37 protein-coding genes, 4 tRNA genes, 1 other RNA gene and 1 pseudogene are annotated in these 40,892 nt (G+C 71.0%); 21 read left to right on the top strand and 22 right to left on the bottom strand.

Going from position 1 to position 40,892, the window contains the following annotated elements; all coding sequences use genetic code 11:
- Positions 1–433: 433 nt before the first annotated feature.
- The gene (locus OC490_RS39610) at positions 434–610 is read left to right on the top strand and encodes a DUF6274 family protein (protein ID WP_262062891.1); all 177 of its coding nucleotides are present in this window, start codon (positions 434–436) and stop codon (positions 608–610) included.
- A 402-nt stretch (positions 611–1,012) separates the two neighbouring features.
- On the opposite strand, the gene bldC is transcribed toward OC490_RS39610, so the two are convergent.
- Both bldC and OC490_RS39600 read right to left on the bottom strand, forming a co-directional pair.
- The gene (gene bldC / locus OC490_RS39605; RefSeq protein ID WP_003949541.1) at positions 1,013–1,219 is read right to left on the bottom strand and encodes a developmental transcriptional regulator BldC; all 207 of its coding nucleotides are present in this window, start codon (positions 1,217–1,219) and stop codon (positions 1,013–1,015) included.
- A 511-nt stretch (positions 1,220–1,730) separates the two neighbouring features.
- Positions 1,731–2,576, bottom strand: a complete 846-nt coding sequence (locus tag OC490_RS39600; protein WP_262062890.1) for a hypothetical protein — start codon at positions 2,574–2,576, stop codon at positions 1,731–1,733.
- Between the two features lie 222 nt (positions 2,577–2,798).
- On the opposite strand from OC490_RS39600, the gene OC490_RS39595 reads away from it, so the two are divergent.
- Both OC490_RS39595 and OC490_RS39590 read left to right on the top strand, forming a co-directional pair.
- The gene (locus tag OC490_RS39595) at positions 2,799–3,890 is read left to right on the top strand and encodes a Leu/Phe/Val dehydrogenase (RefSeq protein ID WP_262062889.1); all 1,092 of its coding nucleotides are present in this window, start codon (positions 2,799–2,801) and stop codon (positions 3,888–3,890) included.
- Between the two features lie 275 nt (positions 3,891–4,165).
- Positions 4,166–4,423, top strand: coding sequence for a DUF3073 domain-containing protein (locus tag OC490_RS39590; RefSeq protein ID WP_019061825.1), 258 nt, complete (start codon positions 4,166–4,168; stop codon positions 4,421–4,423).
- Positions 4,424–4,582: 159 nt separating this feature from the next.
- Here OC490_RS39590 and purM read toward each other — a convergent pair whose 3' ends face one another.
- From purM to OC490_RS39565, 5 genes are all read right to left on the bottom strand, one after another.
- Positions 4,583–5,647: a phosphoribosylformylglycinamidine cyclo-ligase gene (gene purM, locus OC490_RS39585; protein WP_262062888.1), complete on the bottom strand. Its 1,065-nt coding sequence runs from the start codon at positions 5,645–5,647 to the stop codon at positions 4,583–4,585.
- Positions 5,648–5,682: 35 nt separating this feature from the next.
- Positions 5,683–7,212: an amidophosphoribosyltransferase gene (gene purF / locus OC490_RS39580; RefSeq protein WP_262062887.1), complete on the bottom strand. Its 1,530-nt coding sequence runs from the start codon at positions 7,210–7,212 to the stop codon at positions 5,683–5,685.
- Between the two features lie 188 nt (positions 7,213–7,400).
- A complete protein-coding gene (locus OC490_RS39575; RefSeq protein WP_262062886.1) occupies positions 7,401–8,198 on the bottom strand; it encodes a maleylpyruvate isomerase family mycothiol-dependent enzyme in 798 nt (265 codons plus the stop codon).
- A gap of 70 nt (positions 8,199–8,268) precedes the next feature.
- Positions 8,269–8,538, bottom strand: a complete 270-nt coding sequence (locus OC490_RS39570) for a hypothetical protein (protein WP_262062885.1) — start codon at positions 8,536–8,538, stop codon at positions 8,269–8,271.
- Positions 8,535–8,810, bottom strand: a complete 276-nt coding sequence (locus tag OC490_RS39565) for a hypothetical protein (protein ID WP_262062884.1) — start codon at positions 8,808–8,810, stop codon at positions 8,535–8,537. The genes OC490_RS39570 and OC490_RS39565 overlap by 4 nt, the downstream gene beginning before the upstream one ends.
- A gap of 69 nt (positions 8,811–8,879) precedes the next feature.
- Between OC490_RS39565 and OC490_RS39560 the strand changes: the two genes are divergently transcribed.
- A complete protein-coding gene (locus OC490_RS39560; protein ID WP_262062883.1) occupies positions 8,880–10,016 on the top strand; it encodes an FAD-dependent oxidoreductase in 1,137 nt (378 codons plus the stop codon).
- A gap of 13 nt (positions 10,017–10,029) precedes the next feature.
- On the opposite strand, the gene OC490_RS39555 is transcribed toward OC490_RS39560, so the two are convergent.
- From OC490_RS39555 to purS, 4 genes are all read right to left on the bottom strand, one after another.
- On the bottom strand, positions 10,030–11,319 hold the full coding sequence (locus OC490_RS39555; RefSeq protein ID WP_262062882.1) for a hypothetical protein: 1,290 nt from the start codon (positions 11,317–11,319) through the stop codon (positions 10,030–10,032).
- A gap of 205 nt (positions 11,320–11,524) precedes the next feature.
- Positions 11,525–13,783, bottom strand: a complete 2,259-nt coding sequence (purL, locus tag OC490_RS39550) for a phosphoribosylformylglycinamidine synthase subunit PurL (RefSeq protein ID WP_262062881.1) — start codon at positions 13,781–13,783, stop codon at positions 11,525–11,527.
- Positions 13,780–14,460, bottom strand: a complete 681-nt coding sequence (gene purQ, locus OC490_RS39545; RefSeq protein WP_093628076.1) for a phosphoribosylformylglycinamidine synthase subunit PurQ — start codon at positions 14,458–14,460, stop codon at positions 13,780–13,782. The genes purL and purQ overlap by 4 nt, the downstream gene beginning before the upstream one ends.
- Positions 14,457–14,720: a phosphoribosylformylglycinamidine synthase subunit PurS gene (gene purS / locus OC490_RS39540; RefSeq protein ID WP_262062880.1), complete on the bottom strand. Its 264-nt coding sequence runs from the start codon at positions 14,718–14,720 to the stop codon at positions 14,457–14,459. Before purS ends, purQ begins: the two co-directional genes overlap by 4 nt.
- Positions 14,721–15,102: 382 nt before the next feature.
- Here purS and OC490_RS39535 point away from each other — a divergent pair, with 382 nt between their 5' ends.
- The 9 genes from OC490_RS39535 to OC490_RS39495 all read left to right on the top strand — a co-directional run bounded on the left by OC490_RS39535 (position 15,103) and on the right by OC490_RS39495 (position 19,771).
- Positions 15,103–15,420 carry a histone-like nucleoid-structuring protein Lsr2 gene (locus tag OC490_RS39535; RefSeq protein WP_019073805.1) on the top strand — a complete coding sequence of 106 codons (318 nt, stop codon included), beginning with the start codon at positions 15,103–15,105 and terminating at the stop codon, positions 15,418–15,420.
- 135 nt (positions 15,421–15,555) lie between these two features.
- Positions 15,556–15,627: transfer RNA gene (locus tag OC490_RS39530), tRNA-Gly, on the top strand.
- A gap of 83 nt (positions 15,628–15,710) precedes the next feature.
- A tRNA-Gly gene (locus tag OC490_RS39525) sits at positions 15,711–15,786 on the top strand.
- Between the two features lie 122 nt (positions 15,787–15,908).
- Positions 15,909–16,847, top strand: a complete 939-nt coding sequence (locus tag OC490_RS39520; protein WP_262062879.1) for an ABC transporter ATP-binding protein — start codon at positions 15,909–15,911, stop codon at positions 16,845–16,847.
- Entirely contained in the window at positions 16,844–17,620 is a 777-nt protein-coding gene (locus OC490_RS39515) for an ABC transporter permease (RefSeq protein ID WP_262062878.1), read from the top strand. Before OC490_RS39520 ends, OC490_RS39515 begins: the two co-directional genes overlap by 4 nt.
- 20 nt (positions 17,621–17,640) lie before the next feature.
- A complete protein-coding gene (locus OC490_RS39510) occupies positions 17,641–18,933 on the top strand; it encodes a histidine kinase (protein ID WP_262062877.1) in 1,293 nt (430 codons plus the stop codon).
- A complete protein-coding gene (locus OC490_RS39505; RefSeq protein WP_262062876.1) occupies positions 18,930–19,058 on the top strand; it encodes a hypothetical protein in 129 nt (42 codons plus the stop codon). The genes OC490_RS39510 and OC490_RS39505 overlap by 4 nt, the downstream gene beginning before the upstream one ends.
- Positions 19,055–19,672, top strand: coding sequence for a response regulator transcription factor (locus OC490_RS39500; RefSeq protein WP_262062875.1), 618 nt, complete (start codon positions 19,055–19,057; stop codon positions 19,670–19,672). The genes OC490_RS39505 and OC490_RS39500 overlap by 4 nt, the downstream gene beginning before the upstream one ends.
- A gap of 23 nt (positions 19,673–19,695) precedes the next feature.
- Positions 19,696–19,771 (top strand) — tRNA-Gly (locus OC490_RS39495).
- Positions 19,772–19,821: 50 nt separating this feature from the next.
- On the opposite strand, the gene OC490_RS39490 is transcribed toward OC490_RS39495, so the two are convergent.
- The 6 genes from OC490_RS39490 to ffs all read right to left on the bottom strand — a co-directional run bounded on the left by OC490_RS39490 (position 19,822) and on the right by ffs (position 28,728).
- Entirely contained in the window at positions 19,822–20,721 is a 900-nt protein-coding gene (locus OC490_RS39490; protein ID WP_262062874.1) for a phosphoribosylaminoimidazolesuccinocarboxamide synthase, read from the bottom strand.
- A gap of 137 nt (positions 20,722–20,858) precedes the next feature.
- Positions 20,859–22,385, bottom strand: coding sequence for a N,N-dimethylformamidase beta subunit family domain-containing protein (locus OC490_RS39485; protein WP_262062873.1), 1,527 nt, complete (start codon positions 22,383–22,385; stop codon positions 20,859–20,861).
- 198 nt (positions 22,386–22,583) lie between these two features.
- Positions 22,584–24,461: a hypothetical protein gene (locus OC490_RS39480; RefSeq protein ID WP_262062872.1), complete on the bottom strand. Its 1,878-nt coding sequence runs from the start codon at positions 24,459–24,461 to the stop codon at positions 22,584–22,586.
- 280 nt (positions 24,462–24,741) lie between these two features.
- Entirely contained in the window at positions 24,742–25,995 is a 1,254-nt protein-coding gene (gene purD, locus OC490_RS39475) for a phosphoribosylamine--glycine ligase (protein ID WP_262062871.1), read from the bottom strand.
- 170 nt (positions 25,996–26,165) lie between these two features.
- Positions 26,166–28,556, bottom strand: coding sequence for a DNA polymerase III subunit gamma and tau (locus tag OC490_RS39470; protein WP_262062870.1), 2,391 nt, complete (start codon positions 28,554–28,556; stop codon positions 26,166–26,168).
- A gap of 73 nt (positions 28,557–28,629) precedes the next feature.
- An RNA gene (gene ffs / locus OC490_RS39465) (signal recognition particle sRNA small type) lies at positions 28,630–28,728 on the bottom strand.
- 71 nt (positions 28,729–28,799) lie between these two features.
- Between ffs and OC490_RS39460 the strand changes: the two genes are divergently transcribed.
- Positions 28,800–28,887, top strand: a tRNA-Ser gene (locus OC490_RS39460).
- Between the two features lie 79 nt (positions 28,888–28,966).
- Here OC490_RS39460 and OC490_RS39455 read toward each other — a convergent pair.
- Positions 28,967–30,229 carry an MFS transporter gene (locus OC490_RS39455; protein ID WP_262062869.1) on the bottom strand — a complete coding sequence of 421 codons (1,263 nt, stop codon included), beginning with the start codon at positions 30,227–30,229 and terminating at the stop codon, positions 28,967–28,969.
- Positions 30,226–31,584 (bottom strand): MBL fold metallo-hydrolase, encoded by a 1,359-nt coding sequence (locus tag OC490_RS39450; protein WP_262062868.1) that lies wholly within the window; start codon positions 31,582–31,584, stop codon positions 30,226–30,228. Before OC490_RS39450 ends, OC490_RS39455 begins: the two co-directional genes overlap by 4 nt.
- A gap of 86 nt (positions 31,585–31,670) precedes the next feature.
- Here OC490_RS39450 and OC490_RS39445 point away from each other — a divergent pair, with 86 nt between their 5' ends.
- From OC490_RS39445 to OC490_RS39435, 3 genes are read left to right on the top strand one after another with little or no spacing between them, the layout of a single operon-like run.
- Positions 31,671–32,339: an ArsR/SmtB family transcription factor gene (locus tag OC490_RS39445; protein ID WP_262062867.1), complete on the top strand. Its 669-nt coding sequence runs from the start codon at positions 31,671–31,673 to the stop codon at positions 32,337–32,339.
- Entirely contained in the window at positions 32,336–33,502 is a 1,167-nt protein-coding gene (locus OC490_RS39440) for a cysteine desulfurase family protein (protein ID WP_262062866.1), read from the top strand. Before OC490_RS39445 ends, OC490_RS39440 begins: the two co-directional genes overlap by 4 nt.
- 46 nt (positions 33,503–33,548) lie before the next feature.
- Positions 33,549–33,857 carry a sulfurtransferase TusA family protein gene (locus OC490_RS39435; RefSeq protein ID WP_262062865.1) on the top strand — a complete coding sequence of 103 codons (309 nt, stop codon included), beginning with the start codon at positions 33,549–33,551 and terminating at the stop codon, positions 33,855–33,857.
- Positions 33,858–33,905: 48 nt separating this feature from the next.
- Here the strand turns inward: OC490_RS39435 and chrA are convergent, their stop codons facing one another.
- The 3 genes from chrA to OC490_RS39420 all read right to left on the bottom strand — a co-directional run bounded on the left by chrA (position 33,906) and on the right by OC490_RS39420 (position 36,418).
- On the bottom strand, positions 33,906–35,105 hold the full coding sequence (chrA, locus tag OC490_RS39430) for a chromate efflux transporter (protein ID WP_262062864.1): 1,200 nt from the start codon (positions 35,103–35,105) through the stop codon (positions 33,906–33,908).
- Positions 35,106–35,369: 264 nt separating this feature from the next.
- Entirely contained in the window at positions 35,370–36,083 is a 714-nt protein-coding gene (locus OC490_RS39425) for a cation transporter (protein ID WP_262062863.1), read from the bottom strand.
- Positions 36,083–36,418 (bottom strand): ArsR/SmtB family transcription factor, encoded by a 336-nt coding sequence (locus OC490_RS39420; RefSeq protein WP_262062862.1) that lies wholly within the window; start codon positions 36,416–36,418, stop codon positions 36,083–36,085. The genes OC490_RS39425 and OC490_RS39420 overlap by 1 nt, the downstream gene beginning before the upstream one ends.
- Positions 36,419–36,633: 215 nt before the next feature.
- Between OC490_RS39420 and OC490_RS39415 the strand changes: the two genes are divergently transcribed.
- The 4 genes and pseudogenes from OC490_RS39415 to OC490_RS39400 form a co-directional block, all read left to right on the top strand.
- Positions 36,634–38,163: an FAD-dependent monooxygenase gene (locus OC490_RS39415; protein ID WP_262062861.1), complete on the top strand. Its 1,530-nt coding sequence runs from the start codon at positions 36,634–36,636 to the stop codon at positions 38,161–38,163.
- 164 nt (positions 38,164–38,327) lie between these two features.
- Positions 38,328–39,104, top strand: coding sequence for a MerR family transcriptional regulator (locus OC490_RS39410; RefSeq protein WP_262062860.1), 777 nt, complete (start codon positions 38,328–38,330; stop codon positions 39,102–39,104).
- Positions 39,101–39,304 (top strand): hypothetical protein, encoded by a 204-nt coding sequence (locus OC490_RS39405; protein WP_262062859.1) that lies wholly within the window; start codon positions 39,101–39,103, stop codon positions 39,302–39,304. The genes OC490_RS39410 and OC490_RS39405 overlap by 4 nt, the downstream gene beginning before the upstream one ends.
- Before the next feature lie 131 nt (positions 39,305–39,435).
- Positions 39,436–40,892, top strand: a pseudogene (locus tag OC490_RS39400) (glycosyl hydrolase); the annotation flags it as partial.

Below are 40,892 nucleotides of genomic sequence, written 5' to 3'. Positions count from 1 at the left end.
GTGCTCGCCACCCTGTCAAGGTGGAGGCCGCGGGTTCAAATCCCGTCAGGACCGCAGTGAACGACCAGGGCCCGCAACTCTTCGGAGACGCGGGCCTTACTCGTGCCCCCGCCGACAACGCCCGTGCTCGCCACCCTGCCAAGGTGGAGGCCGCGCCCGCGGCGCAGCCGCCATCGGGGGCAGCAAATCCCGTCAGGACCGCAGTGAACGAGGCCCACTTCCTTCGGGGGGTGGGTTTTTTCGTGCGCACGCGGCGGCGTATCGGCACCGGCCTGCACCATCCAGCCCGTCCGGCGCCTGAGGACGAGGCCCCTTCAGGGCCGAAACGGGGGTCTGGGGGCGCAGCCCCCAGGGACGGCACCCTTGACGCCGCCAGCGCCGCCAGGTACCCAGAAACCAGGCCCCGTTCCCGCAGGGCCACTGGAGGTGGCGTATGGCGGCTTCGGTCAGGCATGAGACGCGGGCCCTGCTCCGTGCGCACCTGTCGGCCGCCAGCTCCTACCGCCATGTGACCCGGCACTGTCCGATCTGCCACCGCCTGCTGCGGCTGGCCCTGGATTCACCTCCGCCACCGGAGCCCCAGGACGGTCCACCGGAGCAACTCCTCTAGCGCACATAGACCATAGGCAACAAGTCATCTGGCATGTGACGGGTGTCACCGCATAAGTTTTTGAAACGGTGGAACTTAAGACTCGCCTACAACTGGTCAATTTAATATGTGCAATTGCACCCCTGTGAGCGATGGTCCACAGGAGATCCGACAGCCCTCCCCAGACTCCGACAAGGTCCCTCACAGGACCCCGCGCCGGGCGCGCACGGACCCACGACCAGGCACAAAAAAGATCGCGCTGGACCCGGCGGAGTCCAGCGCGATCTACGACGCACCCTGTGTTCACATGTCTAAGAGCGTTGGGCGTGGGCTCTGTTGGGGCAGAACCCGCGTCGCTTGGAGCTGTGCTGTTCGGACGCTTGACCGGTTGGGGGACCAGCCGTTTCGCCCTTATTCAGTTGGTCAGGCTTCGCTGCGCTGCTGCGGGATGCCCGCGAGCAGTGCACGGACCTCCGCCTCGCGGTAACGGCGGTGTCCGCCGAGCGTGCGAATCGAAGTGAGCTTTCCGGCCTTCGCCCACCGCGTGACCGTCTTGGGGTCCACACGGAACATCGTGGCGACCTCAGCCGGGGTCAGCAGCGGCTCGGCATCAGGGGTGCGAGCGGTCATGAGCGGCCTCCTCGGGAGAACCGAACCTTCTCGGTTCTTTCCTCTAAATTCTGCACCTTGACCCGCGTTGCCCGAAATGGCGGACGCGAGTCGAGTCGGTTATAGGACGAACGGCATGTCCTCGGCACTACAACTACACCATCTGTCCAACCGCTACGGCCAAACCGACGGAATTGCCATCCCAGGTGTCCATCAGCGACGGAAGCCGATGGACCATGCCATAACGGACAGTCACACCACTGTGACGATCAGTCACAGGATGATCAGGAGTCATCGAGACCCCCCAAAGCACGCAATGCTGAAATTCCGCCCACAACGGGACGTACAGAGTCCTCCCCGGACTCCTTGTCCTATTTTGGCATGAGGGCGGGCAAGGGGCGCAAGGGATCTGCACGTGCGATCCGTCACGCTTGACATCAATCGTCCGGATCGGGACCTACGTCCCGTGTTGACGAACCGTAAGAATCCTATGCGCAGTTGTTCGAAGATGTCAGCCTCGTCGGCCGCCGCCTCAGTTGGCCGACCGCCGGTCCCTGACCGACCGCCACCGCTCCACGAGCCGCCCGTACGCCTCGCCCGCCGCCGCCCCGTCCCCGGTCCGCAGCGCCTCGATGCCCGCGGCCACGTCCGCCGCCGAGTGGTCGTCCTCCAACTCGCCGGCCGGCAGGACGTGCACGAGCCCGCCGTAGTCCAGTTCCACCAGCGAACGCGGATGGAACTCCTCCAGCCAGCGCCCCACGTCCACCAGACCGTCGATCAGCGGCCCGTCGTCGATCGCGTCCTTCAGGGTCCGCAGTGCCCGCGCCGTGCGCCGCCGCGCCTGCACCATCGGCGTCCGGTAGCGCAGCATCGGCGGATCGTCGCCGGAGGCCTTGTCGTAGCGGCGCTCCTCGTCCCCGACGAGCACGAACCAGTTCAGCGGCACCTGCCAGGTCGCCGTGCGGATCCACGGCCGGGCGTCCGGGTTGCGGGCCAGCCAGCGCTCGTAGTCCTGGGTGGCCTGGTGCCGTACGAGCGGCGGCAGTACGGCGTCCAGGACCGACGGCGGAAGTTCCTCCGCGAGGTCTCCCAGGGCCTGCCAGCCGCGCAGCCGGGTACGCCAGGGGCAGACGCACACCACGCCGTCGACCTCCACCACGAAGGCGTCGGCGCTCTCGTGCACCGGCACCGCGACCGGCGGAGTGGGCAGCAAGTCGGCCAGGGCCCGGCGCAGTTCGTCCTGGTACGAGGGACGGTCGGGCCGGTGGGCGTAGCGCGCCCAGTGGCCGCGCTCCGGCTCCGGGAAAGCGGCCAGCGGTTCGTAGACCCGTAGATAGGTCGCGTACGGGACGGTCACCGAGGACACCTTCTTGGGCACGCCTGCTCCCTCCCCCGCCGACGGTGAGGAAAACCTTCGGAACCCGCTCACGAACGGGCGGGAAAACTATGCAAATCGTCGCACGGACACCCCCCTTCGGTAGGTGATCCTGAACACTGCACCGATGGCGGTCGGACGCAGGCCCTACGCTCGTGCCACGGCACCCGCCACCCCTACGGGGGCCTGTCTCCAACCGCCGCCACTTACCCAGGAGTCACCACAGTGACCGACGTAGACAACGGCGTCCTGCACACCCTGTTCCACACGGACCAGGGCGGTCATGAGCAAGTCGTGCTCTGCCAGGACCGGGCCAGCGGCCTCAAGGCCGTCATCGCCATCCACAACACCGCGCTGGGCCCCGCTCTGGGCGGCACGCGCTTCTACCCGTACGCGAGCGAGGCCGACGCCGTCGCCGACGCGCTCAACCTCGCCCGCGGGATGTCGTACAAGAACGCCATGGCCGGCCTGGACCACGGCGGCGGGAAAGCCGTGATCATCGGTGACCCGGAGCGCGACAAGACCGAGGAACTGCTGCTCGCCTACGGCCGGTTCGTGGCCTCGCTGGGCGGGCGGTACGTCACCGCGTGCGATGTCGGCACGTATGTCGCCGACATGGACGTCGTGGCCCGCGAGTGCCGCTGGACGACCGGACGCTCGCCGGAGAACGGCGGCGCGGGCGACTCGTCCGTGCTGACCGCCTTCGGCGTCTTCCAGGGCATGCGGGCCAGCGCCCAGCACCTGTGGGGCGACCCGTCGCTGCGCGGCCGTACGGTCGGCATCGCGGGCGTCGGCAAGGTCGGGCACCACCTGGTGGAGCACCTGCGGGACGAGGGCGCCGAGGTCGTGATCACGGACGTGCGCGAGGAGTCCGTACAGCGGATCCTCGACAAGCACCCGACCGGTGTGCGGGCCGTCGCGGACACCGAGGCGCTGATCCGGGTCGAGGGGCTGGACGTCTACGCCCCCTGCGCGCTCGGCGGCGCCCTGGACGACGAGACCGTGCCGGTGCTGACCGCCAAGGTGGTGTGCGGCGCCGCCAACAACCAGCTCGCGCACCCGGGTGTCGAGAAGGACCTCGCCGACCGCGGGATCCTCTACGCGCCGGACTACGTGGTGAACGCCGGCGGGGTGATCCAGGTCGCCGACGAGCTGCACGGGTTCGACTTCGAGCGGTGCAGGGCGAAGGCCGCGAAGATCTTCGACACCACGCTGGCCATATTCGCACGTGCGAAGGACGACGGCATTCCGCCGGCCGCCGCGGCCGACCGGATCGCCGAGCAGCGGATGCACGAGGCGGCTGTGCGGAACAGGTGAGCCGGTACCCGCCGGCGATGACTTAGAGAGAACTCTCACGTTCGTCGGCGGGTCGCCTGCCAAGAAGTGGTTAAAATCGCGGTTGACCAGCGAGGACAGGGCACCTCGCGGGTCCTCTGGCCCGGCACGTGCTGCGGGCGACGTACCGTATGGGCGCGGGCTCAGGTACCGTGGAAGCCCTACGGACCGGTCTCTCCACGGAGAGTCCGTTCCAGATCATGAACGCGTGTCAAGACTCTGAGGCCACCGAGCCTCGTATCCGAGGGGGTCGAGCCATGGGGCGCGGCCGGGCAAAGGCCAAGCAGACGAAGGTCGCCCGCCAGCTGAAGTACAGCAGCGGCGGGACTGACCTCTCGCGTCTGGCCAATGAGCTGGGCGCTTCGACTTCGAGCCAGCCGCCGAATGGCGAGCCGTTCGAAGACGACGACGAGGAAGAAGACGACCCGTACGCTCAGTACGCGGATCTCTATAACGACGACGACGAGGACGAGGACGACGAGTCCGGTCCCCAGTCTCAACGTCGCGGAGCTTGACGCAACAGCGTCCCTCGCAGTTTCCGCATATCCGGAACAACTGCACCTCACCCGGTCCGGGGCAACACCGCCGGACCGGGTTTTGTGCTGCCGTTCGGCAGGCTGCTGCTGCTGCGACCAGGCCGATCCGCTCAGCCTGATTCACTCAGCCTGATTCACTCAGGCTGAGTAGTCCCCGACCAGCTCCGCGCCCGTCGCGTGGTCGCCGCGCTCGGTGATCTCGCCGGCGACCCATGCCTCGACCCCGCGGTCGGCCAGGGTCTCCAGGGCCACGTCCGCGGACTCCTCCGGGACGATCGCGATCATGCCGACGCCCATGTTGAGGGTCTTCTCCAGCTCCAGGCGTTCGACCCGGCCGGTCCTCCCGACGAGGTCGAAGACGGGCGCCGGGGTCCAGGTGGAGCGGTCCACGATCGCGTGCAGGCCGTCCGGGATGACCCGGGCGAGGTTGGCGGCCAGTCCGCCGCCGGTGATGTGCGAGAAGGCGTGGACGTCGGTCGTGCGGGTCAGCGCGAGGCAGTCCAGCGAGTAGATCTTCGTGGGCACGAGGAGTTCCTCGCCGAGGGTGCGGCCGAGTTCCTCGACGCGCGCCTCCAGGTCCAGGCCGGCCTGGTCGAGAAGGACATGCCGGACGAGCGAGTACCCGTTCGAGTGAAGTCCGGAGGCGGCCATGGCGATGACCGCGTCACCCGTGCGGATGCGATCCGCGCCGAGCAGCCGGTCGGCCTCCACGACGCCCGTACCGGCGCCGGCGACGTCGAAGTCGTCCGGGCCCAGCAGACCGGGGTGTTCGGCGGTCTCGCCGCCGACCAGGGCGCAGCCGGCCAGCACACAGCCCTCGGCGATGCCCTTGACGATGGCCGCGACACGCTCGGGGTGCACCTTGCCGACGCAGATGTAGTCGGTCATGAAGAGCGGCTCCGCGCCGCACACCACGATGTCGTCCATGACCATCGCGACCAGGTCGTGGCCGATCGTGTCGTAGACGCCGAGGCGGCGGGCGATGTCGACCTTCGTGCCGACGCCGTCCGTGGCGGAGGCGAGCAGGGGGCGCTCGAACCGCTTGAGGGCGGAGGCGTCGAAGAGCCCGGCGAAGCCGCCGAGGCCGCCGAGGACCTCGGGGCGCTGGGTCTTCTTCACCCACTCCTTCATGAGTTCTACGGCGCGGTCGCCCGCTTCGATGTCGACGCCTGCGCTGGCGTAGCTGGCACTGGTCTCAGACATTGCCCGGGATCTTTCGCGTTGAGTGGTGCGGGGGCTTACGGGCGACGGATCGCGTCGGCCGCGGCCGTGGCGGCCGGACCGGCCGCCAGCTCGGTCTCCAGGAGCTGCTTGCCGAGCAGCTCGGGGTCCGGGAGGTCCATCGGGTACTCGCCGTCGAAGCAGGCGCGGCACAGGTTCGGCTTGGCGATGGTCGTCGCCTCGATCATGCCGTCGAGGGAGATGTACGACAGGGAGTCGGCACCCAGCGAGGTGCCGATCTCGTCGATGGTCATGCCGTTGGCGATGAGTTCCGCGCGGGTGGCGAAGTCGATGCCGAAGAAGCAGGGCCACTTCACGGGCGGCGAGGAGATCCGGATGTGGACCTCGGCGGCCCCGGCCTCGCGGAGCATGCGCACCAGCGCCCGCTGGGTGTTGCCGCGCACGATCGAGTCGTCGACGACGACCAGGCGCTTGCCCTTGATGACTTCCTTCAGCGGGTTCAGCTTCAGGCGGATGCCGAGCTGCCGGATGGTCTGCGAGGGCTGGATGAACGTACGGCCGACATAGGCGTTCTTCACCAGACCGGCGCCGAACGGGATGCCCGAGGCCTCCGCGTAGCCGATGGCGGCCGGGGTGCCGGACTCCGGAGTCGCTATGACCAGATCGGCCTCGACCGGAGCTTCTTTGGCGAGTTTCCGGCCCATCTCGACACGGGAGAGGTAGACGTTCCGCCCGGCGATGTCGGTGTCGGGGCGGGCCAGATAGACGTACTCGAAGACACAGCCCTTGGGCTTCGCTTCCGCGAATCGGGAGGTGCGCAGGCCGTTCTCGTCGATGGCGACGAACTCGCCCGGCTCGATCTCGCGGACGTAGGCGGCGCCGCAGATGTCGAGGGCCGCGGACTCGGAGGCGACGACCCAGCCGCGCTCAAGGCGGCCGAGGACCATCGGGCGGATGCCCTGCGGGTCGCGGGCCGCGTAGAGGGTGTGCTCGTCCATGAAGACGAGCGAGAAGGCGCCCTGGACCTGCGGGAGGATCTGGTGGGCGGCCTCCTCGATGGTCAGCGGCTTGCCGTCCGGGTCCTCCTGGGCGGCGAGCAGGGCCGTGAGGAGGTCGGTGTCGTTGGTCGCGGCCACCCGCGGGGTGCGACCGCCCTCCTTCTTCGGGAGGTCGGCGACCATCTCCGCGAGCTGGGCGGTGTTGACCAGGTTGCCGTTGTGGCCGAGCGCGATGGAACCGTGCGCGGTGGCGCGGAACGTCGGCTGGGCGTTCTCCCAGGTGGAGGCCCCGGTGGTCGAGTAGCGGGCGTGACCGACCGCGATATGACCCTGGAGCGAACCGAGCGAGGTCTCGTCGAAGACCTGGGAAACGAGGCCCATGTCCTTGAAGACGAGGATCTGGGAGCCGTTGCTGACCGCGATTCCCGCGGATTCCTGGCCTCGATGCTGGAGGGCGTAGAGCCCGAAGTAAGTGAGCTTGGCGACCTCTTCACCGGGAGCCCAGACTCCGAAGACGCCACAAGCGTCCTGGGGTCCTTTCTCGCCGGGGAGCAGATCATGACTGAGTCGACCGTCACCACGTGGCACGGCACCGAGTGTAGGCGAGATCGACCACTGGTCCGAATTCGGGATACACGCCTGTAATGGATAACTCCCCGACGGCACCGCCCTCACCAGCCAAAACACGGAAAGCGACGCTACGACGGCCCCGCCGCCCGCCCTAGGAGGTGAGCGGTCGCACATCCTGCCGCGCCCCGACCGGCCCCGAACCGGCCTCAGGACATGATCGGCAGCAGCCCCCCGAGGTCGGCCCGCTCCCCGCTCGCGCGCACCTTCGCCTCCTCCATGGCGTCCATCCACCCGACCCGTCCGGTCGCGAGCCGGATCCAGGTCAGGGGGTCGGTCTCCACGACGTTGGGCGGGGTGCCGCGGGTGTGCCGGGGTCCCTCGACGCACTGCACGACGGCGTACGGCGGGATCCGCACCTCGGTCGAACCGCCGGGCGCCTTCACGGCCAGCGCGTCGGCCAGCAGCCGGGTGCAGGCGGCGAGGGCCTGGCGGTCGTAGGGGATGTCGAGGCCGGGGACGGCGGCGTTCAGGTCGTCGGTGTGGACGCAGAGTTCGACGGTGCGGGTGACGAGGTAGTCGGCGAGGGGCATGGCCCCGGCGTTGGTGTCGAGAAGCCGGCTGCCGGGATGGCTGTCCAGGTGCCCGGTGAGGGTCTGCTCGATGTCGGCGAGGTAGGCGCCGAGGTCGGGGTGCTGTGCGGCGAGCGTCCGCGTGAAGTCGGCGATGGCGGAGGAGCTGGCCGCGGTGGCGAAGGGCCAGTCGAGGATCACGGCGTTCTGCGCGGGCGGGGCCGGCCGCTCCAGGGCGCGGTGGACGGCGGTGATCGCCATGCCGATGTGCGCGACCAGTTCTCGTACGGTCCAGTCGCCGAGGCGGGTGGGGAGCGCGAGCTGCTCGGGGCTGAGGGCCGCCACCGCCTCCCGTACGTTCCCGAACTGGGCGAGCACCGCGATGCGGGTCTTGGCCGGGTCGTAGGTGCGGGCACGCTTCTTGGCCGTGGGCATGACGGCGAGCCTATTGCGTGGGCGTGGCGGCCACCCGGGGGACGGGGGTGCAGCTGAAAAAGTGTGTCACTTACTCGTGCCAGTGACACACTTTTTTGAGGACACCCCCTGGTTTGAGGACACCCCCTGGGAGGGCGGAGGGATCGGCCGCAAGGCCGGCGGCGCTCGGCTCGTTCGGGGGCTTCGGCGGCGACCGTTCCTTCAACACCGGGGTGCCCATGACGAGTTCGCGCAGTTGGCGGGCGAAGGGTTCGCTGTGCAGCCCGACCGCCGGATCGCGGGTCGCGACCATCTCCAGCAACTGCCGGAAGACCAGGTCCTCCTTGGTGCCGAAGATCACGACCGACGTCCCTGTCGCTGATCCGGGCCGAACTGCTCGTGGCGGGCGCGGGCTTCGGCCGGCTCGTCGGCCGGCTGATCCTGCTGGTCCAGGACTCCGCGCCACGTCACCAGCCGGGCGTGGCCAAGACCTCGATCCGCTTCTTCCAGACCCTCGGCACCGCCCTGGGCACGGCGGCGTCCGGCACGGTACTGGCCCGCTTCCACGCCGGACAGGCGCCGTATCGGCGGTCTGTCGGAGGTGTCGGTGGCGCGTCGGCGGACTGTCGGCACCGTGTTGAAACCTGGTCGGGATCCCGTCGGACAGCCGTCCGGCAGGCCCGTCGCACACAAGGAATCGTCATGACCACGCATGTCACGATCATCGGCGCCGGACTCGGCGGACTGACCCTCGCCCGCGTCCTGCACGTCCACGGCATACCGGCCACGGTCTACGAGGCGGAGGCCTCACCCATGGCCCGGCTGCAGGGCGGGATGCTCGACATCCACGACTACAACGGCCAACTCGCCCTGGAGGAAGCCGACTTGCTGGACGAGTTCCGCGCCATCGTCCTGGCGGGCCGCCAGGCGACCCGCGTCCTCGCCCCGGACGGAACCGTCCTGCTCGACGAGCCCGACGACGGCACGGGCAGCCGCCCCGAGGTGCAGCGCGGCGAGCTGCGGCAGATCCTGCTCGACTCGCTCCCGGCCGGCACCGTGCGCTGGGGTCACAAGGTCAGTTCGGTGCGCGCGCTCGGCGAGGGCCGGCACGAGGTGACCTTCGCGGACGGCGGCACCATCGTCACCGGTCTGCTCGTCGGCGCGGACGGCGCCTGGTCCCGCGTACGGCCGCTGCTGTCCGACGCCACCCCGGAGTACTTCGGCCGGACCTTCGTCGAGACCTATCTGTACGACGCCGAGACCCGGCATCCCGCCGCCGCGAAGGCGGTCGGCGGCGGATCGCTGTTCGTGCTCGACAAGGACGCGCACGGGAGGTGGATCGGGGCGCACCGGGAGAGCGGCGAGACGCTGCACGCCTATGTGACGCTGGCCAGGCCGCTGGAGTGGTTCGACGACATCGACTTCACCGATGCCGCCGCGGCCACCGCGCGGATCGCCGCCGAGTTCGACGGCTGGGCCCCCGAGATCACCGCCCTGATCACCGACAGCGACACCGCCCCGGTCCTGCGTCCCCTCAACTCGCTCCCGATCGGGCACCGTTGGGACCGGGTGCTGGGAGTGACCCTGGTCGGTGACGCCGCCCACCTGGCGCCGCCGGACGGCGAGGGCGCCAACCTCGCCATGCAGGACGGCGCCGAACTCGCCCTGGCCGTCGCCGCGTACCCGGACGACATCGAGCGGGCGCTCACCGCGTACGAGGAGGCACTGTTCCCCCGTAGCGCCACAGCCGCCGTCGAGGCCGTGGCAACCAACGAGGCCATAGGCCAGAATCTGGTCGCCTTCCTCGGCCAGGAGGCCCGGGACGAGCAGGAGGCCTGACAAGCGAACCCGGCTAGGTCTTGGACGGCTGGAACGTGGCCGCGGCGGGGAACTTCAGGCCGGTGCAGTCGCGGCGGGCGGCGACATCCGTGACGTACGCCTTGAAGAGGGTCCGGAGCCGCTTCTGGACGACCTTGTTGTACGGATAGTCGATGCTCAGCGTGTGGACGGCCGGCTGTCCGGCGCAGGTGGAGGAGGCCCACCACACGTTGTCGTCACGGTCGTAGCCCGCCGTGCCGGGGCTCAACGCCACCTGGTCCCTGCCGAAGTGCTCTGTCGCGACCTCGCGTGCCTCGTCGCCGAAGTAGGACTCGGTCCGCAGCCAGAAGGGCGCGACCCGGAGCACGTCGTCGAGGCTGTCGGCGTGGACTTCGTCCTTGCCTGGGCCCGGCCACATCCTGCGCACCTCCTTGTTGCTCACCCCGAGCAGGCAGCTCTCCTGCTGCGCGTGGGCGGCAGGGGTGGCCAGGGCGCGGTCGGGGAGACGCCGGCGGCCCTTCGCCGCGATGTATCCGGCGTACCAGCCGCACGTTCCGCCGGCCGACTTCGCGTTCACCAACTTCGCACTGGGCGTGGGCAGTTCGGCGGGAAGTGCGGGCAGCACGGCCTTGCAGCCCAGCTTCTTCGCCGCCCGTACGGCCGCGGCGCGGGCCAGCCCGGCCAGCGTTCTGCGGTCGGCGTCCGTGACCGGGGCGTCCTCGGAGTACTTGGCCACGGTCATCGTGTTGACGGACGTCACCCCGCCGGCCCCGTCGGCGCACTCGGCCTTCACCACGGCCGCGTTGCCGTAGTACACACCGAGCCGCCCGTCACCGATCGGGTACGGCGCCGTCTGCTCGGCCTCCCGTGTGATGTCGGCGTTCGGCGCCCCGCCCAACAGCCCGAACGGGTCGTCCCACCCGCTCACCAACTGCGCGAAGTCGTCGCTCGGGTTCGACCAGACCGAGAGCAGGAAGTGGCCGTACGTGGTGCCCGGCTTCCCGATCCGGTAGATCTGACACCGCGTGGACAGCGAGGCCGTACCGAGGACGCCCATCGAGTCGTCCTCTTCGCTCCCCGCCCGCACCCTCGTCGTACCGCCGTTGAGGTCCAGCACCTGGTCGGGATCGACGAGCCCGGCGCAGGCCTTCGCGATCCGGTCCCGGCTGGCGGACCGGTCGAACTGGTCCCTCGCCTCCAGCCACAGCCCCCAGCCACCCGCACCGACCCCGAACACCGCTGCCACAGCAACGAGTTGGTTGAAGGCGTTGCGCCGACGGCTCCCTCGGTCCGGAGTCAGCCAGCGGGAGCGCGGAAAGGGCACCCGGGCACGCTCGGAGGAATCAGGCGTGTTTTCACTGTGCAAGCTCACGCGCGACTCCGGGCGCCGCCGAACTCGCTTGTCCCTACCGATACTTCCACGTTCCCGCTCCCCCGTTCCACGCCCACGAACCGCCGAAGTCAGCACGAGCGAAGGCCCTGCCCGGAGCCCGGACAGGGCCTTCGTATGCATGCGTTCCTATGACGGCCTACGCCAGCAGCGCCGGGATCGTCCCCTCGTGCGCCTCGCGCAGCTCCTCCAGGGACAGCGCGAACTCGCCCTGAACATCAACCGATTCGCCGTCCACGACACCGATGCGCGTGACCGGCAGGCCCCGTGCGCCGCACATGTCGTTGAAGCGCAGCTCCTCCGAGCGCGGGACGGCGACGACCGCGCGGCCCGCCGACTCCGAGAAGAGGAAGGTGAACGCGTCCAGGCCGTCCGGGACGATCAGGCGCGCGCCCTTCTCGCCGAGCAACGCCGACTCCACGACCGCCTGGATCAGACCGCCGTCGGACAGGTCGTGCGCCGAGTCGATCATGCCGTCGCGGGAGGCGGAGATCAGGATCTCGGCGAGCAGCCGCTCCCGCTCCAGGTCGACCTTCGGGGGCAGTCCGCCGAGGTGGTCGTGGACGACCTGCGACCAGGCCGAACCGCCGAACTCCTCGCGGGTGTCACCGAGCAGGTAGAGGAGCTGGCCCTCCTCCTGGAAGGCGACCGGCGTGCGGCGCGCGACATCGTCGATGACGCCCAGCACGGCCACGACCGGGGTCGGGTGGATGGCGACGTCGCCCGTCTGGTTGTAGAGGGAGACGTTGCCGCCGGTCACCGGGGTGCCCAACTGCTGGCAGGCGTCGGCCAGTCCACGGATCGCCTCCGCGAACTGCCACATGACCGCCGGGTCCTCGGGCGAACCGAAGTTGAGGCAGTCGGAGACCGCGAGGGGCTTCGCACCCGTCGTCGCCACGTTGCGGTAGGCCTCGGACAACGCCAACTGCGCGCCCGCGTACGGGTCCAGCTTCGCGTACCGCCCGTTGCCGTCCGTCGCGATGGCGACCCCGAGGCCGGTCTCCTCGTCGATGCGGATCATGCCCGAGTCCTCGGGCTGCGCCAGCACCGTGTTGCCCTGCACGAAGTGGTCGTACTGCGAGGTGATCCACTTCTTGGAGGCCTGGTTCGGGGACGACACCAGCGCCAGGACCTGGGACTTCAGTTCCTCCGAAGTCCCGGGCCGGGCAAGCTTGTTGGCGTCGTCCGCCTGCAGCGCGTCCTGCCAGGACGGGCGGGCGTACGGGCGCTCGTAGACCGGGCCGTCGTGCGCGACCGTGCGCGGGTCGACGTCCACGATCTTGCCGCCGTGCCAGAAGATCTCAAGGCGGTCGCCGTCCGTCACCTCACCGATGACCGTGGCGATGACGTCCCACTTCTCGCAGATCTCCAGGAAGCGGTCGACCTTCGACGGTTCGACGACGGCGCACATGCGTTCCTGCGACTCGCTCATGAGGATTTCCTCGGGCGAGAGTGTCGAGTCGCGCAGGGGTACGTCGTCCAGGGTGACCGTCATGCCGCCGGAGCCGTTCGACGCCAACTCGCTTGTGGCGCAGGAGAGTCCGGCCGCGCCCAGGTCCTGGATGCCGACGACCAGCTTCTCCTTGAAGGCCTCCAGGGTGCACTCGATGAGGAGCTTCTCCTGGAAGGGGTCGCCCACCTGGACCGCCGGACGCTTCGACGGCTTGGCGTCGTCGAAGGTCTCGGACGCGAGGATCGAGGCGCCGCCGATGCCGTCGCCGCCCGTGCGGGCGCCGTAGAGGATGACCTTGTTGCCCGCGCCGGAGGCCTTCGCGAGGTGGATGTCCTCGTGCCGCATGACGCCGATGGCGCCCGCGTTGACCAGCGGGTTGCCCTGGTAGCAGGCGTCGAAGACGACCTCGCCGCCGATGTTGGGCAGGCCCAGGCAGTTGCCGTAGCCGCCGATGCCCGCGACGACGCCCGGCAGGACGCGCTTGGTGTCGGGGTGGTCGGCCGCGCCGAAGCGGAGCGGGTCGACGACGGCGACCGGGCGGGCGCCCATCGCGATGATGTCGCGCACGATGCCGCCGACGCCCGTGGCCGCGCCCTGGTAGGGCTCGACGTACGAGGGGTGGTTGTGCGACTCCACCTTGAAGGTGACCGCGTAGCCCTGGCCGACGTCGACCACGCCGGCGTTCTCGCCGATGCCGACGAGCAGGGCGTCGGACTGCGGGGCCTTCTCGCCGAACTGGCGGAGGTGGACCTTGGAGGACTTGTAGCTGCAGTGCTCGGACCACATGACGGAGTACATGGCGAGTTCGGCGCCGGTGGGCCGGCGGCCGAGGATCTCCACGACCTTCTCGTACTCGTCCTTCTTCAGGCCGAGTTCGGCCCAGGGCAGCTCGACGTCGGGGGTCTCGGCCGCGTGCTCGACCGTGTCCAGAGGCGTCCGGCTCATGCGTTGACCAGCTTCTTGAGGATCGAGGTGAAGAAGGGGAGGCCGTCGGTGCGGCCGGACCCGATGAGCGGCTCGACCGCGTGCTCGGGGTGCGGCATGAGGCCCACGACGTTCCCGGCGGCGTTCGTGATGCCGGCGATGTCGCGCAGCGAGCCGTTCGGGTTCAGGTCCAGGTAGCGGAAGACGACCCGGCCCTCCGCCTCCAGCTCGTCGAGCGTGTGCTCGTCGGCGACGTAGCGGCCGTCCATGTTCTTCAGCGGGATGTGGATCTCCTGGCCGGCGGTGTAGTCGCCGGTCCAGGCGGTGTCCGCGTTCTCCACCCGCAGTTTCTGGTCACGGCAGATGAAGTGCAGGTGGTTGTTGCCGAGCATCGCGCCGGGGAGGAGGTGCGCCTCGGTGAGGATCTGGAAGCCGTTGCAGATTCCCAGGACGGGGAGTCCCGACTTCGCCTGCTCGATGACCGTCTCCATCACCGGCGAGAAGCGGGAGATGGCACCCGCGCGCAGATAGTCGCCGTAGGAAAAACCGCCCGGGAGGACTACCGCGTCCACCTGGTGGAGGTTCTTGTCCTTGTGCCAGAGGGCGACCGGTTCGGCGCCGGCGAGGCGGATCGCGCGCTGGGTGTCGCGGTCGTCCAGGCTGCCGGGGAAAGTGACGACGCCAATACGAGCGGTCACTTGGCGGCCTCCGCCACTTCTTCCACCTTGACGGTGAAGTCCTCGATCACCGTGTTGGCGAGGAAGGATTCCGCAAGATCGTGGATGCGGGCGAGCGCGGCCTCGTCGACCAGGCCGTCAACTTCCAGTTCGAATCGCTTTCCCTGACGTACGTCGGAGATGCCTTCGAAACCCAGGCGTGGCAGCGCACGCTGGACCGCCTGGCCCTGGGGGTCGAGGATCTCCGGCTTGAGCATGACGTCGACTACGACGCGTGCCACTGGCACTCCCGGTGTTGTGGTGCTGAGCGTGTTCCTGCGGGTCTTCGACAGGTGACTTCAGACTACCTGCACAAAATTTCTACGCGAGTAGAGTTGTAGGAATCTACGTGAGGACCATCACGATCCGGTGTCGGGCGGGGGTCTTCACGAAAAGTTCAGGGAAAGATCCCGGATCGATCCCGGTTCCCTATTGCGCGGAGACACGCGGGAAGATTTAGTCGGGCTTCACATTGCATTGCCGGGCACTGTACAAATGAATTGGCAATAGCCGATACTTTGCCCAATAACAGGCGGACAGTCGACATCTCCGCACCTCCGTGACGTCTCCGTGCGTCCCCGCGGATAGTGCGGTTTCAGGTGTCGCACGAAGGGACCGATATTCGTGGCGCAGAAGGTCGTGGTCACTCTCTTTGACGACATCGACGGCTCGGAAGCGGCGGAAACGATCGCCTTCGGGCTCGACGGCAAGTCGTACGAGATCGACCTGAATCAAGCCAATGCCAAGAAACTGCGTAAGGCGCTCGCGCCGTACGTGGACGCAGGTCGCAAGCGGTCGAGGTCGGGCAAGGCCTACCGGCAGACCGAGGTCGCCCCCGACCCGGCGGCCGTCCGCGCCTGGGCACAGGCGAACAAGATGGACGTACCGGCCCGCGGACGCATCCCCAAGAAGGTCTACGAGGCGTTCGCCGCCGCGCAGTAGGCGGCGCGCACGGTTCCCCCGACGACCGGTCACCGGGCCCTCGGGGGAACCGACTTGCGCTGCACCCCTCCTGGTCAGCTAGAGTTCGGAGCACGCCGAGGGGCGAGGCCGAAAGGCCCAGCTCACGGAGTACATGCGGGTGTAGTTCAGTAGCAGAACATCCCCCTTCCAGGGGGAAGGCGCAGTGTGCAATTCCTGTCACCCGCTCTGCAGCATCACCGTTCGGACCACTCCGGTGGATCGGGTAGGCTGGTGCTCGCGCCGATCAGTGAGAGCTGGTCGGAGGCAATGCGGACGTAGCTCAGTTGGTAGAGCGCAACCTTGCCAAGGTTGAGGTCGCCAGTTCGAACCTGGTCGTCCGCTCCAGAGAAAGCCCCGGTCCACTGGACCGGGGCTTTTGCCATGCCCCGCGCCCGTCTGACATTTGTCATGCCGAGTGATGACACCGCGCACTGCTGCCGCGCCCCCGCCGCCGGGACGCTGGAGCCATGGACACCAACGAACACGAACACGTGATTGAGGTCACCGACCTACGCCGTGTGTACGGGGGCGGGTTCGAGGCTGTGCGGGGGATCACATTCTCCGTGCGGCGCGGAGAGGTCTTCGCGCTGCTCGGCACCAACGGCGCCGGCAAGACCTCGACCGTCGAGGTGCTGGAGGGGCTCGCGGCGCCGTCCGGCGGCCGGGTGCGCGTCCTCGGCCACGATCCCCACACCGAGCGGGCCGCCGTACGGCCGCGGACCGGGGTGATGCTGCAGGAGGGCGGCTTCCCGTCCGAGCTGACCGTCGCCGAGACCGCGCGGATGTGGGCCGGCTGCACGAGCGGAGCCCGGCCGGTGCCGGAGGCGCTCGCGCTGGTCGGGCTGGAGCGGCGGGCCGCCGTACGGGTGAAGCAGTTGTCCGGGGGTGAACGGCGGCGGCTCGATCTCGCGCTCGCGCTGCTCGGGGAGCCCGAGGTGCTGTTCCTCGACGAACCGACGACCGGACTCGACGCCGAAGGGCGCCGGGACACCTGGGAGTTGGTGCGGGCGCTGCGCGACGGCGGGACGACCGTGCTGCTGACCACGCACTACCTGGAGGAGGCCGAGGGCCTCGCCGACCGGCTGGCGATCATGAGCGAGGGGCGGATCGCGGTCACGGGGACGCCGGCCGAGGTGACGGCGGGGCGGCCGTCGCGGATCTCCTTCGAGCTGCCCGCCGGGTACTTCGTGGGGGACCTGCCGCCGCTCGCCGAGCTGGGGGTCGTCGGCCACGAGCTGGCCGGGAAGGTCGTACGGCTGCAGACGCACGAGCTGCAGCGGGCGGCGACCGGGCTGCTGGTCTGGGCCGAACGGGCGCGGATCGAACTGCGGCGGCTGGAGATGCGGTCGGCCTCGCTGGAGGAGGCGTTTCTGGGGATCGCGCGGGAACAGGAGGTGGCCGTATGAACGCCGTGGCGACCACTCCGGCGGGGCGGATGCGGGCGCTGGGGCGGGCCGAGCTGAGCCTGCTCGGGCGGAACCGGAACGCCGTGGTCACGGCGCTGTTCGTGCCACTGGCGCTGCCGTTCAGTGTGCGGCCCGCCGTCGACCAGATGAACCTCAAGGGCGAGGGGCTGAGCATCGGCTCGGTGATGCTGACCGCCGCGATCGGCTTCTCGCTGCTCTTCGCCGTGTACTCGTCCTTGGTCAGCGCCTTCGTCGCGCGCCGCGAGGAACTCGTCCTCAAGCGGCTGCGCACCGGGGAGCTCGGCGACTCCGAGATCCTCGCCGGCACCGCGCTCCCGGCCGTGTGCCTCGGGTTCGTGCAGTCCCTGCTGCTGGCCGTGGCCTGTGTGCTGCTGCTGGACGCCGGGGCGCCCGCGATGCCCCAACTGGTCGTCCTGGGGCTGCTGTTCGGCCTCGTCCTGAGCGCAGCGCTGGCGGCTCTCACGGCGAGCGTGACCAGGACGGCGGAGAGCGCGCAGGTGACCGCGCTGCCGGTGGTGCTGGTGTCCATGATGGGATCCGGGATCATCGTCCCGCTCCAGCTCCTGTCCGACCGGGTCGCCGACGTCTGCCGGTTCCTTCCCCTCTCCCCCGCGATCCGGCTGATCGGCGGCGGCTGGAACGGCGACCTGTCCGGCTCCGACGCACTGGGCGCCGTCCTGACCGCGCTGGCCTGGACCGTCCTCGCGGTGTTTGCTGTACGGCGGTGGTTCCGCTGGGAACCGCGGCGCTGACGTACGGAGAGCACCGGATCATGCGGATACCTGGAGGCTTCGCCGACGAAGGCGGCTCGGGCAGCGCGCGTGGCTCCGGCGGCTGGTGGGGGCGGAAGACCACTCCCGGGAAGGTCGAGACGTACACCCGGCTGTCCTTCCACTTCTTCGCCCTGATCGAGGTCGCCGCGATCGGGCTGCCGCTGTTCTCGCAGGTCGGGGCGGGTATCGCGGGCTGGATGGCGGTGCTCGTGACCGTGCACGCGCTGCTCTGTTCCGCCACCGCCTCCCGGGCGCTCGACTGGACGCGCGACCGGCGGGCACAGCCCGTACGGCTGCTGTGGCTCCTCGGGTCGGTGACCGCGCTGATCGCCGTCGTCGCGCTCGTCCTGGGCGACCGGAGTCCCGGCGACAACGAGGTGCAGGCCGCCGCGGCCACGCTCCTGGTGGGCGTGGTGAGTTTCGGCACCGGCACACTGACGCTCGGCGTCCGCGGCCGACGGCAGATCCTCTCGGTGGTGGCGGGTGCGGTCGGCGGAACGCTGGTCCTGCAGCTCCCGCTGGGCGTGGCCGCCCCGGCCGCGCTCGTCACCGCGCTCATCGTCCTCTTCGCCGGCGGTGGTCTCGCATTCACCGCCGCGTTCTCCGTCTGGCTCCTCGACGCCGTCTACGAACTCGACGAGGCCCGCGACACCCGGGCCCGGCTCGCCGTCGCCGAGGAACGACTGCGGTTCGGGCGCGACCTGCACGACGTGATGGGCCGCAACCTGTCGGTGATCGCGCTGAAGAGCGAACTCGCCGTGCAGCTGGCGCGACGCGGGCGGGCCGAGGCCGTGGACCAGATGATCGAGGTGCAGCGGATCGCACGGGAGTCGCAACGGGAGGTACGGGATGTCGTACGGGGCTATCGCGAGACCGCGCTCGATGTCGAACTGGCCGGTGCGCAGGGCGTGTTGAGCGCCGCAGGCATCGAGTGCGAGGTGACCGGGGAGGCCGCGGGGCTGCCGGCCGAGGTGCAGTCGGCGCTCGGCTGGGTGGTCCGCGAGGCGACGACCAACGTACTGCGGCACGGCAACGCGGGGCGCTGCGCGGTCGCGGTCCGGGTGGCGGAGGGAAGTGTGGTGCTGACAGTGGAGAACGACGGGGCGAAGGCGGTCGACGGGGGTACCAGTGGTGGGAGCACCGGTTCCAGCGGTGGGACGGGGCTCGTGGGGCTGCGGGAGAGGCTGACCGCGGTGGGCGGCGAACTGGAAGCGGGGTCCGTGGACGGCGACCGCTTCCGGGTGATGGCGACCGTGCCGCTGCCCGCGGTGGCGGGAGGTTTCGCGTCGTGACCGGAATCGCCGGGCGCCCGGCGGTGACCGCGAGCGGAGTCACGCCCCGCCCGCCGTCCGCCGCGAGCCGGGTCGACACCCGCCCGCTGCCCACCCCCACCCCGGTCACTGGAATCGCGTCATGACCGCCGATGTCGTACGGCTGCTGCTCGCCGATGACGAGCATCTGATCCGGGGGGCGCTGGCCGCGCTGCTCGGGCTTGAGGACGATCTGCTGGTGGTCGCGGAGGCGGCGACCGGGCCCGAGGCGCTGGCCATGGCGCGGGCGCACCGGCCCGATGTCGCCGTACTGGATCTGCAGATGCCGGGGGCGGACGGTGTGAAGGTCGCCACATCCCTGCGCGCCGAACTGCCCGACTGCCGGGTGCTGATCGTGACCGGACACGGCCGCCCCGGCCATCTGAAGCGGGCGCTCGCGGCCGGTGTGCGGGGGTTCGTCCCGAAGACGGTCAGCGCTCAGCGGCTCGCGGAGATCATCCGCACGGTGCATGCCGGACAGCGGTACGTCGACCCGGAGTTGGCCGCCGACGCCATCTCCGCCGGGGACTCGCCACTGACCGCGCGCGAGGCCGAGGTCCTGGAACTGGCCGCCGACGGGGCGCCGGTCGCGGAGATCGCCGAACGGGCCGCGCTGTCCCAGGGGACCGTACGCAACTACCTCTCCTCGGCCGTCTCGAAGCTCGGTGCGGAGAACCGGCATACGGCAGTGCGTCTCGCACGCGAGCGAGGTTGGGTATAGTTGCTCTCGCGCCACGGCGCAGCGCGGACGTAGCTCAGTTGGTAGAGCGCAACCTTGCCAAGGTTGAGGTCGCCAGTTCGAACCTGGTCGTCCGCTCCAGCAAAAACCCCGGTCCGGTTGGACCGGGGTTTTTTGTACCCCGATACCCGCTAGCTCCAGCTCAGGCCCGTCAGGCGCTCGTACGCCTCGATGTACTTCGCGCGGGTCGCGTCCACGACCTGCTGCGGCAGCGGCGGCGGAGGCTGCTCACTCTTCCGGTCCCAGCCGGACTCCGGCCCGGTCAGCCAGTCGCGCACGAACTGCTTGTCGTACGACGGCTGCGCGCGGCCCGGCTCCCACTCCTCGGCCGGCCAGAAACGGGAGGAGTCCGGGGTGAGCACCTCGTCGGCGGCGATCAGCGTCTCGCCCTCGAAGCCGAACTCGAACTTGGTGTCCGCGAGGATGACGCCCCGGTCCCGCGCGATGTCCCGGGCCCGGCCGTAGACGGCGAGCGTCGCCTGCCGCAGCTGCGCGGCGGTGTCGGCGCCGACCTGCCGGGCGACCTCCTCGTACGACACGTTCTCGTCGTGCTCCCCTACGGCGGCCTTGGTGGCCGGGGTGAAGATCGGGGCGGGGAGTTCGCTGCCGTCGACCAGGCCCTCGGGGAGGGCGAGGCCGCAGACCGTGCGGGACGCGTTGTACTCCAGCAGGCCGGAGCCGGTGAGGTAACCGCGGGCCACGCACTCCACCGGGACCATCTGGAGGGACTTGCAGATGAGGGTGCGGCCCGCCCAGTCGGCCGGGGCGCCGGGCGGGAGTTCGGTACCGAGGACGTGGTTGGGGATCAGGTCGGCGAGCTGGTCGAACCACCAGAGGGAGAGCTGGGTGAGGACGCGGCCCTTGTCCGGGATCTCGGTGGGCAGTACCCAGTCGAACGCGGAGATGCGGTCGCTGGCGACCATCACGAGCTCGCCCGCCTCGTTCTGGTACAGCTCGCGCACCTTGCCGGTGTGGAGGTGCGTCAGGCCCGGGACCTGGAGCGGCTCGGGCTTTTCTACGAATCCGGACACGGTTCCTCCAGTGGGTCTCTCCAACTGGCTCGATTGTCCCGTATGCGCGGGCACCTCCGGGCAGGGGGTGCGCCGACCTCGTACGCGAGGGGCGGTCGACCTCTTACGCGAGGGGCGGTCGACCTCGTACGTGCGGGTCAGTCGTGCTTGCAGATGCGGTCCAGGAGGTTGGCGGTGGCGCGCTGGACGCGGGCGTCGACGTGGCCGGGGCGGTCCAGGGCCGGTGACCAGGCGAAGGTGCCGGAGGCGAAGACCAGGGAACCGGACGGCGCCCGGTACAGGGAGGTCTCCTGGTGGCGGAGGGCGCCCTCGCTGTCCGTGTAGGGAGAGTGGGCGAGGAGGATGCGCTCGTCGTGCGGGGGGAGCTGGGTGCGCGGGAAGTACCGGTCGGCCTCGCCCGCGACCAGGCCCTCGATCCCCTCGCCCTCGGCGGTGCCGGTCGCCTCCCACAGCCAGTGGTCGGCGTTGCGCACGATCAGGGGGTGCGGCTCGGGGACCCGGCCCGCGTACTGGATACCCACCAACTGCTGCTCGGGGCGGTCGACTTCGCGCCACAGCACCGGGCGGCCCGGGCCCCGGCGCTTGCGGCAGGTGAGCAGCCGGTCGGGGACGCCGGACGGGGAGCGGGCCAACTCCACCTGCCAGTACATGGTGTTGGCGGAGAGGAAGACGAGGGACGTGCCGTGCTCGCGGGCCAGTTCGACGGTACGGCGCATGGGGGTCGACCAGTACTCGTCGTGGCCCGGGAAGACCAACCCCCGGTAACGGGTGGGGTCGACATGGCCCGCGTGCAGGTCGCGGGCGTCGGCGTAGGCGAGGTCGTAGCCGTAGCGCTCGGCCCAGCGGATGAAGTCGTAGGCGTGGCCCACGTGCAGGGGCAGGCCCGCGCCCGCGTACGGGCGGTCGAAGGAGACGGTCGTCGCGGCCTCGGACTCGCCGAGCAGCCGGCCGTCGCCGTCCCAGGCGTGGTAGAGGCTCGCGCCCGTGTGGCCGTCCTCCGGGTAGAGGTTGTACGCCTGCCAGGTGATGTCGGGCAGGAGGAGGAGCAGGTCGGCGGGCTGGTTGTCGCGGACCGTGAAGGGGATGTGGGAGCGGTAGCCGTCGGCGGTGGTGAGGACTGCTACGTAGGCGCCGATGCTCCAGTAGCTCGGGATCTGCAGTCGCCAGGACAGCCACCAGTGGTGGCAGGAGACCGTGCGGTCGGCGGTGAGCGGCGGGGGCTGGACGATGCCGGAGAGGCGGGGGCTGGTGGTGATCTTGGCGGCACCGTCACCGCCGTAGTGGCCGATGCGGTAGATGTCGACGCCGAACTCCTGGGGCGGGTCGACCGTGACATGGAAGTCGAGGGCCTCGCCGGGTGCGACCGCGCTCGCGTTGGTGAACCCCTTGATCTGGCGGCGCACGTCGTCGGCGGAGCGCGGGCCGCCGCCCCCGGGCGCGCGGGGGGCGGGGAGCCTGGGGGTGTTCCTGCCGGGGGTGCGGGCGGGAGCGTGGGCAGGGTCGTGGGCGGGGGCCGGGTCCACGTACCAGGGGACCACGTGGCCGGTGTCGTCGAAATAGGTCTCGCTGCCGCGGAGCCAGGGGACGGGGCCCTGCCCGAAGGGGTCCGTCACGGCGTGCGCCAGCGCTCCCGACTCCCAGCGGCGGATCTGCTCCGACCCCATGTCGCTCCCCTCCCTCGTGCCCCCGTGGTCGTTCCTCGCCCAACTGTCGTATGCCGCAAGCCTTTGCCACACACCGGACGGCGTACGGGATCGGCCCCAGCACATCACATTAAGCACTCACTCTGTCACTGGTCGTTGCGAATTGACCAAAAGTGGAGCTCTGGGTTCCGATACGCGTGAGGGGTGGCGGGCGCGCCGTCAGACGAGGCGTACCGGCTTCTCCGGGCGTATGCCCAGGTCGATCAGCCAGGCCCGCAGCGGGGCCGGGTCGCCGTCCTCCACGAGGCTGAGGACCCTCGGGGCGAGGTCGGCCGCTCTCGTGCCGTTGACGAGCAGGGTGGGGCCGTCGAGCCAGTCGAGGCCGGGAGTCGCGCCGGCCGTGTCCATCGCGGCGCAGCACACCATCGCCGTGACGTGATCGGCGAGCAACTCCCGTCCGGTGCGCGGCGGTTGGAGCGGGAAGAGGGGCAGCGCGCCGTCGTCCCAGAGCGCGGAGTCGGGCCCCTGCCCGGGCGGCGCCGAACCGGTCGCCGGGGTCGCCGCCTCCTCCCGCGCCAACTCCGCGGTGAGCCCGGCGGCGAGCGCCGCACTGTGCGGCGAGCAGCCTTCGCCCAGCTCTCCGTCGTCGTCCGCGGCCATGGCCTTGTAGGGCTCGGGGGAGGGACGGTGATGGACGGGAGGCTCGGCGAGGGGTTCGGTGGGTCGGTCGAGGTCAACCGGCCCCAGGGAAACGGCAGTTCCGTCGACCGCGGCCGACTCCGCGTACCGGCCGGAGGCATCCGCCGCCGGGTTCGCCAAGTGGTCCACCACTCGGGCCAGGGTCGGGGCGTCGTGGTGCGGGGTGACGGGGTCGGGGGAACGGCGGACGCCGAGGGTGTCCAGGACGCGGTGGAGGCGGGCCGCGTCGGTGCGCCATGTGCGGTCGACGACCTCCTCCGGGTACTCCTGCCAGTCCACCGGCGCCCAGTCGGCACCGGCCTCGGCCGGGCCGCCGTGGAAGAGGCGGGCGGCGAGGAGTGAGGTCGCCTCGTCGATGGTGCCGGGCTCTTCGAGCAGGTCACAGGCGGGGCGCTCACCGAGCCGGGAGGCGAAGCCCTCGGCCAGCCGGTCGCGGCGGGACAGTTCGGTGAGCGCGGCGACGACGCCCGCGTCCAGCCGGGACGGCCAGCGGCCCATCCGCCACGCGGGCAGCGCGACCCGGGTCAGCAGCCGGTCCCAGCCCGCGTACGCCAGCCCCACCTGCTCCTGCGCGACGATCCGCAGTCCGTAGTCCACAGCCTGTGCGCGCTCGGCGGCAGCGGCGGCCACGCCCCGCTCCATCTCGGCCGCGTGCCCCCGGCAACTGCGCAGCAGCAGCCGGGCCACCCAGCCGACACCGGCGAGCACCGAGCGGAACACGGGTCCACGGGGTGCCGAGGCCACGGCCACCGCCGCGTCCAGGCCCCGTACGAAACGGCGGGCGGCGGCTATGTCCGGGTGCGCGGAAGGTCCCGTACCCGCGACGACCGGGGCGAGCACCGCGCGCAGCTCACCGACCCGCATCCACCACAGGAACGGGGAGCCGATGACAAGGACGGGCGCGGCGGCCGTACGACGGGAACGCGCCGGGGTGAGGCCGCGTACGCCCGTGATCTCGTCGCGGTCCTCCTGCGGGAGCGGGCCGTGGGCCGGGTGGGTGCGGTCCTCCAGCCAGCTGTCGCAGTCCGGGGTGAGCGCTATCGCGGAGGGCGCGGGGACGTCGAGGCGGTCGGCCAGGTCGCGCACCATGCGGTACAGGTCGGGGGCCGATTCCTCGGCGATCGCGACCGTGGGACTCACGGCGGGGCGGGAGCGCGCGACGACCAGCGCGATCGCGCCGGCCGCGAGCAGCACGAGGACCGCGGCCACGCCCGTGATCCAGCGGGCGAGGTCCCAGCCCCGGCCCATGAGATGGCCGGTGGAACCGCCCGCCAACAGGATCACCGCGACGGCGGCGGGCAACAGGGCGACGGCCAGCGCGCGGCTGCGGATGCGCAGCACGGCCAAGGCCCGGGAACGCGCCGCCTGCGCGCCCGCCTCCACACCCATACCGGTCACGACCGGACCTCACCCCCTCCGTGCTGTCCCGCTCTGCTGGCGTTGCTCACTCCCCCACTGTGGCACCCGCCACTGACATCGCAATGCCGGTGGGCCAAGTGCCGGAACGCTTGCGCCGCACCATAGTTGGGGCCCCGGCCCCCGTCAGCCGGATGGGGCATCGGTCACTCGATGGAATGGCTCAGGGGAAAGGTGGATGACGGAGGGCAAGGATCAGGCCCCGAATCCTGAGACGGGATCGGGGCCTGTGGGGTTCATCGGCGCGCGGGAGCGCTTGGGGTTACTCGCCCGCCGCCGCCTTCGCCGCGATGTCCGTGCGGTGCTGGGAGCCGTCGAGGCGGACGCGGGCCACGGCCGCGTACGCGCGCTCGCGGGCCTGCGTGAGATCCGTGCCGGTCGCGGTGACGGACAGGACCCGGCCGCCCGCGCTGACGACGTCGTCGCCGTCGTGCCTGGTCCCGGCGTGCAGCACGTACGCGTGCGGGGCGTCCTGCGCGGCCACCTCGTCGAGGCCGGTGATCGGGTCGCCGGTGCGCGGGGTGTCGGGGTAGTTGTGCGAGGCGATGACGACGGTGACCGCCGCGTCCTCGCTCCAGCGCAGGGGGGCCAGGTCTTCGAGGGTGCCGTTCGCCGCGGCGAGCAGGACGCCGGCCAGCGGGGTCTTCAGCCGGGCCAGGACCACCTGGGTCTCCGGGTCGCCGAAGCGGGCGTTGAACTCGATGACCCGGACGCCACGCGAGGTGATCGCGAGACCGGCATAGAGGAGGCCGGAGAAGGGGGTGCCGCGGCGGCGCATCTCGTCCACGGTCGGCTGGAGGACGGACTGGAGTACCTCCTCGACCAGCTTCGGATCGGCCCACGGCAGCGGGGAGTACGCGCCCATGCCTCCGGTGTTGGGGCCCTCGTCGCCGTCGAGCGCGCGCTTGAAGTCCTGCGCGGGCTGGAGCGGGACGACGGTCACACCGTCGGTGATCGCGAAGAGCGACACCTCGGGCCCGTCGAGGAACTCCTCGATGACGACCCGCTCGCAGGCGTTGGCGTGCGCCTTCGCCGCTTCGAGGTCGTCGGTCACTACGACACCCTTGCCGGCGGCCAGTCCGTCGTCCTTCACGACGTACGGCGCACCGAAGGCGTCGAGAGCCTCCTCGACCTCTTCCGGGGTCGTACAGACGTACGAGCGGGCGGTGGGGACACCGGCCGCCGCCATCACTTCCTTGGCGAAGGCCTTGGAGCCCTCCAGCTGCGCGGCCTCCCCGGAGGGGCCGAAGACCGGGATGCCCGCCTCGCGCACGGCGTCGGCGACCCCGGCGACGAGGGGTGCCTCCGGACCGACCACGACCAGCTCGGCACCGAGCTCCGTGGCCAGCGCGGCCACGGCGGCGCCGTCGAGGGCGTCGACCTGGTGCAGTTCGGCGACCTCGGCGATGCCGGCGTTGCCGGGAGCGCAGTGCAGCGCGGTGACGTCGGGGTCGAGGGACAGAGAACGGCACAGGGCGTGTTCGCGGGCGCCGGTACCAATGACGAGGACCTTCACGGGGGTCAGCCTAGGACACGGTGGGGGTGTGCCCGCCCGGCGCGGGTCGTGAGGTGGTTGTCGGGGTGGGTGATGAGGGGCCTGCCGGGGGGTGGCGAGGGGCTTATCGGGGGGGTGGTGAGGGGCTTGTCGGAGGGGAGCGCCGGTGGGCGGTGACCGGTAGGGGTCGGCTACTCGTTCGTGAACTCTTCCATCACCGTTGCTCCCAGCTCCCGCACGATCAGTTCGTGGCCGGAGAGGGCCGACTCGTCGAGGTCGGGGTCGTCGTCCTCGGGGGTGTCGTCCTCGGCGGACACGGTGTGGTGGGCGGGGGGCGGGGAGGGTGCGGCAGGGGGCTGGGGCCGGGTGGGCGCCTGTGCCGAGGGGGAGTTGGTGGTGTTCGTGGGTGCGGGCGCGGAGGCGGGGGTGGGCTGGGGGGCTGCCGGACTGGGGGCGGGCGTGGCGGGGCCGGGGCTGCCGTAGCCACCGGGTGCACTGCCGTAGCCACCTGGCGCGCCGCCACCGCCGCCACCGCCGCCGTATGAACCGCCCGGCTGCGGGGGCGGGGTACCGCCGCCCGACGGGTCGACTACCGCCTCGATCTTCCACTGGACGTTGAACTGCTCGGCCAGCGCCTGCTTCAGTACGTCCTCGCTGCCGCTGCTGTTGAAGTTGTCCCGCGCCCCGGCGTTGACGAAGCCGATCTGGAGCGTTGTGCCGTCGAAGCCGGTGACCTGCGCGTTCTGGCTGAGCAGGATCCAGGTGAAACGGCGGCGGTTCTTCACCACTTCCAGGATGTTCGGCCAGAGCATGCGGGGGTCGAGACCGCCGGCCGGAGGTTGAACGGGGGCCGCGGCATGGGCCTGGGGTGCGGAGGCCGGTACGGCGGCGGGGGCCGGCGCGGATGCGGGCGCGGATGCGCTGTGGGCGGACGGGGGCTGTCCGCCTCCCGCCGGGGTTGCCGTGGGCCAGCCGCCCGGGCGGCGCCCGCTGCCCGCGGCCGTGGCGGTGGGCCAGGCGCCGGGGGCGGGGGCTTGTGCCTGGGGTTGCGGCTGCGGGGGTGCCTGGGTCGGCGGGGCGGGCTGGGAGTAGGCGGCGGCTGCGGGGGCGGGGGCCGGCTCCGACGGCATCGCGGGGGCGGGGGCGGCTGGTGTCGTCGTACCGGCGAAGGGGGCGCCGGAGGCGGGGGCTTGGCCTCCGGTGCCGGTGCCGGTGCCGGGCGCGCCCGGACCTCGTACGGCCGCCCGAGCCGCGGCGGCGCCTCCGCCGTGGACCTGAGCCGGAGCGGGAGCCTGGGCGTAGGCCTGGGCCTGAGCCGGGGGATGGGTCTGGGCCTGGGGATGGGTCTGGGCCTGGGGATGGACGTGGGCGTCGGGTCCGGGGACGTATCCCATGGTGGGCGCTCCCCCGCCGCCCGCGAAGTTGACGCCTCGTTCGAGCCGGTCGAGACGGGCCATGACCGACTGCTCGTCGCCGTACGCGGCGGGGAGCATCACGCGGGCGCAGATGAGTTCCAGTTGGAGGCGGGGGGCCGTGGCGCCGCGCATCTCGGTCAGGCCGGTGTTGACGAGGTCGGCGGCGCGGCTGAGTTCGGCCGCGCCGAAGGTGCCGGCCTGCGCCTGCATACGTTCCAGGACGTCGGTCGGGGCGTCGATGAGGCCCTTGTCGAGGGCGTCGGGCACGGCGGCGAGGATCACCAGGTCGCGGAGGCGTTCCAGCAGGTCGGCGACGAAACGGCGGGGGTCGTTGCCCCCCTCCATGACGTGGTCGACGACCTCGAAGGCGGCGGCGCCGTCACCGGTGGCGAAGGCTTCGACCACGGAGTCGAGAAGCGAGGCGTCCGTGTAGCCGAGGAGGGACGTCGCCATGGCGTAGGTCACACCGTCGGTGCTCGCCCCCGCGAGCAGCTGGTCCATGACGGACATGGAGTCACGCACGGAACCGGCGCCCGCGCGCACGACGAGGGGCAGCACGCCGTCCTCGACGGGGATGTTCTCCCGCCCGCACACCTCGCCGAGGTAGTCGCGAAGCGTCCCCGGCGGCACGAGCCGGAAGGGGTAGTGGTGGGTCCGCGACCGGATCGTCCCGATGACCTTCTCGGGCTCGGTGGTCGCGAAGATGAACTTGAGGTGCTCCGGAGGCTCCTCGACGACCTTGAGCAGGGCGTTGAAGCCCGCCGACGTGACCATGTGGGCCTCGTCGATGATGTAGATCTTGTACCGGCTGCTCGCAGGCCCGAAGAACGCCTTCTCGCGCAGCTCACGGGCGTCGTCCACACCACCGTGCGAAGCGGCGTCGATCTCGATGACGTCGATGGAACCGGGGCCGTTGCGCGCGAGGTCCGTGCAGGACAGGCACTCGCCGCAGGGTGTGGGCGTGGGCCCCTTCTCGCAGTTCAGACAGCGGGCCAGGATGCGCGCGCTCGTGGTCTTGCCGCAGCCGCGCGGCCCGCTGAACAGGTACGCGTGATTGACCCGGTTGTTCCGCAGCGCCTGCTGCAACGGGTCGGTTACATGCTCCTGCCCGATGACCTCGGCGAACGACTCCGGGCGATAACGGCGGTACAGCGCGAGAGACGACACGCGTACGAGGTTATAGGCGCCCACTGACAACGGGGGCCGGTGGCGAGCCTCGGCCACGGCTACAGGCACCGGGAACGCAAGCGCCCCCCACGCACCCGCCAGAGCCAACCTACCCTTGCTGCCTTCCGGCCCTGGGGGAGTTCAGTCAGATAGCGCCGCGTGAGGGGCTCCGCACAGGCTACAGGATCTGAGCGGGGGGAACGAGTTCGCGAGCACTCCTCAACGTCTTGTATTGTTTGCCGCGGAGGATTCGCCTAGTGGCCTAGGGCGCACGCTTGGAAAGCGTGTTGGGGGCAACCCCTCACGAGTTCGAATCTCGTATCCTCCGCCAGTGCCTCACCGGGCACGATGTCGAAGGGCCCCACCGTTCGCGGTGGGGCCCTTCGTCGTGCGTGGTCTCAGTTTTGGTCTCAGTTGTCCGCCGGAGCGGGACGCGGGTGGGTTTCGTACATGCGGACCGCGACGACGAGGCCGGAGGCGGCAGTGAGGGCGGCGACGGCCCAGATGGCGGTGGTGAGGCTGTAGGCGTCGGCGAGGATGCCGGCGAGCAGGGCGCCAACGGCGAAGCCTCCGTCGCGCCACAGCCGGTAGACGCCGACGGCGCGGGCGCGCCAGGCGGGGTGGGCGACGTCGCCGATGACGGCGAGGAGGGTCGGGTAGACCAGCGCGGTGCCGATGCCGAGCAGGATCTGGGCGGTGGCCCAGACGGGGAAGGTGGTTGCGGCGGCGACGAGGGCGATGGCGGCGGCCTGCAGCAGCATGCCCGCGGTGATGAGGTGTTTGCGGCCGATGTGGTCGGACCACCAGCCGGTGAGCATCTGGCCCGCGCCCCATACGGCGGGGTAGAGCGCGGCGAGGACGCCGATCTGGGCGATGGACAGGCCGTGGGCGGCGAAGAGCAGCGGGAAGATGCCCCAGGCGAGGGCGTCGTTGAGGTTGTTGACCAGGCCGGCCTGGCTGGCGGCGGACAGGGCCTTGTCGGTGAAGCTGGTCCGGCGGGCGATCTGGGCCGTGGTCATCTCCGTGGCTGTCTGTACGGGGTGGAGTGCGGCCTCGGCGCGGGCGTGGTCGCGGGTCTCGCGGACGAAGATGGTGGACAGGCCCAGGGCCAGAACGAGGTAGGCGGCGCCGAGGAGGAACGGCTCGGGGCGTAGCCCGGCGTGTTCGGCGATAGCGCCGGTGGCCACGGCGGTGGCGGCGACCGCGACGTAGCCGGCGGCCTCGTTGAAGCCCATGGCCAGGCCGCGGCGTTCCGGGCCGACCAGGTCGATCTTCATGATGACAGTAGTGGACCAGGTCAGGCCCTGGTTCATGCCGAGCAGGACGTTTGCGGCGATGATCCAGCCCCAGGTCGGGCCCCAGGCGAGCATCGCGGGTATCGGGAGGGCGATCAGCCATCCGGCGACCAGCACCGGTTTGCGGCCGTAACGGTCGGAGAAGGTGCCGGCGAAGAAGTTGGTGATCGCCTTGGTGGTGCCGAAGGCAAGGATGTAGGTGAGGGCGGCGGTGTAGGCGGACAGGTGGAAGACGTCGTCCGCGAGCAGCGGCAGGACGGTGCGTTCCTGGCCGAGCATGCCGCCGACCAGGGCGTTGACCGCGACGAGCAGGGTGAACTGGGCGAGGTTGGCGCGCAGTCCGAGCCGTATGCCGTTGGGCGTGGTCGTGGTGGTCACGCGCCTTCCTCCAACGTGCGGCCGGTGGCCTTGACCCAGTCGCCCGGTCCGCCGTCCAGGACGGCGAGGTCGTCGTGTCCGGCACGCGCGAGGAGGCTGGCGGCAGTCATGGCGCGCTCGCCGTGCCCGCAGGCGACCACGGCCCCGGCCGGTGCTTCGTCGGTATGGGAGGTCAGTTCACCGAGTTCGATGCCCACAGCGCCGGGGATGTGGCCGGCGACGTGCTCGGCCCGCTGCCGGATGTCCAGGACCGGTCGGTCGGCGATGCGATCCGCGGTGAGCAGGTCAATGGTCTGCTGTGCTCCGCCAGCCGCCTGCCACACGGGCCACTCCAGGTGTCCGGCCAGTCGCTCGTATCCGATCTTCAGCGCCTGCCAGGTGAGTTCGGCGAGGTCCTGGCCCGGCGCGGTGACGAAGACGAGAGGGGTGTCGTCGGGCAGCAGCCAGCCGAGCCAGGTGGCGAACTGGTCGCGCAGCGGGATGGAGATCGCGCCGGGGATGTGGCCGTGGGCGAAGTCCGTGACAGGCCGTACGTCGATGATCTGGGCGCCCTGGCCCAGCAGTTGGCGGGTCTCGGCTGCCGAGAGCGCGGCGAGGGTGGGGGCGGTGGAGAGGACTGCGGGGCCGAGCCGGTTGATCTCGCCGAGGCGGTCGAAGTAGGCGGGGTAGGAGCCGAGGCCGGCGAGCAGCTGCCGTACGAAGGTGTCCTCGTCCGGTGCGGTGAGCAGGGAGTTGGCCTGTTTCTGGGCGCCGATGGTGGTGATGCGTTCGGCGCCGGGTGGGGCGGAGCAGAAGGAGCCGGCGCCGTGGGTGGGCCATACGGCGGTCTGGTCCGGGAGTTGAGCCAGGCGCCGGAGTGACTGGTACTGGGCGCGGGCCAGTTCCTCCGCGCGGTCGGCGCCGAGCAGGTCGGTGCGGGCGGCGGAGCCGACGATGAGGGATCCGCCGGTGAAGACGCCCAACTCCCTTGCGCCGTCCAGGAGGAGGAAGGAGAGGTGCTCGTCGGTGTGTCCGGGGGTGGCCAGGGCGCGCAGGGTCAGCCCGCCCAGGTCGGTCTCGTCGCCGTCGGCGAGCGCGGTGTGCGGGAAGGCGCGGTGTCCGGCGGCGGAGGCCAGGACGGTCGCGCCGTCGTCGGCCGCAAGTTGGAGTGCGCCGGTGAGGAAGTCGGCGTGCAGGTGGGTGTCGGCGGCGTAGGCGACGCTCAGCCCGCGCCGCTCGGCGGCGGTGCGCAGGGCGCGCAGATCCCGGCTCGCGTCCACCGCCAGGGCGCGGCCGTCGCCCAGGTCGAGGAGGTAGGCGCTGTTGCCCAGACCCTCGTCGACCAGCGGTATCAGGTGGTCGTCGGCGAAGCCCATCGGGTCCTCCAGGTGTCACGGTACGGGCCGGGTGGCCTCCGCACTCACCCACCTATACAATATTCCATGGATTTATGGAGGATGCCATGGGAGACCCCGCGCGCAAGTCGGCGCTGTACGACGCCTTCGCCCACACCGGCAAGGCGCTCAGCAGCGGGAAGCGCCTGGAACTGCTCGACCTGCTGGCGCAGGGCGAGCGCACCGTCGACGCCCTCGCCAAGGCCGCCGGGCTGAACCTGACCACCGCCTCCGCGCATCTGCAGACCCTCAAGCAGGCCGGGCTCGTGTCCACCCGCCGCGAGGGCGTGCGCATCCACTACCGGCTGGCCGGAGACGACGTCGCCGCCCTGTACGCCCTGCTGCGCCGGGTCGCCCAGACCCACCAGCCAGGCGTCGAGGCCGCCCGCACCGCCTACCTCGGCGACGACCAGCCGCAGGGGGTCGGGCGCGAGGAACTGCTGGCCCGTGCGCAGGCGGGTGAGGTCGTCGTCCTGGACGTGCGTCCGGCCGAGGAGTACGCCGCCGGGCACATCCCGGGCGCGCTCTCCATCCCGGTCGAGGAACTCGCCGACCGGATCGCCGAGTTGCCCGCCGACACGGAGGTCGTCGCCTACTGCCGCGGCGCGTACTGTGTCCTGGCCCACGACGCCGTACGGCTGCTCAACGCGCGCGGGCGGCAAGCTGTGCGGCTGGCCGAGGGCATGCTGGAATGGCGCCTGGCCGAGCTGCCGGTGGCCACCGGAGAAGCCGCGTGATCCCCGCGCACCCGGGGCTGCGGGGCGGGCCGGTCTATCTCGACTACAACGCCACCACCCTGGTGGACCCGCGGGTGCTCGACGCGATGCTGCCTCACCTGGGGCACTACTTCGGCAACCCCTCCAGTAGCCATTCCTACGGCGATCAGCCCCGCCAGGCGCTCCATCAGGCACGCGCGCAGGTCGCCGCCTTGATCGGGGCCCGGCCCGACGAGATCGTCTTCACCGGCTCCGGCTCCGAGGCCGACAACCTCGCCCTGCGCGGCGCCGTGCTGTCCGCCAAGGCCAGTCGCCCTCACGTGATCACCCAGGTCACCGAGCATCCGGCCATTCTGGAGACCTGCCGCGCCCTGGAACGCCTCCACGGCACCGAGGTGACGTACCTGCCCGTCGACGGCGACGGCCTGGTCGACCCGGCCGCGCTCGCCGTCGCCCTCACCGAACACACGGTCCTGGTCTCGGTCATGGCCGCGAACAACGAGACCGGCGCCCTCCAGCCCATCGCCGAACTGGCCCGCATCACCCACGCCCACGGGGCGCTCTTCCACTGCGACGCCGCCCAGGCGGTCGGGAAGATCCCCTTGGATGTACGGGAGTTGGGCGTCGACCTGCTGACGGTCGTCGGCCACAAGATGTACGCGCCCAAGGGCATCGCCGCCCTGTACGTCCGCCAGAGCGTCGCCCTCGAACCGCTCGTCCACGGCGGAGGGCAGGAAGGGGGCCTGCGCGCCGGAACGGAGAACGTCGCGCTCGCCGTCGCGCTGGGCACGGCCGCCGAACTCGCCGCCGAGGAACTCGCCGACGCGACGCCGAGCGGCCGTATCGCGGCACTCCGGGACAGCCTGCACCGGCGCCTGGCCGATGCCCTGCCCGGCCGCGTCCACCTCAACGGACCCGACACGGGACGCCTGCCCAACACGCTGAACGTCAGCATCGACGGCACGCTCGGCCACGAACTCCTCGCCGCCACACCCGGCCTGGCGGCCTCCACCGGCTCGGCCTGCCACAGCGGCACCCACACCCCCTCTCCCGTCCTGACCGCCATGGGCCTCGATGCGGACCGCGCGCTTGGGGCCCTGCGGCTGTCGCTGGGCCGCTGGAGCACGACCGGGGACATCGAAACGGCGGCGACCGCGCTGCTCAAGACGGCTGCCGCGCACTGAAAAGGGGGCCATCGACCTCATCATGAGAGCGACGAGGAGGAGAGGTATGGCCGACATCGCCGTCATCACCGTGGACGGCACCGGCCTGCTCTGCGTCACCCTCCTGCTGAAGCTGCGCGCCCGTATCGACGGTGCCGAGCCCGGCTCGGTCGTCCACGTCATCGCCACCGACCCGGCCGCCCCGCTCGACCTGCCCGCCTGGTGTCACATGACCAGCCACACCTACCTCGGGCCCGTCCCCGACCCCGACCGGGATGTGTACGCGCTCCGTCTGACGGGCGACGCCCTGGCTACCCGGCCCGACGCGCCATGGCACCCCGACGGCCAACAGGACGGGGACGACACCCGAAGCTGAGCGCAACGGCCCCTCTCGCAGACACATCCGGTGATGTGAGCGGGACGCTCACGTCACCGGCCACCCGGCCAGCACCACGGTCGCTCCCAGTACGCCGGCTCCCAGCAGCGCGCTGACGACGCCCCGGCGGGCGGCCAGCAGCCACACCGCCGCTGCGGCAAGGACCCCGTACTGCCAGGCGTGTTGCAGTGCCAGGGCCAGAGGAATCGCGGATCCGGCGATGGCGCCGATGACCGCCGGGCCGGCGCCGGTGAAGAACGCCTGCACCCGGGCGTTGGCCCGCAGCCGGTCGAACCGGGGCCCGCCGACGAGCACGAACAGGAACGACGGGGCGAAGGCCACGACCGCCGCGAGCAGCCCGCCGCCCACCCCGGCGGCGGCGTAGCCGACCACCGCGACGGTCTGCACCACCGGTCCCGGCGTGATCTGTCCCAGCGCGACGGCATTGAGGAACTGTCCGTCGGTCATCCAGTGGTAGCGGTCGACCGCGTCGGCCTGCATCAGCGGGATGATCACGAATCCGCCGCCGTAGGACAGCGCGCCGACCTTGAGCGCCACCCACACCAGCGCCAGCAGGCCCCCGCTTGCCGCCGGGGCGGTGGCCAGCAACGGCCACGAGACGGCCCACCGGTCTGGATGCCCCGACGGGCGCGCCCGGACCGCGACTTCCACCAGGCCGGCGCCGATCAGCACCAGGACCAACCATGGCCCGGTCAGCGCGGCTGCCGCCCCGCCCGCGAGGCAGTAGCCGATCCACCGGGCCCGTGCTGCCTGAGCCTGCCCGGCCCGCTTCCAGCTCGCCGGCACCAGGCTGACGGCCGCCTGCACCGCCACCGCCGCGACCGCGGCCCCGGCGCCCGCCGCGGCGCCCCTCACCCACAGCGGCGCGTGTCCGGCCAGGAACAGCGCGGCCAGCGCCAGGATCAGTACCAGGCCCGGCACGATGAAGCACACTCCGCCGACCAGCGCGCCGGCCAGGCCACGCAGCCGCCACGCTGTGAAGATCGCCAACTGGGTCGAGGCCGGGCCGGGCAGCAGGTTGGTGGCCGCGATGCCGTCCTCGAACTCGGCGGCGGCAATCCAGCGGCGCCGGTCCACGCACAGCTGCCGCAGCAGCGCGATGTGGGTAGGCGGTCCGCCGAACCCGATGCAGCCGATGCGGCCCCACTCCCGGGCTATCGTCCCCAGCCCCACCCGGCACTCGTCGCCCCGGTCCTCTTCCGTCCGGTCCTCGCCCGCCACCGCCACGTCGCTTCCCTCTCCCGCGTGCTCGGCCCGCACTGCGGCGCGACCCTACCGGCCTCGGTTGAACGGATGGAGCGGACGGAGCCGGACCGACCGTGCGTGCCCAGCGGCGACGGGGGTGAGGGCGTCGCACGGTGCTCGCCTCGGTCGCGGACACGCTCAGTCGGTGGATCCGGTGCTCTCGTCCGTGTTGGTGTGCCCCGGCCCTTCCAGTCTCACGGTGTCGGGTCACGTCGGCTCCGGGGCTGTCCGAGGCTCTGTCGACGGTCAGTTGCAGCAGCCGCAGCCGGGACGGCATCCGCACCCGTCGTCCGCCTTCATGTCGATGGCCGGGCCCGCCGAGGCGGGCGTCGCACAGCAGCCTCTGCCCTGCCAGGCGTCGCGGCCTTCCTTGACGGCGACGGCCGCGATGACGAGGGCGGCGATGGGGTCGGCCCAGGACCAGTCGAGGGTGGCGTTGAGGACCAGGCCGACCAGGAGGACGGCCGAGAGGTACGTGCACAACAGGGTCTGTTTGGAGTCGGCGACGGCGCTGGCGGAGCCCAGTTCGCGGCCTGCGCGACGCTGGGCGGCGGACAGGAACGGCATGATCGCCAGCGAAAGGGCGGCGATGACGATGCCGGGGATGGAGCGTTCGGCCTCGCCGGTGCCCGTCAGGGCACGTACGGCGTCAACGGTGACGTAGGCGGCGAGCGCGAAGAACGACACCGCGATGATCCGCAGGGTGGTCTTCTCGCGCGCCTCGCGTACGGCGTGCTCGCGGGCGGAGAACTGCCAGGCGACCGCGGTAGCGGACGAGACCTCGATGACCGAGTCCAGGCCGAAGCCGATCAGCGCGGTGGAGGAGGCGAGCGTGCCGGCGGTGAGGGCGACGACCGCCTCGATGACGTTGTAGGTGATGGTCGCGGTCACCAGCAGGCGTATCCGGCGGGCGAGCGCGTCGCGGCGGGCCGGGGAGGGACCGAGGGATATCGCGGTCATCAGCAGCAGCCCTTCTCGTCGGCGTCCGCGCAGGTGCGGTCGGTCTCGACGGCCACGACAGCGGTGCGCAGGTCGTCGAGCGCATGCCCGAGGCGTTCGTCGGCGAGCTCGTAGCGGGTGCGGCGGCCGTCGGGCGCGGTGACGACCAGGCCGCAGTCGCGCAGGCACGCGAGGTGGTTGGACAGCCGGGTGCGGGAGACGCCCAGTGCCTCGGCGAGATCGGCCGGGTAGGCCGGGGCGTCGCGCAGGGCGAGCAGGATGCGGCAGCGGATCGGGTCGGCGAGCGCGCGGCCGAACCGGACCAGCACGTCGATGTCGAGGGCAACAGTCAGCACACCCATGACGATACAAGGATTCCTGAATTCAGGAAACCGTGGATTGATTGGGATCCTTGGCCGGGTCGGACGGCACGCGTAGGGGGTCGTTCGCACCGCGGCGGCCCTAGCGGACCGGTGGGCTGCACCAGACCTGGGGCAGTCGCCCTCGTTCCCCAAGATTGCCCGTACGGCCGCCGGGAGGCGTCGGGACGACCGCGCACTACCGTGGATCCATGACGGCTCCGTTGGACGTGCTCGTGGTCGGTGCAGGACCCACCGGGCTCGCCCTCGCCGCGCAACTGCGGACCTACGGGACCACCTTCCGGATCGTCGACCGCTCCCTCGACCGGGCCTACGAGTCACGCGCGTTGGCCATCCAGCCACGCACCCTGGAAGCGCTCGCCCCATTCGGTGTGAGCGACGAGCTGGTCGCACGCGGAAACCCCGCGATGCAGCTGAGGATGCATCTGCGGCACCGGGTGGTGCCGATGCGGCTGTTCGACATCGGGTTGACGGACACTGCCTACCCCTTCCTCCTGTTCCTCTCTCAGGCGGAGACCGAGAGCGTCCTCGCGGAGCATCTGCGGGGCCAGGGCGTGGACGTGGAACGGGGCACGGAGCTGGACCGAGTGGAGCGCACAGGCTCGACTGTCACCTGCTGGCTCCGGCACGGCGACGGCACCGAGGAGGCCGTGGAGGCGACGTACGTCGTGGGCTGCGACGGTGCGCACAGCACGGTGCGGGCCCAGGCGGGCATCGGCTTCGAGGGGTACGCCTACCCGCAGACCTTCCTGCTCGCCGACTTGGAGGTCGATGGGCTGGAGCCCGGGGCAGTGCACACCTACATGACCGGAGCCGGGATGCTGTTCTTCTTCCCCTTGGGCTCGCCGGCCACCTGGCGGATGCTCGCGATGCGGACGCCGGGCACCCCGGACACGGAGGTGGACCTCAGGCTCCTGCAGGAGATCACCGACCGATACACCAGCGACCGGCTGGAGTTGCGCGACCCGGTGTGGATGACCGACTTTCGCCTCCACAACCGCGGAGCCGCCCACTACCGCTCGGGGCCCTTCTTCCTCGCCGGGGACGCGGCCCACATCCACAGCCCGGCCGGCGCCCAGGGCATGAACACCGGCATCCAGGACGCCCTCAACCTGGGCTGGAAGCTCGCCCTCGTGCGCCGGGGAAGGGCTCCGGAGGAACTGCTGGAGACCTATGAGGCCGAGCGTGCCCTGGTCGGCAGCAGCGTGCGCCGCTTCACCGACCGGGCGTTCACCATCGGCACCAGCCACAACCCCGTCATCCGTTTCGCCCGCACCCGACTCGCGCCGCGCCTGGCCCCGTTGGCGCTGCGTGCGACCGGGCCTCGCGGGCGAGTCTTCCGTACGGTGTCGGAGTTGGGCATTCACTACCGACGCAGCCCTGCAACCACCGCGGGCCCACGGACGCCGAGGCGCGGCCCGCGCCCGGGCGACCGGCTGCCCGATCTCCCGCGCGGGCTGCAGGCACGTACTGCAGGACCGGGCTGGCAACTGCTGCTGACCGGACCACCTGCGATCTGGAGCGATGAGCGCCTCGCCGCCGCCCTGCGCGGACGCGACGACCTGATCAGCGTGCACCGGCTCGGCGGGCAGAGCCCATGGCCGAACGCGGTCCACGCACTCCTGCGCCCTGACGGGTACCTCGGCTACGTCGCTGCCGGGACGCACATGGAGGGACTGCGCGACTACCTGGAACGCTGGCTGCCCGCCCGGCGGAGTTGATTCGTACGGGTTGAGGCAAGGGCTGGAACGCGCTCTCGTTTCATGCCCGGCCGGGGTGAAGCCGAGCAGCCCGCCGGATGACGGGGATGGCCCGGGGCGGCGTCGGGCGGGCGGCTGGCGCCGGGCTTGACCTTCGAGCTGGGTCGAAGGTCTAGGTTCGGGCCATGAACACCTACCGCATCTCGCAGTTGGCGGAACGCAGCGGAGTTCCGGCGACGACCCTGCGGTTCTACGAGACGGCCGGGCTGCTGCCCGCCGAGCGCACGGCCGCCGGTTACCGCGTCTATGACGAGCGGTCGGTGGAACGCCTGGCCTTCATCTCGTCGGCCAAGCTGCTCGGGCTGCCGCTGGAGGAGATCCGGGAGCTGCTCGGGGTGTGGGAGCAGGGGGTGTGCGCGGCGGTGCGGGCGCGGATGCTGCCGTTGGTCGCCGACCGGATCGCGGATGCCGATCGACGCCTCGCCGAGTTGTCCGCGTTCTCCACGCGCCTGGCGGACGTTCATGAGCAGCTGTCGGGTCCGGCACCGGAGGGGGCGTGCGGCCCCGACTGCGGCTGCGTGTCCGGTGCCCGCCAGGGGCCGGTGCCGGTGGAACTGACGCCGACCCGACCCGAGCCCCTGACCGGCGAGCACGAGTCATGGCGCCAGGCACCGGTGGCCTGCACGCTGGACGGCTCCCGGCTGGGCGAGAGGACCGGGCAATGGCGGCGGCTGGCGCAGCAGGCCACCAGCCGTGAGGAGATCCCGGATGGGCTGCAGCTGGCTTTCCCCTCCACGCCGGAGCTGGCCTCCGAGGTCGCCTCTCTGGCTGCCGCCGAGCAGGACTGCTGCGCGTTCTTCGACTTCACCCTGCGTCTGGCCCCCACCGAACTGGTTCTCGTCGTGCGGGCCCCCGAGACCGCCGGATCCCTGATGGCCGAACTGTTCGAAGCGAAGACATGACCCCCGACCGGCGCTCCCCCACCCCCAAGTCCGCTCTCGGCTCCGCCACGATCTCGGTGGCCGCCTGCGCGGCTTGCCGCATGGGCCCGGTGCCGTCCGTACTCGGCGGCATCGGCACCGCCTCCGCGATCGGCACGGTGTGGGCTCCGGCACGGGCCGCCCGTGCCCTGGCTCGGACTCCCCGATGGAAGACGCGATGAGCCGGTCAGCTTTCAGCCATGCGTACTGACAGGTTCCGGTCAAAGATTTGTCCAAGTGCCGGACTCCTCCCACCGCTCGTGATCGGGTCCCCTGCGACGGCTGTATGACCACCCGTTCTTCGGAGGACCTGGTGTCAGCACCAACCCGCAAGAGACGATGGCTCACGATCTGTGCCATCACCGCATCCGCCGCACTCGTGGCGATACCCGCCGGCGCCGCGCCCGGCGGGCACAACAGCCCCTTCGGGGCCCGCGCACTCGCTCAACTCGCCGCCGAGCGAGGGGAGTCGGCGGGTGGCATCGCACCCAAGGCGAAAGCCCAGGACGACGACGGCGGCGGTGACGACGGCAACGAGGCCGACGAGATAGCCGAGGGCGCGGACCAGTACGCCGAGGCCCGCACCTCGCCCGGCATCGTCGCACCGGGCGCGTACGGCGCCGCCTGGACGAGTCTGACCAACCTGCCCAGCACCAGCGGCAGTTGGCGCAACATCACCAACCTCCCGTACAACTCCGACGACCCCCGCTACCGCGACTACGACTCCAACTCCAGCGGCGGCTCCGGGAATGTGACCGGCCGGATGGCGGCGATGGCCGCCGACGACGACGGGTACGTGTACGCGGGCAGCGCGGGCGGCGGAGTGTGGCGCTCGCGCACCGGTGGCGGCCACTGGCAGCCCATCAGCGACAAGCTGCCCGCCCAGTCCACCGGCGCCCTCGCGCTGGACGGCACCGGACGGCTGTGGCTGGGCACCGGCGAGGCGAACACCAACGCCGACGCCTACCTCGGCAGCGGCGTCTACGTCCTGACGAACCCTCACCACGGCACCTTCTCCACCCGCAGCCGGGTCGGCGGCGACGAGCTGGAGTCCACCACCGTCCGGCAGCTGCGCTTCGGCGGCGGCAAGGTGTGGGCGGCCACCAGCGAGGGCGTGTGGAGCCACTCCACGAAGACGCTGAAGGGCGCCTGGAAGCTGGAGTTCGCCCCCAACCCCGACTATCTGCCCGGGGGTTCGAAGGCGACCGACGCCAGCGCCGCGTACAAGAACATCACCAACGACATCGCGATCGACCCCAAGGACTCCTCCAAGGTGGTCCTGGCCGTCGGCTGGCGCAGCGGCGACGACTACAACGGCTTCTACACCAAGACGAACGGCACCTGGACACGGATCACCAGCGGCTTCGGCGACCTGCCGACCGACGCCGACAACGTCGGCACGGTCACCTTCGCCCCCTCCGCCGACGGCTCGCGCTACTACGCCATCGACGAGTCGCCCGCGCAGATGGCCGCCAACCCCGACAGCGGCCTTGAGGGCATCTACAGCGCCGGCTCACCGTTCGGCCCCTGGACGAAGGTCGCCGACTACAAGCAACTGGCCGCCGACGGCTCGGCGCTGACCTCCAGCGGCTACATGCCGGGCGTGCAGTCCTGGTACAACCAGTTCCTGACCGTCGACCCGAACGACCCGAAGCACGTCTACGCGGGCCTGGAGGAAGTCCACGAATCCAAGGACGGCGGCAGCACCTGGTCGGCCGTCGGCCCGTACTGGAACTTCGGCTTCCCCTGCTGGAGCATCGACCCCACCAA

The organism is Streptomyces sp. STR69 (assembly GCF_024519455.1).
In the GTDB taxonomy this organism is placed as follows: Bacteria; Actinomycetota; Actinomycetes; order Streptomycetales; family Streptomycetaceae; genus Streptomyces.
The sequence above is the reverse complement of the archived record's forward strand: the minus strand, read 5'-3'. Positions and strand labels throughout refer to the sequence as shown.

Excerpts from the sequence above, each read along its gene's own strand:
- purM (WP_262062888.1), bottom strand. The coding sequence starts at position 5,647 with ATGTCTGAGACCAGTGCCAGCTACGCCAGCGCAGGCGTCGACATCGAA.
- OC490_RS39515 (WP_262062878.1), top strand. The coding sequence starts at position 16,844 with ATGAACGCCGTGGCGACCACTCCGGCGGGGCGGATGCGGGCGCTGGGG.
- purL (WP_262062881.1), bottom strand. The coding sequence starts at position 13,783 with ATGAGCCGGACGCCTCTGGACACGGTCGAGCACGCGGCCGAGACCCCC.
- OC490_RS39415 (WP_262062861.1), top strand. The coding sequence starts at position 36,634 with ATGACGGCTCCGTTGGACGTGCTCGTGGTCGGTGCAGGACCCACCGGG.
- OC490_RS39500 (WP_262062875.1), top strand. The coding sequence starts at position 19,055 with ATGACCGCCGATGTCGTACGGCTGCTGCTCGCCGATGACGAGCATCTG.
- OC490_RS39520 (WP_262062879.1), top strand. The coding sequence starts at position 15,909 with ATGGACACCAACGAACACGAACACGTGATTGAGGTCACCGACCTACGC.
- OC490_RS39610 (WP_262062891.1), top strand. The coding sequence starts at position 434 with ATGGCGGCTTCGGTCAGGCATGAGACGCGGGCCCTGCTCCGTGCGCAC.
- OC490_RS39450 (WP_262062868.1), bottom strand. The coding sequence starts at position 31,584 with ATGGGCTTCGCCGACGACCACCTGATACCGCTGGTCGACGAGGGTCTG.
- OC490_RS39510 (WP_262062877.1), top strand. The coding sequence starts at position 17,641 with ATGCGGATACCTGGAGGCTTCGCCGACGAAGGCGGCTCGGGCAGCGCG.
- OC490_RS39560 (WP_262062883.1), top strand. The coding sequence starts at position 8,880 with ATGACCACGCATGTCACGATCATCGGCGCCGGACTCGGCGGACTGACC.
- OC490_RS39590 (WP_019061825.1), top strand. The coding sequence starts at position 4,166 with ATGGGGCGCGGCCGGGCAAAGGCCAAGCAGACGAAGGTCGCCCGCCAG.
- OC490_RS39410 (WP_262062860.1), top strand. The coding sequence starts at position 38,328 with ATGAACACCTACCGCATCTCGCAGTTGGCGGAACGCAGCGGAGTTCCG.
- OC490_RS39575 (WP_262062886.1), bottom strand. The coding sequence starts at position 8,198 with ATGCCCACGGCCAAGAAGCGTGCCCGCACCTACGACCCGGCCAAGACC.
- OC490_RS39425 (WP_262062863.1), bottom strand. The coding sequence starts at position 36,083 with ATGACCGCGATATCCCTCGGTCCCTCCCCGGCCCGCCGCGACGCGCTC.
- OC490_RS39435 (WP_262062865.1), top strand. The coding sequence starts at position 33,549 with ATGGCCGACATCGCCGTCATCACCGTGGACGGCACCGGCCTGCTCTGC.
- OC490_RS39485 (WP_262062873.1), bottom strand. The coding sequence starts at position 22,385 with ATGGGGTCGGAGCAGATCCGCCGCTGGGAGTCGGGAGCGCTGGCGCAC.
- OC490_RS39405 (WP_262062859.1), top strand. The coding sequence starts at position 39,101 with ATGACCCCCGACCGGCGCTCCCCCACCCCCAAGTCCGCTCTCGGCTCC.
- bldC (WP_003949541.1), bottom strand. The coding sequence starts at position 1,219 with ATGACCGCTCGCACCCCTGATGCCGAGCCGCTGCTGACCCCGGCTGAG.
- OC490_RS39445 (WP_262062867.1), top strand. The coding sequence starts at position 31,671 with ATGGGAGACCCCGCGCGCAAGTCGGCGCTGTACGACGCCTTCGCCCAC.